Source organism: Synechococcus sp. MU1617, from assembly GCF_020514235.1.
Lineage (GTDB): Bacteria > Cyanobacteriota > Cyanobacteriia > PCC-6307 > Cyanobiaceae > Parasynechococcus.
In genome coordinates this window covers 109557-166439 of record NZ_VTLB01000002.1, presented here as the reverse complement: position 1 = coordinate 166439, position 56883 = coordinate 109557, and the positions used below count along the sequence as shown (strand labels likewise).

The following is a 56883-nucleotide window of genomic DNA, read 5'->3' as shown; positions in this document are numbered from 1 at the left end:
CCCTGCTGTTGCCGTTGGTGCTGCTGCTCTGGCGGGCCGGCGTGCGGCGCTACAGCGCCATGGGGGCCTGATGGGGCGCTACTGGCGGACCCTGCGTCGCTTCTGGGGCACGGCCGTGGCGGTGCAGCTGGAGTATCAGGCCAATGTGCTGATCGAGCTGGTGGCGGTGGCAATGAGCCTCAGCGGCAGCCTGTTTCTGCTCTCGCTCTTCTATGGCCCTGATCAGACGTTGGGGGGCTGGAGCTGGGCTCAGGCCTTGATGGTGCAGGGGCTCTACACGGTGTTCGACGGCATAGCCACCACCTGGTTGCGCCCGAACCTCGGGGCGATCGTTACCCATGTGCGCGAGGGCACTCTTGATTTCGTGCTGCTCAAACCGATCGACAGTCAGTTCTGGTTGTCGCTGCGCACGCTCTCGCCTGCGGGGCTGCCGGAGATTGGCCTGGGGCTGGGGCTCTTGGCTTGGGGCAGCCATCAGGCCGGTGTGGTGCTCAGCCTTTCTTCCCTGTTCACCGTGCTGGTGATGCTGCTCGCCGGTGGCTTGATCCTCTATTCGCTCTGGTTTCTGATCGCCGCCACCAGCATCTGGTTCGTCAAAACCTGGAATGCCACCGAGGTGTTGCGGGCCCTGCTGGCCTCTGGCCGTTATCCCCTCAACGCCTACCCGCCTGCCCTGCGCCTGCTGTTCACCCTGGTGTTGCCGGTGGCGTTTCTCACCACGGTTCCCGCACAGGTGTTGCTCGGGGAAGCTGCCGCACCGATGCTGCTGGCGGGCTTGGCTCTGGCGGTGCTGTTCTTTGCGGCGGCGCGGGCCTTCTGGTTGTTTGCCCTGCGGTTTTACACCTCAGCCTCCAGTTGAGTGCAATGCTCCACGCCATGTGAGGTGAGCTCGCTTGATCTCATCGTTATCAGACAAGTCAAGACATCAATAATGTGATTTGGAACACGTTTTTGGTGTTGCCTTCGGTGCATTTAATGGCTTGATAATCCGATGTTGCGCTTGTTTTAAATACCGGCTCCTGTTTGTTCGGTTATGCAAGAGGTGAGACTTCTCTTTGAGCCTTATGGCTGGTTTCAACAACACACCCGTGAGCATCGACCTCGATGGCGCGGAGATCGTGGCCTGGGTGCCTGGCGCGAAGGTTGCTGCTGTTTGCGGTGGTGACAACACCGTGCGCTTTGTGAAGTACGACGCCAATTTTCAGAATCCAGAAGTGGTGCTGGAGAAAGAATTTGATGGAGATATCCAATCCGTCGCAGCCTATGGCAATCAATTTGCTGTGGCGGAGTCGCCCAGCAAGACTGAAAAAGGAAGAGTCAGTGTCTACCACTTCAACAGCAGCAAGAACACGCTGAGCCGGCGTTTCAGCACCACGGTGGGCTATCTGCCGGATTCCGTCGCTTGGAGTCCTGATGGCAAAACCATTGTTGTTGCCAATGAAGGGGAGCCCAACGATTACTACGGAACGTCCGATGGGGTTGATCCGGAGGGTTCGATTTCGATCATTCGCTTGGGTGATGACAAAAAATCACTCAAGCAAACAACAACTCTTGGCTTTGCTGGATTCACTGCCCAGCAGCTGAAGGATGCCGGTGTGCGTCTTTCTGGTGAAAATGCCGACAGTCCTGCGAAAGATATCGAGCCTGAATTTGTCAAAATCACCTCAGACAGCAAGCGTGCTGTGGTGACCCTGCAGGAAAACAACGCCATGGTCGTTGTGAACCTGGAGCCGGGCACTTTGGAAACCCCCACGGGTTTGGGTGCCAAGGATTGGACGGGATTATCGGTGGACACTTCCGATAAAGACGGCGGCTATCTGCCGGGGGATCGCGACTTCAAGAGCCTGTATATGCCAGATGGCATGGATGTCTTCACCGCAAGCAATGGCACGACCTATGCGGTGATGGCCAACGAGGGCGATGGCCGGGTGCGTCCCGATGATGTGAATTTTGAGGCGGATGCCGATGGCACCTTCACGCTCCACCAAAGCAAGAAGAAAGGTGCTGTCGCTGAGATTGAAGATCCGCTAACGGGCAAGACGGTGTATGTGCACCGCGACATGCGGGGTCAGAACTCCACTGCTTTTGAAGCGGAAGCCGGTGATGAATTTTTCATCACCTGGAAGCATGGAGCCGTGGCCGACGATGACTTCTATTCCGATGAAAAGCGCGCCGGCAAGTTGGATGGCCCTCAGGGCAACAGCATCGTCAGCGGTGATGGCGAAGGCCGCCTGAAAACGGTGGTGGATCAGAACACCGCTGACAGCATCACCGGCTTTGGTGGTCGTTCCTTCACGATCCGCGATCTTGACGGCAGCATCGTTTGGGATTCAGGTGATGACTTGGACCGCATCGCTGCTGAAAACGACGTCTATGACGATGGCCGCAGCGACGACAAGGGCGTTGAGCCTGAGCATGTGGAGACTGCCACTCTGGGCGATCGATCCTTTGCCTTCATTTCTCTGGAGCGGGGAACCAGCACGCTGATCCCGGTTTACGAGATCACCAATGTGGATGCGCCAGAGCACGTGTATACGTTCCATGCGGCGAACTCGATCTCTCCTGAAGCCACCGAATTCGTGAAGACCAGTGCCAATGGCGGCACGCTGCTGGTGTCGAGCGAAGTGTCCGGCACGCTGGACGCGTTCAATTTCAACACCAGCCTGGTCTGAGTTCAGTCGTCACCATCCGCTCTGCTTCTGCTCAAAGCCTCCGGATACGGGGGCTTTTTGTTGGCTGCACAGGACCGTGGTGCAATGCTCCACGCCATGCGTGGGTGATTCAGCTTGATCTCCTTGGTTCAGCACTGGCTGCCGGATGTGTTGGAGATGCTGCGCTCCCCAGCTGGGGCGCTGCTGTTCATTCCTCTTTATGCCCTCTGGGTGACGCTGCTGCTGCCTGGGGTTTGGGCTTCGATGCTGGCTGGGGTGCTTTATGGCACATGGCTCGGCAGTGGTCTGGTGTTTGTTGGGGCCTGTCTCGGGGCGGTGGTGGTGTTCCTGCTGGGGCGCTCAGTGCTGCGCGACTGGGCCCGGCGCCGGTTGGAGCAGCTCCCCAAGTTGAAGGCGGTGGAGCGGGCCGTCAGCAAAGAGGGGCTGAAGTTGGTGTTGCTGACGCGTCTCTCGCCCGCCTTTCCCTTTTCTCTGCTCAACCTGGCCTACGGCCTCAGTGAGGTGAGCCTGCGGGACTACAGCATCGGCTTGATCGGCATCCTCCCCGGCACCGTGCTGTTTTGCGGGTTGGGGGCGCTGGCCGGCGATGTGGCCCGTTTTGGTGAGGTGCTGGGGGGTGAGGCGGATGCCGGCACCTGGGCGCTGCGGGTGGTGGGGGTGCTCGCCACGCTGGCGGTGGTCTGGCTGGTGAGCCGGGCAGCCCGCCGTGCCCTTCAGGATGTGGAGACGTCGCTCTGATCGGGATTGGCAAGAGGCCAGTCCCGCAGAGCAGCGATCAGGATGAACCAGGCCAGGCGCATGCGGTCGATTGGGCCGCGTCGTTGCTGCAGGTCAGCCAACTTGGCCCGTCCGCAGTCGGTCTTGATCCAGCGGTGCAGTGCAGGGGTGGGTTGGCTCATGGCTGCAGCAGGGCGGTGAGGTCGTCTTCGCTAAGCACCGTCACCCCGAGGCTTTCGGCTTTGGTCAGTTTGCTGCCGGCGGCTTCGCCTGCCACCAGGTAGTCGGTCTTCTTGCTGACGCTGCCGCTCACCTTGCCGCCGGCCGCTTCGATCAGCGCTTTGGCGTCGCTGCGGCTGAGGTTGGGGAGCGTGCCGGTGAGCACCAGGGTCTTGCCCTGGAGTACGCCGTCGGCGTCAGCTCCGGCTTGGCTTGCGGCTTCCTGCTCGGTGGCACTCGCTTCTAGGGAGAGGTCGACGCTGCGCAAGTCCTGCAGCAGCTGTTGGTTGGCGGGTGTACGCAGCCATTGGCCAAGGCTGGAACTGATTTCTGGGCCGATGCCGTGCAGTTCGGCGATCTGCTCCGGAGCCTCCAGAGCCGCTGCCGCGAGGCTGTCGATGCTGAAGAAAGCGGCCGCGAGCGCTTTGGCGTTGACCTCGCCGATGTGGCGGATCCCGAGGCCGTAGAGCTGGCGGTGCCAGGGTTGCTGTTTGGAGGCCTCCAGGGCCTCCACCAGGTTCGTGGCCGATTTGTCGCCCATCCGATCCAGGCTGGAAAGCAGGGCCGCATCCAGGCGGTAGAGATCGGCCAGCGAGCTCACCAGGCCGCGGTCCACCAGCTGTTCGATCAACTTGCTGCCGAGCCCATCCACATCCAGGGCGCCCTTGCTCACCCAGTGCCGCAGGCCACCCCGCAGGATCGCCGGGCAGCTGCTGTTCACGCAGCGGGTGGCGGCTTCATCGCCCTCCCGCACCAGGTTGGAGCCACATTCGGGGCAGTGCTGCGGCAGTTGCACTGGGGTGGCGTCGCTGGGCCTGAGCTCCGGCAGCACCCGCACCACTTCCGGAATGATCTCCCCGGCTTTGCGCACCACGATGGTGTCGCCCAGATGCAGATCCAGTTCAGCGATCCGGTCGGCGTTGTGGAGGGTGGCGCGGCTGACGCTGGTGCCGGCCAGGGTCACCGGTTCGAATTCGGCGACGGGGGTGATCGCGCCGGTGCGGCCCACCTGAGCGCCAACGCGCAGCAGACGGGTGGGGGCTTCTTCGGCGGGGTATTTCAGGGCGATGGCCCAGCGCGGGGCCTTCTGGGTGAAGCCTGCTTCGTCCTGCAGCTGGAGGTCGTCCAGTTTCACCACCACGCCGTCGGTGGCATAAGGGAGGTCATGGCGACCCTGCTCCCAGTGGTCGCAGAAGCGATTGATGGCGGTGAGGTCTCTGCAGAGCTCCCGGTTCGGGTTGACGCGGAAACCGGCCGTTTTCAGCCACTCCAGAGCCGCCCATTGGCCGGGGGGTTGGGCGTCCCCCGGCAGATGCAGGGTGTAGGCGAAGAAATCGAGTCGGCGGGCGGCCACCACCTTCGGATCCAGCTGGCGCAGGGTTCCGGCGCAGGCGTTGCGGGGATTGGCGAACAGCGCTTCGCCCCGTTGTTCCCGTTCGGCATTGATCGCCGCGAAGGTGGCATCGGGGATGAAGGCCTCTCCTCGCACTTCCACCCATTCCGGTGGGTTCTCCAACTGCAGGCGCAACGGAATCGAGCTGATCGTGCGCACGTTGGCGGTGATCTCTTCACCACGGCTGCCGTCGCCCCGGGTGGCGGCCCGCTCCAACACCCCGTTGCGGTAGCTCAGGGCGAGGGCGTTGCCGTCAATTTTCAGTTCCCCCACCAGCGGCAGGTGGGTGTCGTTGGGACGGTCCAGCACCTTGAGCAGCCGCTCGTGCCAGGCCTGCAGGTCGTCGCGGTTGAAGGCGTTGTCAAGGCTGAGCATGCCCACGCGGTGCTCAACGCTGGTGAATCCTTCAGCCGGAGCTCCGCCCACCCGCTGGGTGGGGCTGTCGGACCGTTGCAGGCCTGGATGGTTCTGTTCCAGCTCGAGAAGCTCGCGATAGAGGCGGTCGTAGACCGCGTCCTCCATCACTGGCGCATCGAGAACGTAATAGGCGTGGCCGGCACGGTTGAGCAGTTGCCGCAGTTCCGCGGCCCGCTCGTGCGGATCAGCCATTGACCCGGTTGATGCGGTCAATGCGCCAGTTGTCGTCCATCTTGGTGAACGTGAAGTCGAGGGGAAGCTCCTCGTCGCCTTCGGACTTCAGCTTCACGGTGAGGATCAAGTTGCCTTCCTGCACGCGGGGGCGGCCGGACTTGAGATTGCGGAACTTGTTCAGCTTGAGGTCGGCCAGGAAGCGGATGAACTGCTGGCGGCTCACGTGCTGGCGGTAGGCCTTGGTGGTGAGCAGGTAAGCGGCATCGATACGGCCGGCTGCCACCTGGGTGAAGAACTGCTTGATCAGTGGGTTGATGCCGCGGGCGTCGAGCACCAATTTCACGGCGTTGTAGATCCAGTACCCCAGCAGGGTGAGACCCCCGGCCAGCAGAGCTTTGCTGCCGATCTCACGCACCAGTCCCAGTTCCATCACCAGCTGTCAAAGCAGGGCCGAGTCTGACTGACCACGGCAGGATGGCGCTGATTCGGATCTCCTCCCCCCGTTCTGTGCCTTTGCAGCCCCTGCTGCCGTTGTTTCACCGCCTCAACCGGGAGCATTTCGGCGGTGCTCTGGTGGATGGGGCCCAGCCGCTGACGGCGGTGCGTTGGAGTGATGGGCGGATGAGCCGTACTGCCGGTTTTTATCGCCGTGGCCCTGGGGTGGGTGAGGGCCGGGGCAGCGAGATCGTGCTGTCGCGGCCGGTGTTGGAGCCGCTTCCGCAGATCGCCACAGAAAGCACGCTCTGCCACGAGATGATCCACGCCTGGGTCGATCTGGTGCAGCGTCGCCGCGAAAGCCATGGCCCGCTGTTTCGGGCCCGGATGGCCGCCATCAATGCGGCTCAGAGCCGCTTTCAGGTGAGCATCCGCCACAGCTATCCGGTGCCGCCCCGGCCGCCCCGCTGGTTGGCGGTCTGTCCCCGTTGCGGCCGTCGCACCCCTTGCCGGAGACGCACGCGCAATGCCGCTTGCCGTGCCTGTTGCGTCGAGCACTTTCACGGCCGCTGGGATTCCAGTTGTGTGCTCAGTTATGTGGAGGCGGAGGGCTAGATGGAGGTGTTCTGGTTGTCATTGGAGTGCGGCGGTGTGGTGATTGTGTTGCTGGGATTGCGGCGGGAACAGTGGTTGCGCCGCCGCCGTCGGTAACGTCGGGGGATGGAGGAGCGTTTTGATCGGTTGGATCGGTTCCGTGATCAGCGGGATCGCCGTCTCGACCAGTTCTTGGAAACCGGACGTCAGCTCGTGGATGGGGTGTCCGGCCGTCGACCAGGACAACGGCCAGGAGTGCGGCGCTCCGGTTTGGATCTCGATTCGGTGGGCCGCTGGGTCGGCGAGAAAGTCGACTGGCTTCTGGAGGAGGACGACGATTGGCAGGAGCCTTGGCAAGAAGCTGGCCGTGGCCGCCCGGAGCCGGTCCGTTCCATGCGTTCAGCCCGGCGACCCCTCGATGCGATCTCACGACGAAGCCGGCGCGGAACAGCAGCTGAAGCTCCAGCGCCCACCTCAACGCCGCCTGTGGCCCAGGAGTTCAACGCAGACCAGGGGGAGTGGCCCGAAGACGACAGCTTCCGGCTGCAGCGCTGGTCGCGCTCAGCCCAGCCGGCAAAACGTCCCGAGCCCGAAGCCGCTCCCAATCCCGCTGGCTCCAGGAGGGCCTTGCCGCGCTCCAGCCGTCGCCGGGCCGACTAACGGCTGGGGTGCAATGCGCGTGGGCTGACCCGGTAGCGGCAGCCCCGTGCTTCCAGCTGGTGGTTCACATCCTCGAGCAGCTCTCCGGGCATCTCTTCCGCCATCTGGTCTGCCGTGGCAGTGATCGATGGTGATCCCGCCTGGAGGGCCTCCAGCAGTTGGGTCCACTGCTCCACCTGCAGGCTGCGGCTCATGGGCTCATAGCCCTTGTGTTCCAGCAGCTGACTGCAAACCGAGCGGTTCCAGAGCACGGTGCGTCCCTGGCCATGGGGGCCTGTCTGCATGGCGGCATTGGCGTCGAGGGCGCTTTGGGTGGGGCGACCGCGACGGTCACGCCAGCCTTGATGCTCGAGGGTCTTGCCGCAGTGAATCGCCGAAATGCCGTAGATCCGACCGAGGTCGGTGAGGCTGAGCCAGGAGGCGGTGGCAGCCATGACACGGTGAACCGAAGTGCCCACATCTTCCTGAGAGCACAAGCAATGGCAAGTTGTCAAGAGCAAATCCCAACAAACCCGCAGGTTTGTTCATGAATTTTGTTGAAACTCCTGGCGCAGTGTGGGCCCGAGCCAGGTTTCGAGTTGCGGGCTGAACACTTCGCGAATCACGGTCAGGGCCTTGCCCTGGCGGAAGAAGCGGTAATGGCGGCTCCAGTAGGGGCCTCGATAGCCAAAGGTCTGGTCCAGCCAATCCCCCTCCACCAGCGCTAATCCATCCACCTCACGGAACAACTCGGAACGTCCTTCGGTGAGGCTTTTCCAAATCGGCTGGTTGCGGTCCCGCAGGTGCCAATCCGCTTCGGCTTGGTTCCACCAGCTCTCGGCCCAGGCCAGCGGGGTGCCGCCGCAGGTCAGCCACACCTGGCGCCGCAGCAGCGGTGCCATCAATTCATTCACCTCCTCAGGTGCCCCGGGGTGGTCGGTCTGGTCGGCCTCCATGGCGATTAGATCCACGGCAACGGGCGAACCGGTGAGCAAGCGCAGGTGGCGGGTCGGGCTGCCATCGCCCAGCAACATCAGCCGCCAGGGGCCGGGCAATTGACGCGGCCCCTCCGCTGAGAGCACCGCATTGGTGGGGGCTTGCCAGAGCTGGTGCGGTGATGGGTGAAGACGCGGGGTGGGGTTCAGAACAGTCCTCCCACAGAGAGGGTTTGGCGTTGACCGTTGCGGCTGATCACGGCACCGCTGTCGGTGACATCGGTGAGCACCCAACCGCTGCTGCCGATCGCTTCACCGATGCCGGCGGACACCGATCCCTGTCCCAGTTGAAAAATGGCGGAACTGCTGCCACCAGGGCCCTTCACCACACCGGTGAGTTGGGGGATGGGCCCCATCGGCGCCAATGCCTGATCCCTGCCCAGCGGTTCAACCGTCAAGGGCTGTTGGATCGGCACGGTCAACGGTTCGAGGCTTTGGAGCGCTACGGATGCCTCCTCGGGTGAAACCTTCTCTTCTGCACGAGTTTCCTGGGCAGCCACCTGCTCGCGCAGCTGCTCGATCAGGGCTGCGCTTTGCTGCCGTTCCAGCTCCAGGCGGGAGCGCTGCAGGTTGCTCACCAGCCAAGCGCTGCAGATCACCCCGGCAACGGCGATGCCACTGATCAGCGGCAGCATCCAAGCGGAGGGGGAGCGGCGCTCGCTTGGTTCGGTTGGTTTGCTGGTTGGTTCGTGCACAGCCACATCCACCGGCACCAGGTGCGGCTGGCTGGGGGCGGTTGCCGTCTCACCGTCGAACACCTGGTCCATCACCTGCTCGGCCCGCAGGTTCCAGTAGGCACGTGAGGTGGGAACCCGGGCTGACACGGACAGACGTTTCAGGACGCCAACGCTATCGAGCTTCTGCGGTTGGGGCGAGGGTTTGGCGTTCCCTTTGCTGCAGTTCCAGCCACATCAACAGGGCGGTGATGTCGGCCTTGCTGACGCCGGGGATGCGGCTGGCTTGCCCCAGGGTGCTGGGTTGAATGGCCGTGAGCTTTTCGCGGGCTTCATTGGAGAGGGTGCCGATGCCGGCGTAGTTGAGATCGGACGGCAGCTTGCGCTGGCTCTGGCGTTTCACCTGATCGATCTGCTGCTGCTGGCGTTGCAGGTAGCCGCTGTATTTGATGTCGATCTCGGCGCCCTCGCGCACGGGCAGGGGCAGATCGGCGTCGGCCAGGCCATGGCGCACCAGATCGGCGGCGTGTATGCCTGGCCGGCGCAGCAGGTCGGCCAGGGTGATCGAGCCCTTGATCGCGGCTCCGGTTTCCTCTTCCACCGCCGGGGCCACCGGATCGCTCACCTTGAGCCGCACGGTTTCCAGCCGCTGCTTTTCGCCCTCCATCGCCTGGAGCTTGTCTTCGAACAGCTGCCAACGGCGATCGTCGATCAGGCCTAGCTCACGGCCCAACGGCGTCAGGCGGCGGTCGGCGTTGTCACCCCGCAGGATCAGGCGGTATTCACTGCGGCTGGTGAGCACCCGGTAGGGCTCGCGCAGATCTTTGCTCACCAGATCGTCGATCATCGTGCCGATGTAGCTGCCTTCACGGGGGAAGTGCACCGGCTCCTGGCCGCCGATCAGCCGGGCGGCGTTGACGCCGGCCACCAGGCCCTGGGCGGCGGCTTCCTCATAGCCCGTGGTGCCATTGAGTTGGCCGGCGCTGAACAGGCCGCGCACCCGCTTGGTCTCCAGGGATGGCTTGAGCTGGGTAGCGGGCAAGTAGTCGTAATCCACTGAATAGGCCGGCCGCAGCATCACGGCCTGCTCCAGGCCCGGCAGGCTGCGCAGCAGTTGCAGTTGGATCGGTTCCGGCAGGCCGGTGGAGAAGCCCTGCACATAGATCTCTGGCGTGTCGCGCCCCTCCGGCTCGAGGAAGATCTGGTGGCTGTCCTTGTCCGCGAAGCGAACGATTTTGTCTTCGATGGAGGGGCAGTAGCGCGGGCCTTTGCTGTCGATCACACCGCCGTAGATGGCGGTGAGGTGCAGGTTGTCGCGAATCAGCTGATGGGTTTCGGCGGTGGTGCGGGTGATGTGGCAGCTCATCTGCTCACCGCTTACCCAGGCGGCCGGGTCAAAGGAGAAGAAGCGATCGGCCGCATCGCTGGGCTGCTCCTCCAATTGATCGAGGGCGATGCTGCGCCGGTCGACACGGGCGGGGGTGCCGGTTTTGAGCCGGTCGGTCTGGAAGCCGAGTTGCTGCAGCGCTTCGGTGAGCCCTTCAGCGGCCTGTTCACCAGCGCGGCCGGCGGCCATTGATTGATGCCCCACCCAGATGCGGCCGCCCAGGAAGGTGCCGGCGGTGAGGATCACCGCTTCAGCGCCGTAGACGCTGCCGAAATAGGTGCGGATGCCGGTGATGCGCTGCTGATCGGCATCACCGGTGGTTTCCAGGCCGGTCACCATCGCCTCGCGCAGGGCGAGGTTGGGGGTGTGCTGCAGCAGTTGCAGCATCTGGCGGGAATAGAGGCGCTTGTCGGTTTGGGCGCGCAGGGCCCATACCGCCGGGCCGCGGCTGGCGTTGAGGATGCGCTTCTGGATGGCGGTGGCATCAGCCAGGCGCCCGATCACTCCACCGAGGGCGTCCACTTCATGGACGAGCTGGCTTTTGGCAGGGCCGCCGACGGCTGGGTTGCAGGGCTGCCAGGCGATGCGATCGAGGTTGAGGCTGAACAGGGCGGTGTTCAGGCCCAACCGGGCGGCGGTGATCGCCGCTTCACAACCGGCATGGCCGCCGCCGACCACGATTACGTCGAAGGATTCGGTGGGGGCGGCGTTGAAGCTCATGGCTTCATTATCCGGCTCTGGAGACGCACCTGAGTTGGCTTAAAGATTGAGGTCCTGCAGCGAGTTGATGGTTTGGTGGGCGTAGCTCCAGCCGCCAGAGGTGTTATCGAAGCTTTGGTTGGAGAAGAGGTCTTGATAGGTGTTGGCGAGGGAGGTGCTGTCGGTGTTGTTCAGGCCGTAGGCGTTGACCTGGATCTTGGTGGGATCTGTTGAGTAATCGGCCAGACGATCGAGGGCGGCATTGAGGTCTTTTTGCATCTCCTTCCACTGCCATTCGCCCTGGTTGTTTTTGAAAAAGTGCGGGTTGCCCTCGTTGTCGTAGAGGAGGCCTGAGGTGGTGATGTCTTCTTTGCCGAGGCTTTCGGGGAGCGGAATGGCCTGGCCAGTGATGGAATCCGAGGCTGAATTGGTTCTGGTGTCCCACCAGCTGCGCCTTTCAGGCCGCCCATCGAGAAACAGGGAGATTTTGGTGGATTGATCGCGCCGGTCGGCGTCGTTGACTTTGTTGGTTAGGAGGTAGTCGAGCCCTTCCAAGGCACCAAGCAATTCGGTGCCGGAATAAAGGTTGGACGGCCTGTCCGATCGGCCCTTGTGGAGGTCGTAGCGGTTGGGGTCAGGCAGGCCAAGTTCTTTCCATTTGCTGTTGTTTTGAATTGAGTTGCCGAAGTCTTCCCCTGCCATTTTGAGAGCCAGGATGGATTGCATCGTGCCGATGCCGCTGTTGGGGTTTGTGCGGGATAGGGTGAAAGTGTTGTGTTGAACGTGATAGTTGTAAGTGATCAGGTGAAGCTCGAGATCATCAGCAATTTTTGCATCGTTGGGATTGTCAATGATGGTGTAATTATCGAGTTCTTTGATCGACTGTGCGCTGGTTTGATTGGCGAGTGTTTGAAGTAACTGTTTCGAGGTGACGCTGTTGTTGGTATCGCGGTGTTGAAACTGGTATCCAGATCTTTCGGCATCTTTCGCGAAGGCTTCTAGTGCAAGCAGGCATTGAAATTTGCTGTGATCTTTTCCCTCGCTGTGGAGCATGGACGTGGAGGTATCCAGCAGGAGATAGAGATCGCTTTTTTCTGGGCTGGGCTCTGGAGATGGTGAGGGAGAAGGAGAAGGAGAAGGAGAAGGAGAAGGAGAAGGCGAAGGAGAAGGCGAGGGGGATGGACTTGTCGTATCGACCGTGAAGGTGACGGTGTTGTTGGCGTCGTTTTCGTCTTGGTTGGTGTTGCTAGCAGCATCTGAGAATTTGTCGTTGGCGACATGAATGACGCCGTTGGTGGTGCTGTCTGCAGTTGGTGCGAAAGTGGCGGTGTAAACGGTGCTGGAGACAGCAGTCCAGTTGGAGAGAGATCCACCAGTAACGGTGGCGTCAGCCTCAACGAAATCGGTGGAAGCCTCGGAAAGGGTGAAGGTGATTAAGGAAGTATCACCAGCGCTCAGGGAGTTGTCGTCATCGTCATCGGTGATGGCGATGGTGGGCCGTGTGGTGTCCCCATCAATGAAGCTCAGGCCGAAATTGGTGATTCGCGCATCAGTAATTGAGCTTGCGCCCACTGAGCCCACAACAAATGCGCTGTTTTCAAATTCCAGCTCGATGTTGCTTAAGTCATCGGATGTTGTGTGATTGGTTGCATTCCCTGTAACCGATATTGTTGCTGTTGTGTCGGATGCTCGTGTGACGACAGTGGTGAGACCGGCTGGAACATTTGTTGCGGTGTGGGTGATCGTGTCGCCATTGGATCCAGCAAATATTGTTGTCCCTGGATTGTTAAAGGTAATGGTGGCTGTTTCAGTGAACGAGCCAACATTGGCTGATGCTTCAGTTAAATTGCGGGTGCTCCAGGTGAAGTTTGCTGCTGGTGTATCTGCTGTTGTTGTATCGCCAGTCCATGCAGGGCCTTGCTGGAAGTCTAAATAAAAGTAGATAAGCCCCCCGTTGTCGGAGCCCATCTTTATTTCAAACGTATCTATCGCGTCGTAATAAATACGTGCTCGCCCTGCATCCTCTGTGCCGAACGTCACTTGGTAAGGATCGCCATCGTCAAACATGACTGATCCGTCGTCCTGAACGACAACATCAAGTCCTGTGGTGTTAGCTAACTCATATGATTGAAAGCCTTTGAAGACTTGAAACTGATAAATGTCAATGTCGTAAGTATTGATGACAACATTTTCCAGGGTAACTCGATTGCCTGTTCCAGCTCCCGTGTATGTCTCGGCTTCATAGAAGCTAATCGTGGCGGTTGCTGATTTCGTTCCGCCAAGTGAGGACATATCAGTTGATATGTAATCGCTGTCAACTCCCCCATCGTCGAGTTTGTCGAGGTCTAAGCCTGAATCAATACTCTGAAGTGTGTAAAGCGCGTCAACTGCTTGGCCGCCAATTGTGATTACATTTTTAAAGAGGGTTGCATCCCCTGAGTCCAAGCTTCCATTCGGATTGTTGAAGGATGTGTTGTAGTTGGTGTGATCAAAAACAAGTGGTTGATAGTTGGCATCAAGAACTTGTGTGCTGGCTAGTTTTCCGCTCCATTGTTTAAGCTTTGCTTGGCCAATCAGTGCCTCAAGGCCGGCTTCCTTTCCTGTGAGCGATGAAAGGTTGGGATGTTCTCTGCTGATCTCACTTCTGCTTGCAAAAACATCAGCGCCTGTGAGTTCACCTAGTGTTTCGATGAGTTCTGTATTTTGTCCTGATTCGCAGCTCCACAGATAGATTGAATGAAGCCCCCAGGTTTGGAGAAGATGGGCCGAATCTTCTAAATACTCCTTGGTGAGCAGGGTGTCGCCAAGCTTGATCGCACCATTGCTGCCGTGGGCAACAATGTGCAGCAGATTTGTTTTGAACCCTCTTGTTTCTCTGCTCTCTAGTTCTTCGCTAATTCTTTCAAGAGGATTCGCTGGCAGCCATGTGATTGCTTCAAGGCTGTTGTGGTTCAGCCATTCGATGTCTCTGGCATTCGGGCATGCCGCGACAAGGCGATTGCTTCGGTTTTCCTTGATGCTTTTGGGTCTCCTTTCGTGGAAACCTTGGCTTTTTGCGTGCTTTCGGCCTTTGCTTGGCCGCTGGAAGCATCTTGGTGATCTTGCGACGCCGCTGCTTTTGACTGCTGTCCATCCGCGGGTCAGAGCTTCCACGTTTAAAGGCTTCTACTGAGTGAAAATATTCTGAGTCTTTACTGAGTGCAATCACCTCCCCTAAATGAGGGAGGTGATAAAAATGCTCGATTTGTACCAGCGGTGGGGGCGAAAAATATGCTCGATTTGTACCAGCCTTGGGTTGATTTCTTAGAGATTGAGGTCTTGGAGGGATTGGATGGTTTGGTGGGCGTAGCTCCAGCTGCCAGAGGTGTTATCGAAGCTTTGGTTGGAGAAGAGGTCTTGATAGGTGGCGTCGAGGGAGGTGCTGTCGGTGTCGTTCAGCCCGTAGGCGTTGACTTGAATTGTTGTGGAATCAGTGGATAGATCAGCTAGGCGATCTAGGGCGGCATTGAGGTCGTTTTGCATCTCTTTCCACTGCCATTGGTCCTGGTTGTTTTTGAAAAAGTGCGGGTTGCCCTTGTTGTCGTACAGCAGGCCTGAGGTGGTGATGTCTTCTTTGCCGAGGCTTTCGGGAAGAGGGATGGCCAGGCCGGTGATGGAGTCGGAGGCGGAATTGGTTCTGGTGTCCCACCAGCTGCGCCGTTCGGGGCGGCCATGGAGTACGAGGGCGATGGAGGTGGATTGATCGCGTCGGTTGGGGTCGTTGGCTTTTTGGGTCAGGAGATGGTCGAGCCCTTCCAAAGCACCGAGCAACTCGGTGCCGGCATAGAGGTTGGATGGGTTGCGCTTGTTGCCCCGATAGAGGTCGTTGCGATTGGGCTTGGGGAGGCCCAGTGCTTTCCAGTGGCTGTTGTTTTTGATTGAGTTGCCAAACCCCTCGCCTGCCATCTTGAGGCTCAGGATGGATTGCATCGTGTCGATGCCGCTGCTGGGGTTGCTGCGCGAAAGTGTGAAGCTGTTGTGTTGAACGTGGTAGTTGTAAGTGATCAGATGAGTTTCGAGATCCTCGGCATCTTTCCCGTCGTTGGGATTATCGATGATGGTGTAGTTGTTGAGCTCTTTGATGGCGCGACTGCTGGATTGCTTGGCCAGTTTTTGCAGTAATTGTGTTGCTGTAATTGTGGTTTTGTTGCTGCGGTGTTGAAATTGATAGCCAGCACGTTCGGCGTCGTTTGAGAAGGCTTCAAGGGCCAGCAGCGATTGGAATTTGCGCCGGCTTTTGCCCCCTCTATGGCGCATCGATGTGGAGGTGTCGAGGAGGAGATAGAGATCGCTTTTGTTGTGGTCTTGATTGGTGATCGAAATCGATGTGGATTCTGTGCCGGTATACCCACCGCCGGGTTGGGCTTTGGCGGTCAGGGTGTAGGTGATGTCTCCATCGCGTCTGTCATCGCTTAGGCCTGAGACGATCACCTGTTGGGGTGTTTTCCAATTGTCTGGCGAGAAGCTGAGGCTGTTGATGCTGAGGGAGCCTTCCGTTGCATCGAGGCCGGTGAGTTGGACGGTGACGGTGCCCGTGGGCTGAGCATCGAGGCAGACATCAAAGGATGAGGAGTCTCCCTGTTCTGTGGTGAGGAGATGTCCGCTATCGCCAGTGGTGCCGGTTTGGTTGAGGGTGATGCCTGGCGGAGCGGTTCCGATGGTTGATGTTGGAGTGGGTGTTGGAGACGGTGTCGGTGTCGGTGAAGGGCTGGGCGACGGAGACGGAGATGGTGAGGGGGAAGGCGAAGGAGAGGTGGTGGTATCAACGGTGAAGGTGACGGAGTTGTTGGCATCGGAGCCGTCGAGATTGCTGTTGCCGGCTGCATCAGAAAATTTCGAACTCGCCACTGAGATCACACCATCGGTGGTGCTGTCAGCTGTGGGCGTAAACGTGGCGGAATAGGAGCTGCCGGAACCGGAGAAGTTGGAGAGGCTGCCGCCCGTTATGGAGACATCGGCCTCAACGAAATCAGTGGATGATTCCGAGAGGGTGAAGGTGAGGGTGGCCGTTTCTCCAGCGCTTAGCGACGAGACATCAGAGCTGACGGCAATGGTTGGCCTGACGGTGTCGACGGAGAGGGTGACGGAATTGTTGGCATCCGAGCCATCAGCATTGTTGGCGCCGCTTGAATTGGAGAAGACTCCAGATCCAACAGAAATGACACCGTCTGTTGTGCTGTCTGCTGTTGGCGTGAATGTTGCGGAATAGGAGGTACCGGACCCGGAGAAGTTGGAGAGGCTGCCACCAGAAACGGTGACATCGTCAACAGTGAAATCGGTGGAGGCTTCTGAGAGTGAGAAGGTGAGGGAAGCGGTTTCGCCAGCGTTGAGAGAGGCGACATCGGCTGTCAGGGCGATGATGGGAGCAATGGTCCAGTTGCTGGGGACGTAGACGTTGGCTTGCGGCTGGTCGTCGAACCCCACCAGAGTGAGGGTCTGATCGCCCGTGAACGTCGAGGCCGAAGTCAGCTTCAGCACATCTTGGTAATAGAGGCGGATGTAGCCGTCGGTGCCGTAGCTAAGCCGGAACTCACCACCCACAAGGGTCCCCTCTCTGCCGGGTTGGGCGCTGTTGTCCGTCCAACCAACCAAGGCAAACTTGGTGCCAGAGCCACCAATCGAGCCGCCGAAGCTGACGTAGCGGAGGTCCCAAGGGGAGGTCTCGGCGAAGTTGTAACCCGCTGTGCCGAGCGAGTTGGTCCCTAAGTTGTCAAGAATTGACTGGCCCTCAGCACTGAGAATGCCAACCGTGGGCGGATTGTGTGAGTAGCTATAGGTCAACTCCTGCCCTTGCGAAAGCAGGGTGTTGTATTGAATCAGCGCGTCTTCAGTGAGGTTGATTTGATTTGGCTGCACGAGGTTGCCGCCAAACTCGGTGAACCCGGGGAAGCTGAATTCCGCTATGACGATGGCCTTATTGCCAGCGAGCGAATCACTTCCGTTGAGTGCCGGGAGCGTGAGGGTGGCGTTATTGCCTGCGGCGTCTTTGATGGTGCCGCCGTTGAGAGCGAGCGAGGAAGTGGTCTCGTAATTGAGATCGGCCGAGGAATCGCCGTCCTGGACGGTGTATGTAAAGGAGAGAGTGCTGGTACCGGATCCCGAGGAGTAGTTGACGACCTGATCGGTGGATCCGGTCTCAAGGGTGAGTTGCGGGGTGCCGCCCGTGGTGTTGACGGTGACGGCTTCTGAGAAGACGACGTTGATGGTGATGACGTCGCCGGCTTTGTAGGTGCCATCAGCGGTGGAACTGCTGACGGATTGCACTGTCGGTGTGGTGGTGTCGATGGAGAGGGTGACGGAGTTGTTGGCGTCGGAGCCATCGAGATTGTTGTTGCCGGCGGCATCAGAAAATTTCGAACTGGCAACTGAGATCACACCATCGGTGGTGCTGTCTGTAGTGGGAGTGAAGGTGGCGGTGTAAACGGTGCTGGAAACAGCGGTCCAATTGGAGAGTGATCCACCGGAGACAGTGACGTCGGATTCAACGAAATCAGTGGCAGCTTCTGAGAGGGTGAAGGTGAGCGTTGATGTATCGCCAGCGCTTAAGGAGTCATCAGCGTCGTCTTCTGTGATGGCGATGGTGGGAGCCGTGGCATCCGTAATCGTGATGGAAACGGACTGCCACGTATTAACGCTGCCCCAATCAATTGAACGTTCACTCGCAGTAGAGCCGGTGTTGCCGAGGGTTGCCATAACGTCAACTTCATAAGTCCCGTCAGAGTTGGCGTCTGTGTTATTTCCAAACGTCGGTGCAGTATCAAATGAAAGTGCACCGGTGGATTCATTGATGGAAAAGAGTGACTTGTCTGCGCCTCCTGCTAGGGACCAAAAAATTGATTTTGTGCCTGTAAAACTGCCGGTACTTGAGAATGTATGAATAGCAGAATTGTTTTCCGCTAAGGAAAAGGATGTGCTGCCATCGCCTGCACTTCCACTTGGGCCATTAATCAGAATTTTCTGCCCTTTTAGTGGATTGGTGCTGCCAATATCCGCAACCATGTCAGTTGGATGCGCGGACGGGCGTGTGTTGGATGCGTTGTAATCAAATTCGAGAACCAGAAAATTTGTATTGCTCGAACTGAAAAAATCGCTTGCCTGGGCGTTGTAAAGAACTAGGAAGCTATAATCTTCGTTCCAATTTGTACTGTCTCCGCTTGTGAATGAGCCGGCGTAATTATTGCTGTCATAGTTCGTGCTTTGGTTCGTAAACTCAGCGTGGGACCAGCTTCCCTGAATAAAATAGTTTTGACCAATGGTGAGGCCGCTTAAGGAGTCTCCGCTGCTTAAGAGGTTGAATGAGTTGTTAGGTAGGTAGAGGTCATATTGGGCGTGGTTGAAGTCATAAATAACGTCTACGCCATTCCCAAATGTTATTGTTTCGTCATTGGTGAGTGTCGCACTACTTCTAAGGTTTCCTGCATCTGTCCAGATGACTGAGTCGCCATCATGCTGATATACGGTCTCTTTCTGCCCGGCTGAAATTGCTGCTCCCCAGATAATATCTGCCCCTGGTCCGCCATCGAACCTGTCTTTGCCGCCTCCACCATTGAGGCGATCGTTGCCATTGCCGCCTGTCAGTAAATCATTTCCGCCATTCCCTTCGAGGTCGTCATTTCCCTCGTTGTCTGAGGATTCTTGTCCGCTTTGATTTCCATCGCCACGCAGGATGTCTTTTTTGCTAGCTCCCCAGACAGTGTCGTTTCCTTCGCCGCCAAATAAGTAATTGAAGTCGTTGTTTGCTTCTGCTAAGTCTCCTGTCCATTTTCCGCGGATCTTGTCAGCGCCACCGCCGCCGTAGATATAGTCTGATCCGCCACCACCCTTTAAGAAGTCGGCGCCTCCTAATCCATAGATTGTTTCATCTGAGCTATCGCCGTTGTAATTGTCATCTCCATCTGTTGGCCCGACGCCTCCGTTTGTGACCCATTCTCCAAATTCTGCTTCTAGGAGCTGTCCATCAACGCTGATCCAGCCATGGTCATTTTTATCGATTAAGTTTTTTGGGGCGATTGATGTGATGCCTTGGTGATAAGTGCTTAATAAGTATTCGGAGAAGATGGCTCCTTCATCGCCAGGGCTATCTTTCTCTTTAAGTTGATGATCTAAGTGATGTCCAAATTCTTCTGTTAGGAGCCTGATTACATCAATCTCATTTGCTGTTTGGATCCATTTCTGGTTGATATAGATCGTTTTTTTCGCCTTTGCATATGCTCCAGCAGCGCCGGGCATTGCGCTGCTCGGCAACAGCTCAATCGGTGGAAGATCCCGCGTATCACCCTTTGCGAGCCGATTGGCAATGCGGTTCAGCCGGTCCGTCGCTTGGCCTGGCTTCAGCCGTAGGGCGTCAACGCCCGCTGTGAAGAGGCGACCATCCGCTGCCCAGGCCTGAAGCTGGAGCAGCCAATTTTGATAAAGCTGCTCGTCCAGCAACAACCACTCAGAAAGTTCTCACTCGATTTTTGGAAATTTCGAAGTTTCCTTAAAGGGGGGGATGCGCCCGTTCGTACGTGCTTTGTGCGGTCTGTTCAGGTTCGGCCTTTCAGGCTCTTGGCGAGGGTGTCCTGCGGTTGTTCCCCGTAGTACTCCTGATACCGGCGAGCGAAGTGGCTGCGGCTGGTGAAGCCCATGAATGCAGCGGTATCTCTAACACCCGTGAGGCCTTGGCTGGCACGACGGGCTGGGTCCTGCAGCAGTTGTCGAACGCGATCCATGCGCACGGAGCGTTGCAGCTCAAGCGGTGTCTGCTCGAAATGTTCCTTGGATCCTTTGAACAAGGATGTTCTCGATTGGAACAGCTCGGCGCTGAGCTCCTCAACGCTGACGGGCGTCATCGGGTTTCTGGAGCACCAGTGCAGCAGGTCGATGGCAGCCTCATGCCGTGCCTCCCGTTTGGCGATCGGTCTGGTGCGTGCCATGGGTTCCTCAAAGCAGCGAATCACGCTGTCGATCAGTTGATCGGGGTCTTCTGGATTCCATCCCTGCGCATCGCGCTGAATCAGCTGGTTGAGCTGATCGCGCAAGCGTTGCTGCAGCTCTGGAAGCAGTTCGAGTTGATTGCTGCTCTCCCAGCGTTCCAGGGTGCGCTGGCTTCCGCCGCGGAGGTCCAGCTGCTCCAGAAGCACCTCTTTGCCAATCACGATCGTGGCCAGCTTGGCACCGGCGGGCAGCCTCAGATCAAAGTCAGTGAGGTGGCGGTTGTATCCCATCAAGGCCGGCCACTCCACGGGAATGCCCTGGGCGCGATAAGGCGATGTTGCCTGGGGCTTTTCCAGAGGGATGGCCACCGTGCAGGGTTTTGGCCGTCGGGTTCCGCTGAGAAACAGGCTTCGGTTGGTTTCCAGAAGATTGAACCGAATTGCTCCCAGATGGAAGCTGCGCAGCCGACCCAGCAACGGTCCGCGGCTCAGCTGCAGGGCCACCAGATCAGGGGAGAGCGGCCCAAACAGGTCCTGCAAGCCCTGACAGCTGAAAAAGCTGCTGTCGATTTGACCCACCGAACGGTTCTAGATCCTCAATCACTGTCGCTGTCCAGGTGTTGCAGGCTCCCCTGGGCTGAGCCGATTCGTACGCGATTTCGCCCCGTCAAGGCCGGAACGTCAGTGCTGGCAGTGGTAGCGCCCGTCTGCTTTGAAACACTGGCATCTCTTTAATCGCAGCGATTGTCGTTTCATGGCCGTGCGTTCTCTTTTCGGTGGCCTCGCAGCATCGTTGTTGATCGCTGAGGCGGCTGTTGCGCAGCCGAATCCGATCACATCAACGTCTCGGCTGTGGCTGGAATGGAATGTCACCCCCAATGTTCAATGGGCACCGGGCTCGGTTGATCCAGATGCAGATCCCGATCGCACCCTCAACGTTCTCAAGCTCCAGCCCGTCTTCCCGTTCCGTCTGAATGAGGATTGGACGGTTCTGACGCGGACGATTTTTCGCTTCGTTTCGGCGCCTTCAGCGTCCCCCGAGCTTGGCATGACGCCCCTCGGCGAACCCTTCGTCCTGGGTTGGAACCAGCGCAACCGCTCAGGCTTGTCGGATGTCAGCCCGACAGCTTTCTTTGTGCCCAACCTCGGCTCTGATTGGACCGTTGGTGTAGGGCCTTCGCTCGTGATTCCCGCAGGTGATGGCCCCACAGACAGTGGAAAGCTGTCCGTCGGACCTGCCCTCTTGGGCTACTACCACCGTGGGCCTTGGACCGTTGGCGCCAGGATGCGCAACATCTGGTCTGTTGCCGGTGATCCTGAGCGTGATGAGGTCCATCGCTTCATTGCCCAGCCTTTGATCCGCTACCAATTCAGCAAGAACTGGTTTTTCACCTCATCGCCGATTATTTCCTCCGATTGGACCCATCCGGAGGGTGAAGGTTGGACTGTTCCGGTGGGTGGTGGCTTCGGTTACGCCTTCAAGTTGGCGAACCAGCCGATGCAGATTTCATTGGAGGGTTACTACAACGCCGTGAAGCCGACGGTTGCCGGCGAGGAGCTGCTGGGCGATTGGACGATCCGCACCCAGTGGCAGGTGTTGTTTCCGCGCTAGTGCGTTGGCCGTTGGCGTGCCTCAGGCCGCCAAGTTGCGGAAGCGGGTGAACTGCGGCTCGAACAGCAGCTTCACCGTGCCCACCGGACCGTTGCGGTGCTTGGTCACGATCACTTCGGTGATGCCGCGGTCGGGAGTTTCCGGGTTGTAGTACTCGTCGCGGTAGATCATCAGCACCAGGTCGGCGTCCTGCTCGATTGAGCCCGATTCCCGCAGGTCGCTCAGCATCGGTCGTTTGTTGGTGCGTGCCTCCACACCCCGGCTCAGCTGGGAGAGGGCAATCACCGGCACGTTCAGTTCCCGGGCCATCTGCTTCAGGCCCCGGGTGATGCGCGACAGCTCCTGCACACGGTTGTCAGAACCCGAGCCTTCCATCAGCTGCAGGTAGTCGATCATCACCAGCCCTAGCTCCTTCCCCTGTTCGGCCATCAGCCGCCGGCAGAGTGAGCGCATCTCCAGCACGCCGGAGTTGGGTTTGTCGTCGATGAAGATCGGCAGTTGCCCCAGACTGTTGATGCCCTGGCCCAGCAGCGGCCATTCCTCCTGTTGCAGGCGGCCGGTACGCAGCCGGCCCGCTTCGATGCCCACTTCCATCGAGAGCAAGCGGTAGGTGAGCTGTTCCTTGCTCATCTCCAGGGAGAACAGGCACACCGGCATGTCGTGCAGCTGGGCCACGTTCTTGGCCAGGTTCAGCGCGATCGAGGTTTTGCCCATGGCTGGTCGGCCCGCCACGATGATCAAATCGCTGCGCTGCAGGCCCTGGGTCATCGCATCCAGGTCGTAGAAGTTCACCGGGATGCCTGCTACTGAGGTGCCCAGTGAGCGGCTCTCGATCTCCTCAAAGGTCTGGGTGAGGATCTCGGCTGTGGGGGTGAGTCCCTTGGAAGGTTTCTCCTGGCTGATGGCAAAGATCTTCTGTTCAGCTTGATCCAGCACCTGCTCCATTGGCAGACTCTGATCAAAGCCCAGCTTGATCACTTCGTTGCCGGAGCGGATGAGCTGCCGGCGAAGGAACTTGTCCATCACCAGCCGGGCCACCTGCTCGATCGAGGCGGTGGACGGCACCCGCTCCACCAGCTCCACCAGTCGGTTGTTGCCACCCACCTTCTCGAGGGCGCCGGTGTCGGCCAGCCAGGCGCTCATGGCGGTGAGATCCGTCGGCTTGCCCTGGCCGTGCAGCATCAGGGCGGTGCGGAAGATCTCACGGTGGGCGTTCAGATAAAACGCTTCCGGCTGCAGCACATCAGCAACACGCCCGATCGCATCGGGATCCAGCAGGATGCCGCCCAGCACTGCTTCCTCCGCCTCAAGGTTCTGGGGCGGAAGCGAATCGGGCAGAGCCTCGAAATTGGGCTCGTCGTCGCGGCGGCCCTGGCCAAAACCACGGCGCCCCCCATCGTTGTTCTCTGGTAGGGGGGCGCTCACCATGGCGGCAGGGCCTGAAGCGAAGGGATCACACTCTGGCTCGAATGAGCCGTTTGAGTGTCAATTGACAGCGATCAGTAGCCGACCACTTCCAGGTTGATCTCAGCGGTGACTTCGGTGTGCAGCTTCACCGTCACGGTGTACTTACCGGTGCGGTGGATCTCAGGCACCAGGATGTCGCGGCGGTCGATCTCTTTCTTGGTGGCGGTTTCGATGGCTTCTGCCACGTCACCGTTGGTGACGGTGCCGAACAGCACGTTGTCTTCACCGGTCTGCTTCTTCACGGTGAAGCGACCAATGGTGGAGAGGGCGGTCTTGAAGTCGACGGCTTCCTGTTTCAGGGCGGCCTGACGCTCAGCTTCCTTGGCCCGGCGGTGCTCCACCTGCTTCATCACCGCAGGGGTGAGGGGCACAGCTTTGCCGAAGGGCAGCAGGAAGTTACGGGCGTAACCGGGAGCCACTTCCACCAGGTCTCCGTCCTTGCCGAGGCTGAGGACGTCCTCATTCAGAACGACTTGTACACGCTTAGGCATGGGACCGGTACGAAGGATGGAGACGGGTGCGATCGACCACGTTACGACGTGGCCTGTTGTTGAAAATGGTTTCGAGCCTCAGGGCACATAACGGGCTGTGCGGATCCGGCTGGCCAGTCCAAGCCGCTTGAGCAGGCGCACATGCTGCCAGGTGAGATCAAACTCAAACCAGCGCAAACCGTGGCGAGCACTGGCCGGATGAGCGTGGTGGTTGTTGTGCCAGCCCTCACCGAAGGAGAGCAGCGCCACCCACCAGCAATTGCGGGACAGGTCGGGGCAATCGAAATTGCGGTAGCCGAAGGCGTGGGTGGCGGAATTCACCAGCCAGGTCACGTGGTAGACGACCACAAGGCGCAGAGGGATGGCCCAAAGCACCAGGCCAATGCCACCGCCATGCACCTGGGCGGCTTCACCGAACCAGTAGAGCCCCAGGCCCAGGGGGATTTGCAGCAGCAGGAACCAGCGGTCGAGCCAGCGATAGAAGGGGTCGCACTGAAGGTCGCCGGCGTAGCGGTCGAGTTCCTTTAGGGCAGGGATGTCATGCAGCATCCATTCGCTGTGGGCCCACCACAGGCCACGCCCAGCGTCATGGTGATCCGTGGGCTGATCTGAAAAACGGTGGTGATGGCGATGCAGACCCACCCATTCGATCGGGCCGCTCTGGCAGGCGAGGGTGCCCATCAGCACCAGGATGCGCTCAACCCACACCGGGACCACCATGCTGCGGTGCGCCACCAGACGGTGCAGGCCCAGGGTGACGCCCAGAACCGTCATCCAATAGAGAACGCCGAAGGCCACAACGCCCTGCCAGCTCCAGAAGCGCGGGAGCAGCGCCACGGTTGCAAGCACGTGCATCACCAGCATGAAGCTGGTGGTTCCCGTCTTGAATTTGCGCTGACGCGCCGGCAGGGGGTCGCGCGGTGCCATCACCGCGGCCCGTTGCCGAAGCTCGCGGGTGTCAGCTGTTTGCGAGGAAACCAAGCGGATTCTCCTTGGATTGACAAAGCCGCTCAGACAGGAAAACCAGGGAGCGGATGGTGCCGTTAGTGACAGAAATCTAAAGGAGTTGGCAAACAGCAGAGGTTCGGTCGGGTTGTGAATCCTGGCTTTGGTCAGGGTTTAGGAAGGCATGACATCCGTCAGGCAAGTGGTGATCAGTGCGTTTGCAGAGGAACTGATCGACGCGGTGGCGCGGGATCAGGCCGACCTGGCTGCAGCGAGGACGGCAGCGGTGGGGCAACGCCTGCAGCGCGTGTTGGAGGCCCTGGCGGCCGAGCGCGTTGGAACCCAGCACTTTGCGTCGCTCACCGGTTATGGCCACGGGGATCAGGGCCGTGAGGTGGTGGATCGGGTCTTTGCCCGGGTGCTTGGGGCTGAAGCCGCAGCGGTGCGCCTGCAATTCGTCAGCGGCACCCATGCCATCGCCGCTGCGCTGTTCGGGGTGTTGCGGCCCGGTGATCGTCTGCTCTCAATCACGGGCCGTCCCTACGACACCCTTGAGGAGGTGATCGGTCTTCGCGGCAAGGGCCAGGGTTCCCTGGCGGAATTCGGGGTTGCCTACGACGAAATCGATCTGCAGCCGGATGGGGCGGTTGATGAGGCGGCGTTGAGCCAAGCCCTGGAGCAGCCCTGCCGGATGGTGTTGATCCAGCGCAGCTGCGGTTACAGCTGGCGTCCGTCGGTCACGGTTGAGCAGATCGCCGGGCTGTGTGAGCGCATCCATGCCCGCCAGCCCGACTGCGTTGTCTTTGTCGACAACTGCTACGGCGAATTGGTGCAGGAGCAGGAGCCAACGGCGGTTGGGGCGGATCTGATCGCTGGATCGTTGATCAAGAACCTCGGCGGCACCATTGCCCCCACTGGCGGCTACATCGCAGGACGGGCCGATCTGGTGGAGCAGTCCTGCTGCCGGCTGACGGCGCCGGGGATCGGCAGTGAGGGCGGCACGGGATTTGACCTGCAGCGGCTGGTGCTGCAGGGGCTGTTCCTGGCGCCGCAGATGGTTTCGGAGGCCTTGATTGGCGCCGATCTGGTGGCGGGGGTGTTTGAGCGGCTGGGCTTCCCCGTGAACCCGCTGCCGGGTGCGGTGCGCAGCGATTTGATCCAGGCGGTGCGGCTGGGCAGTCCGGATGCTCTCAAAGTCGTGTGCCGTGCCTTCCAGGCGATGTCGCCGATCGGGGCCTACCTCGATCCAGTGCCTGCCTCGATGCCTGGCTATGCCTCTGATCTGGTGATGGCTGGTGGAACCTTTATCGACGGCTCCACCAGTGAATTTTCGGCTGATGCGCCGCTGCGGGAACCCTTCAACCTCTATGTACAGGGCGGCACCCATCGCGCCCACATCCGCTTGGCCCTGTCCCGTGCGTTGTGTGACCTCAATGCGGCAGGACTGATCAATCTCCCGCAGACTGGGACCACCTGAAACTGCGTCGATGGCGTTCGCGTTCCCCGACTCTTTTCGCTTCGCTGACAGCCACGAGTACGCCAATGCCGATGGTGAGCTGGTGCGGGTGGGCATCAGTGCCTTCGCCGTTGATCAGCTGGGCGACATCGTCTTTGTGGATCTGCCAGACGTGGGCGCCAGCCTGGCGAAGGGCACCAGCTTCGGATCGGTGGAGTCGGTGAAGGCTGTGGAAGACATGTATGCACCGATTGCCGGTGAGGTGGTGCAACGCAATGAAGCGGTGCTGGCCAGTCCCGAGGAACTGCAGAACGATCCCCACGGCGAGGGCTGGTTGCTGGTGCTGCGTCCGGCGGATCCCTCTGAGCTCGATGCCTTGATGACCGCCGATGCCTACGGCGCCAAGGTCAACGCCGGCTGACATCAGCGCCGGAACGTCGCTTCTACGATCACCGCGTGGGCTGCTGCATTCGACGTTGATTTCTCCTTTTTCGCAGCGGCACATCGGCCCGAGCGAGGCTGAACAAGTCCGCATGCTGAATGCCCTTGGCTACAGCGATCTGAAGGAGTTCGTCGCTGATGTCGTGCCCGCCGACATCCTCGACCCAGCACCGCCGGTCGAAGCTTTGCCGGAGGGCTGTGGGGAGGCGGAGGCCTTGCGGCAGCTGAAGCAGTTGAGCGAGACCAACACGCTGCGCCGCTCCTTGATCGGGCTGGGTTACTACGGCACAGCAACCCCGGCCCTGATCCAGCGCCACGTTTTTGAGAATCCGGCCTGGTACACCGCCTACACCCCATATCAGGCGGAAATCGCCCAGGGTCGCTTGGAGGCCCTGCTCAACTTTCAAACCCTGATCAGTGAGCTCACGGGCTTGCCGATCGCCAACGCGTCGCTGCTGGATGAAGCCACCGCAGTTGCGGAGGCCATGAGCCTCAGCTTCGGGGTGTGCCGTCGCCCTGAGGCGACCCGGTTTTTGGTGGACGCGAATGTGCTGCCACAAACCTGGGCGGTGCTGCAGACCCGCGCCGAACCCCTTGGCATCAGCCTTGAGCGGATCGACCCGGCCACGGCCCCGATTGATGCGTCCGTGTTCGGAGTGTTACTTCAGTTGCCCGGCGCCGATGGATGCCTCTGGGATCCATCAGCCGTGATCGACGCGGCCCATGCTGCCGGTGCCTTGGCCACCGTGGCCATCGATCCTCTGGCGCAGACCCTGATGGCGCCCGTGGGATCCCTGGGGGCTGACATAGCCGTGGGCAGCGCCCAACGCCTGGGAGTGCCGATGGGTTTCGGTGGCCCCCATGCCGCCTTCTTCGCCACGGTTGAGACCTACAAGCGCCAGATCCCCGGCCGTTTGGTGGGGCAATCCAAAGATGCAGAAGGTCGCTCGGCCCTGCGCTTGGCGCTGCAAACCCGTGAGCAGCACATCCGTCGCGACAAGGCCACCAGCAACATCTGCACGGCCCAGGTGCTGCTCGCTGTGATGGCCTCGTTTTATGCGGTGCATCACGGGCCCGATGGTTTGCAGGCCATCGCCCAGCGCATTGTTGGCCTGCGCTGCCAGCTGGAGCAGGGCCTGCGAGCCCTTGGCTATCCGCTGGAGGTCGCCGATCGCTTCGACACCGTCACCGTGCGCTGTGCGTCGGCACCGGCTGTGCACCGCGCTGCAGCAGCGGCAGGTTTCAATCTGCGGGTCCTGCCCGATGGCGCAGCGACGGCGGACGCCACCGGATTCGGCATCAGCCTGGATGAGCTCTCGGATCAACGGGAGCTGCAAGCTCTCCTCGCACTGCTGGCTGAGGCTTGCGGCCAGGCGCTGCCGGAGCTTGAGGCTGAGCAGCCCCCGTCCCTCTCCCTGCCGTCACGCAGCCAACCCTGGCTGAGCCAGCCGGTCTTTCACCAGTACCGCAGCGAATCAGAGCTGATGCGCTACATCCAGCGGTTGGTGAGCCGTGATCTGTCGCTGGTGCACGGGATGATCCCGTTGGGCAGTTGCACCATGAAGCTCAATGCCGCCGCTGAGCTGCAGCCGGTGAGCTGGCCTGCGTTCGCGGCGTTGCATCCCTTTGCCCCAGCCGATCAGGCCCAGGGCTATCGCCGTCTGGCTGATGATCTGGAGCAATGGCTGGCTGCCCTGACGGGATTTGCCGCCGTGTCGTTGCAGCCCAATGCCGGTTCCCAGGGGGAATACGCAGGGCTGCTGGTGATTCGCGCCTGGCATCGCTCCCGCGGTGAGGCCCATCGCGACATCTGTCTGATCCCCACCAGCGCCCATGGAACCAATCCCGCCAGTGCCGTGATGGCCGGCCTCAAGGTGGTCGCCGTGGCCTGCGATAACGAGGGCAACATCGATCAGCAGGATCTGGCGGCCAAGGCTGCCCAGCACGCCGACCGGTTGGCGGCGCTGATGGTCACCTACCCCTCCACCCACGGCGTGTTCGAGACCGGCATCCGTGAGATCTGCTCGGTGGTGCATCAGCACGGTGGTCAGGTGTATCTCGATGGGGCCAACCTCAATGCCCAGGTGGGGCTGTGCCGTCCCGGAGCTTTCGGTGCCGATGTCTGCCACCTCAACCTGCACAAGACTTTCTGCATTCCCCATGGAGGCGGTGGTCCTGGAGTGGGGCCGATTGGTGTGGCCGCGCATCTGGCCCCCTTCCTGCCGGGGCATCCCTTGCAGGCAGGTGCCTCATCGGCCATCGGCCCTGTGTCCGCAGCAGCGCTCGGCAGCGCCAGCATCCTGCCGATCAGCTGGATGTACCTGCGGATGATGGGGGCGGAGGCCCTGCGGCAGGCCAGTGCTGTGGCGCTGTTGTCGGCCAACTACCTCGCCCATCGGCTCGACGCTTCGTACCCCGTGCTGTTCCGAGGCAGCACCGGGCGGGTGGCCCATGAATGCATCCTCGACCTGCGCCCGCTCAAACGGGATGCGGGGATCGATGTGGATGACATCGCCAAGCGTTTGATGGACTACGGCTTCCACGCGCCCACCGTCAGCTGGCCGGTGGCGGGAACGGTGATGGTGGAGCCCACCGAAAGCGAAAGCTTGGCGGAGCTGGATCGTTTTGCCGATGCCCTTGTGGCGATCCGCGAGGAGATTCGCGCCATTGAAACCGGCTCCAGCGATCCTCAGAACAACCCGCTCAAGCGTGCTCCGCACACCCTGGCTGCCGTCACAGCGGATCAATGGGACCGTCCCTACAGCCGTCAGCAGGCCGCCTTCCCGATGGAGGGGCAGCAGGAGAGCAAGGTCTGGCCCGCCGTGGCTCGGATTGACAACGCCTTTGGTGATCGCAACCTTGTATGCACCTGTCCTTCGGTGGAAGCGGTGGCAGTGGCGGCTTGAAGCCCTGGTGTAAGGGGTTCAGAGCGTGTAAATTTTCACTGAAAACGGAAAAATTGGTTTGATTCCGTTCATCGCCCTTGCGAGTTCGGTCAAACTCTTCCACAACTGATTCGTCTGTCGGGGGACACCATGGATCGGAACAACAACAAGAAATCTGCGCTCAGCAGCATTGAAGGGCCTGCCCTTCCTCAACTTCCGGATGGACTGGAATCGGCCTTCAATCGCGGCCATACCTTGTCAATTGAAGGAACCAATGTGATTCGGGTTCCCTTCGGTACCCGCCGTTCCCGTCGCAGCCGCCCGGAGCGGCCCGATCATTGGGCCACCTTGGTGATTCCTTTTCAACCGGTTGGCGATCCCACCCCACCACCAGCAGCGGCCTGAGTTCAGGCCACGCCGATTTCAGATTCTTCCTGGGCAAGACGCCAGTCCAGCAGAGCTTTGACGTCAGCCAGTGAGCAAGTTGGTGTACGGAATGGCAGCAATCGCATTGGGCTGCGTTCCGGCCGCACCAGCCAGCTCCGGTTGGTTTGAGGCATCAAAAGAAAGCCGCGGTACCGAACCGAGGCCTCTTGGCCGTTCATGAATCCCATCGCTCTAGGGATTGTTTGTAAGTGACTCCGTCATTTCAGGGCACAAGATCTGGTGTCTCGCGCTTGCACCAGATCTTTTCCGGTTTGCTTTACGCCAGGGTCAGAGCTCGAGCAGTGACATCTGCAGCAGCCGCTGCACCAGGTCGCGGATGCTGTCGTCCTGCGCTGGTTTGGTGTGGTTGCTCAGCAGCTGACGTCCCACCACCTGAGCCCCGAGGTGGGTGAGCTGGATGCGCAGCGACACCAGCAGTTCCATGCCTCCACCTCCGGAGAAGGTGGCCATGGCAATTGGCCGCCCGTTGAACAGGGATCGGAAGTCGTCGTCCGTCACCGAGAGCCAGGCAATGGCATTGGTGAGCGACGGCGGAATCGAGCCGTTGTATTCCGGGGCGCAGATCACCCAGCGTGCTGCTCGGTGCAGCTGGTCGTGCAGGCCCGCCAGGTCAGGACCTGGCCCTTCTGCCTTCACGCGCGGCGTGAACAAAGGCAGGTTGAGCTGCGTGAGGTCGATCAGTTCGGCGCTGGCGTTTTGAGCCGCAGCGGCCTGCACGAAGCGTTCCGCCAGCTTGAGGTTCTCGCCATTGCTCGCTGTCAGAACAATGAGATCAGGGGGCATGGAGACGATGGCTCTTGATGGAATCGTGCAAGGTCTCGTCTGTTTTCACAACGAGACCCTTCAACTGCCGGGGCGTCAGGCCGCTTTTAACTCGGCTTCGCGATAAGGAACGAAGCTGGCTTTGCGGGCGCCACAGATCGGGCACTGCCAATCGTCGGGAATCGCCTCAAACGGGGTGCCTGCGGCGATGCCGGAATCTGGATCCCCCTCGGCGGGGTCGTAGATCACTGAGCACACCTTGCAGATCCACTTGCCCGGGATCGGTTGATCGGCTTGGCCTGCGCTGCCCTTGCCTTGCAGGGCCTCGAGGGCAACGCCATAGGTTTCGGCGTGATGCTGTTCGATTGGGGTCAGCAGGCCGAAGTTCTTGGCGGCGGTGCGGAATTGGCCGGCATGCTCTTTGGACTCGCTGCTTTGCTCGGCGAATTCCGCTTCGGCTCCACTGTCCCGGTCCTGCCTGGCCTGGGCGGCGAACTCCGGATACATCGTTGTGTACTCATAGGTTTCGCCTTCGATCGCCAGTGCCAGGCAGCGGCTCAGGATGGCTTGCTTTTCGTCGTCGCTGAGCTGGTTGGGCTGGCTGACCACCAGTTCAGGATGCAGCAGGCGGAAGTGGGCAAAGGCGTGCTCCGTTTCCTGCGCTGCGGTGTCGCGAAACAGCTTGGCCAGGTCTTTATGGCCGAGTTGTTTGGCCACCTCTGAAAAGAAAAGGTATTTGCGGTTGGCCATGCTCTCGCCGCCGAAAGCGGCCTCGAGGTTGGCGTGGGTGGAAGGCTTGGAAATGTCCATCGATGGCACGAGGGATCGTTCCATCAGCCTAGCCCTAACTCATAGTGGGTATGAGTTAGCCAGGGGTTCGGGTTGCCGGCTCAGGCTGCTAGCTCAGTAGTTGGCGCCGCTGCGGCGTTGGTGCACCGCGGTGCTGCCCTCCGCATCCAGCACGCCGCCGTGATCCACTTCGGCGTAGATCAGCCAGTGGTCGCCGCATTCCATCCGCTGGCTCACCTTGCCGTCCAGCCAGGCCAGGGCATCCGGCAGCAACGGTTGTTCGGCGGGGCTGGTCTCCAGCTCAAGGCCTGCAAAGCGATCGGCACCGGGTTCAAACGGTTGCAGGAACTGCTTCATCAGGGTGGTTTCGCGCCCTTCGGCCAGCACGTTCAAGGCGAAGCGATCGCCCTTATGCAGCAGCGCTTCCACGGCACGGTCCTTAGCTACTGCCACGGTGATGCCGGGGGGATTGAAGCTGGCCTGGCTCACCCAGCTCGCCACCATGGCGCCGCTCAGATCGGCTTTGCGTGTTGTGAGCACGCAGAGAGAGCCGATCACACGGCCCAGCGCCAGCACGGCTGGATCGCTCCGGCTTTCGCTCAAGCCCCCCGCACTGCGCCGTTGCGCCCGTTTCTGGCTTTGCAGCAGCTGGCGGGCGAAACGGGTGCCCGTTTCCTCCAGCTCCTTCACCCGCGCGGCATCCGGACTGAACTTCACCCGGATCGGCTCGAAGCCAAAGCTGAAGCCGCCATCCCGCAGCTTTGTTTCCAGTAGATCCACCGCTTCACCGCTCCAGCCGAAGCTGCCGAACACCCCCACGGGCTTGCTGCGATCCCCTTCCGCCAACAGGGTGCCCAAGGCCGAGACGATCGGTGTGGGGGCATGGCCCCCCAGGGTTGGTGAGCCGATCAAGACGGCGTCGGCCTGCTGGATCGTGCTCACCAGTTCATCGGCGGGGGTGAATTCGCAGTTCAAGCTGCTCACCCGGATGCCGGTGCGGCTGACCCCGCGGGCCAGGGCATCTGCAATGGCTGCGGTGTTGCCATAGGCGCTGGCGAATAGCAGGGCCACCGTCAGGCTGGCGTTCTGCTGGCCTTCGCCCCAGCGGCGGTAGTCATTCAGCAGGCTGCGCCAACTGGCTTCGATCGCCGGCCCATGGCCCGGTGCGATGGTGCGGATGTCGAGCTCTTCGAGCCGTTCCACCAGGGCATCCACCTGGCGGGCCATGGGGGCCATCAGGCAGTCATAGAAGTGACGGCGCTCTTCTTCGGTGCTGCTGCGGTTGCTTTCGGCCCAGCTGTCCGTGCAGAGGTGAGCACTGAAGAACTTGTCGCTCATCAGCAGGCCCAGGCTTTCCTCGAAGGCCAGCAATCCGCCTGGCCAGCGGGGGGTTGGGGCCGGCAGCAGCATCAGGCTGCGCTGATGGCTGAGGGGAAGCGTTTGCTCCTGGCGGATGACCCGTAGTGGCGGCAGGTCCGGCAGTGGTGGTTGCTCGCTCGTCTCACCGGGAGGGGCCGGCTTGCGTTGGCTCCACAGCTCCTCGATCAGCTTGGCGCCGGGGTTGGAGACGATCAGTTCCAGGCCGACATAGGCCTCCGCCAGATCCCGCAGCAGGGCAACGCGGTTGGGGTTCACGTGGCCCACAACCACCAGCAAAGCTTCGCTGCTGGGCAGGGCTTCGGCAAGCACCGGCAGAAAGGCCGCGCTGTACGCCACCCCAGGGGGGTGGACCAGCACGGCAGGGGCGCCATCTCCGGCCTCGAACAACACACTGTTGGCGGTGCTGCCCCGCTCCAGGGCGTACTCCAGTTCGAAGCGGTGCCGTTGAGGGCTCAGACCGCGCAGACCAACGACCCCATCGTCGATCGGCAGCTGGATCGTGCGACGCGTGGTTGCGGTGCTGGTCACGCTCATCTTCGAAGCCAGTTGAATGTAGGCGCGTTGTTGATGGGAGCAGAAGGGCTGTGGCGCAGAGCGTTGTTGTTCTCTCCTCCCAGCTGATCACCACCCTTTCGGCACTGGCCTATCTGCGCTGGAGAGGGATCCGGGGCACCCAGCTGGAGGTCGTATCGCTCTATCGCGACGACCTCAGCCATTCGGTCCCAGCCTTCCAGCCGCTGCTGCAGGATCTTGCGGCCCGGGATGGACATCACTGTCGGTTCATCGCTGGGGGCAGTGTGTTGATCGAGCCTGAGCAACGGGCGTGCAGCCTGTTGCTGCTGCCGCGGTTGGACGATCGCGAAGGCCAGCAGATGCTGCGCACGTATCAGGCTCCAGAGGTGGTGGAGCTGGGGGAATCGATTGGGGTGGAAACACGCCTGTATTCAGAGAAAGCACAGCGCAAACGGATCAGGGTGCTCGAGTTGGTGCGTCGTTCTCAAGTCATGGCTTCGGTCCGTTTGGATCCGCTGGTGCCGTTCGATCGTCCGGTGGAGCCGTTGCGGCTTCGGGAGATGCTCAACATCTGCGCCAGTTTTCGGAGCGCTTTCGTCGATGCCGAAGCGACCTTCGGGCCGCAGACAGCGGGAGTGCTGCTCTGCTTCCCCTATTTGAGAGTGCCTAAATGGCACATGCGCTGGCGGCTCTTGGGTCGATCGTTTGGCTGGCGCCGGGCGCCAGGGATCGAGAACCAGACCTATTTCAAGCGCGCCATCTGTGCCGCGCTACGACCTTTTCCCGCCAATGCGCCGTTGCGGGTCCAAGCCCATCCCAAGAACAAAACACACCATGGCTTGGTCGATCGGCTGTTGGCTTCGCTGCGGCCAGGCAGATCCTGGGAGCTGCTCTCCGCCGATGAACCTCTGGAGGTGCGTCTTTTGTGCGGATGGTCTGGTGAAGGGAGTGAACCTTGGCCCGTGTTGGGTTTTGGCACCAATCTCTTGGCTGCAGCGGTGTTCCTCGCGCCCCATCACCGAGCTGTTGGCCACTGCAAGCCGGCGGAGCCGGGTTGGTGGCGCCGCTTCTCAGATCCTTGGCTCAACCGTCGTGAATGGCGGAGGAGCCAGCACGTGGGCGCCCTGCTGAGCAACCTGCTGGATGCTCTGGATCAGCTGAAAGCTCAGTAGTGGTTGCCCACCTTGCGGTGATGCACTGCCGTGCTGGCCTCGGCATCGGCCACGTTGCCCTGTTCCACAACGGCATAGATGATCCAGTGGTCGGGGCCCTCCATCCGTTGCTCCACACGGCAGCTCAGAAACGCCAGAGCATCGGCGAGCACCGGGCCGCCATCGGCGGTCCCCTCCAGCACGTTCACCCCAGCAAAACGATCGGCACCGGGGGGGAAGCGCTTGAGGAAATGACGCATCAGTTCCTGATGGTTGTCTTGCCGTAGAACGTTCAGTACGAATCGATCTCCCACCTGCATCAGGGCTTCGATCGCACGGTCTTTGGCGACGGCGATGGTGAGGCCCGGTGGGGTGAAGCTGGCCTGGCTCACCCAGCTGGCCACCATGGCGCTGCGGCGCTGCGATTCGCCTTCCCCTTGGCTGGCAGTCACCACATAGAGACCACCGCTGATGCGACCAAGGGCTTTGTCGAGGTCGCCATCGAGGCTTTTCATCGCCGCGATCGTCTTCTCTTTGGTCAGCAGCTGACCGAGGTCAGTGCCGGACTCCTCACAGCGTTGGTAGTCGCTGCCCTGGGGCAGCTGTTTGATCCGCAGCGGGTTGAAGGCTTGTTTCTGCCCCTGGCTGCGCAGTTGATCGGCGACGGCATCGATCGGTTCGTCGTTGCCGCCGAAGGCGTCATAAACCCCCACAAGTTGCTTGGGATGCAGAGCTGCGAGCAGAGTTCCGATGGAGGCTTGGAGATCCGGCTCCGGTGCCGCGGGCCAGGTCGGCACCACAACAGCCTTGGCATCACCGATCAGGGCGGTGAGTTCCTGGGGGTCGGTGGCCCGTAGATCCACCAGCTGCACCTGGGCATCCGCTTTGCCGATGCCGTGGGCGATCGCCTGGCTGATCCGATCTGAGAAGCCGTACTGGCTGAGGTAACAGACGGCGGCATAGCTCTCGCCCTTGCTGCGCTGGCCGCTCCACTCGCGGTAGTCGCTGATCCAGTGGCTGAGGTGATGCCGCAACAGCGGTCCATGACCCACCGCAATGGTGTTGATCTCGGGCAGGCCATCCATGCGCTTGAGGGCCTGCAGCACGCTGCGGGCATTGGGGCCCATTAGGCAGTCGTAGTAGAAGCGGAAATCAGGAGCGATGGCGCCGGGATCGGCATCGAAGACGTCGTCGGAGCAGTAGTGCAGACCGAAGGCGTCGCAGGTGTAGAGGATGCCTGTGCCGTGATCAAAGGAAAAGATCGTGTCCGGCCAGTGCAGGTTCGGAGCACTGAGGAATTCGAAGCGGTGCTGGATGCCGCTGTCGGGGTTGGTGCCGAGATCCAGTTCCTCGCCGGACTTCACCGCACGGGATTTGAACGGCCTGTGGACCTGGTCCTGCAGGAATTGCAGCGCCACCTTTGAGCCCACGATTTCGATCTCGGGATTGAGATCGATCAGGTCACCGATCAAACCGGAGTGGTCGGGTTCGGTGTGGCTCACGATCAACACATCGATCGCGGTTGGATCGATCTGCTCCTTGAGCAGGGGGATCCAGGTATCGCGGAACTTGGCGTGGCTGGTGTCGATCAGGGCGGTGCGTTCTCCCCGCACCAGAAAAGCGTTGTAAGTGGTGCCGTTGCGCAGGCCGAATTCGATGTCGAAGCGGCTGCGGTCCCAGTCGAGGGAGCGAATCGTGGTGGTGTCGGCAGCGATGGCTTCGCACTGCAGCGACAGCTTCGGAGCAGCGGGAGCAACGACCATGAAACCGACCGTGACGGAAGTCGACTCTACGGAGATTCAGCGGGGGAAGGCGGCGGAGACTGGTTGCAACCGCAACCTTGTGATGGCGTCATCGACGCTGCGACGCAGCATTGGACCAGGCATCCTCCTGGCGGGTGCCTGCATCGGTGGATCCCATTTGATGTCGTCCACCACGGCGGGAGCCCGTTTCGGCTTTGCCCTGGTGGGCCTGATCCTGCTGACCAATCTGATCAAGTACCCGTTCCTGCGTGTGGGCACCCGCTTCACAGCGGCCACCGGACTGTCGCTGCTGGAGGGTTTCCAGAAACGCAATTCCCTTTACCTGCCGCTTTATCTGGTGGTGAGCCTGGTGACGGGGACCTTCACCATTGCGGCGGTGAGCTTTGTGGCGGGGCTGCTGCTCACCAACATTCCTCTGCTGGCGGGACTGGACCCCTACGGACTGTCCATCGCCGTGCTGGTGGTGAGTGGCCTGGTGCTGCTGTTGGGGCACTACCGGGCGCTCGACCGTCTCTCCAAATTGTTGGTGGTGCTGCTCACCCTGCTCACGGGGGTCGCGGCCGCATCGCTGCTGATCCGCGGCCCTGTCGGGGATGTGGCGGCGAGTTGGGTCAGCACTGATCCCAGCCCCTGGACCCTGGCCAACCTGGCCTTCCTGATTCCCCTGATGGGCTGGATGCCCGGACCGGTGGAGATGTGCGTGTGGCCATCGTTGTGGATGTTTTCTCGCGCGCGCGACACCGACCACACCGCAACGCCGAAGGAGGCCGAGTTCGATTTCAACCTCGGCTACGGCGTCACGGTGGTGACGGCGATGTTCTTCGTGATCCTGGGTGCCTACACGATGTACGGCAGCGGTGACGGAATGCTGGCCGGCAGTGGTGTGTCTTTCGCCCAGAAGCTGATCAAGCTCTACACCGCTGCCATGGGTGGTTGGGCGGCCTGGGTGATTATCCCGGCGGCCTTCTCAGCCATGTTCAGCACCACCCTCACCTGCCTGGATGCCTACCCCCGCAGCATTGCCGCGATCCAGGGCTTGCTGCGTCATCACGACAGTGGTGATTCAGCGCCGGGGCCCATGCAGCGTCGCTTCGATATCTGGGTCATCGTGCACTTTCTGGCGGCTGTGCTGGCGTTGGTGGTGGCCAAGACCGGCGGTATTGGGGTGAAGGATTTCGTGTTCGGGGCGATGACCGGCAGTTTCCTCACCGCTCCTTTGTTCGCCTGGATGGCGATGGACACGATCAACAGCCCCTTGGTTCCGTTGGAGCACCGTTATGGGCGACTTACCCAGGCCTTCTGCTGGTTTGGCCTGGTGTTTTTCAGTGGCTTCAGCCTGCTGTTCATCGGCCGCTTCTTCCTTGGCCTTGGCGGCTGATTCCGCCTTGGCTTCAACAAAAAACCCCTGCCATCGGCAGGGGTTGGGCTTCCGTTCTTCTCGTCTTGGTGGGTTGGGCTTGTCCAGCCCAAGGCTGGTCAGTGCTCGTTACCTGATCAGCTCTCGACCTTCACAGAAACGCTGGTGTGCTCCACAGCCTTACCGGCGTTGATTTCAAGAATGCCGTCCCGATAGCTGGCCTTGAGCTGGTCGCGATCAAGGCTGTGGGGGAAACGGAAGCTGCGGCTCCAGGTGCCGCTGCGGAATTCGCTCAGCAGAGGTGCTTCGGTGTCGTCGCTGTTGTTCGCAGGTCGTTCGGCGCTGATCACCAGGTTGCGATCGGTGACCTTGACGTCGATCGAGTCCCGGTCCACCCCGGGCAGTTCCAGCTGCACGGTGTAGCCGGTTTCGGTCTCGCGGATTTCAGCGTTGGGAACGCGTTCGGCGGTGGCCAGTTGCTGCTCGAGACGCTCGAACAGCTCGAAGGGGGATTGGCGAAGGGTCAGCATGATGGTGGCTCCGAAGAATGAACATCTGCGGACTGGGTTGATCGCCCGCCATCACAATCTGCGCCGCTTGGATGAGAACCAGAAGTGTGAGAACCGTCCGTTTTGATTCGGTCTCTACCACCAGGTTCGGCTGGCACCACAGGGATGGTGTTGAAACCGAATCTCCTTAAAGCCACCACCAGTCGCTGAAGCAGGCCGCCTGGCCGCAGACCTGCTCTTCTGCATTCCAAAGGGTCCAGATCCGGGCCTTGTTGATCATGAATCGCCGCCCTTTGCGGCTGATGCGAATGCCGCGATAGTTCTGCACTGCATCGAGGCGTTTGGCCTGGCCGAGGGCGCTGCTGCGTTCAGCCCGTTCGCTGTCCGGTGCGGTGAGCCGCGAGGGCATGCCGATCAGTTCATCCCAGCGGCTGTCCCACAGCTGCAGGGCCGCAGCGTTGGCGTAACTGAGCTTGGGATCCTGCTCCGTGCCGTGGGCCAGCACCGGAAAGCCGCAGGCGAACAGGTTCTGGCAGATCAGCCGCTTTGAGCAGCCCGGTTGGGCGGAAGCGATCAGCGGCCTGCTGAAGGCCCGTTGATGCGATTGCAGCAGCAATCCTGTGAGCTCTTGTTTTTTGGTGGTGAGCCAGGCGGCTTCGCTGGCCATGGCTCTGCTCCGCTTCAGCTGCCGGCTGCCATGGCCTGCAGCATCGCCTTCTGGGCACTGGCCTGGCCATGGGCCTTGAGGTTGTTCAGGAAGGTGCTTCGGGCCTCTACAAAGCGCGGGTCTTCCGCAAGCGGCAGCTCTCCGGCGGCATCGAGGCCCGTGTCGCCCTCCATCGCTGGGGTGATCACGACCAGGTCGCCATCGAGGCTGCGGTTGTAGCGCCACCACAGGGCCGGGTCCTGCACGGCCGCATGGGGCGGCAGCGGTGTCGCCTCTTGCGGTGTGCTGACTTTTTTCTCATCTTTGGCTGCCGCCGCCCGCTCCGCCAGGGCCTTGCGCCGATGTTCCGCCAGGTCTTCCAGCAGCCGAGCTCGGTTGCGGCCCCGCAGTTGGAACAGCACGAAGGGATCTTCACTGAAGCGATCTCCCATCAGGAAATACACCGCGCTGATGTGTTTGCAGGGGTTGGCTTTGTCGGGGCAGCTGCACTCGCTGCGCACTTCCTGCAACTTGAACGGGAACAGACGTTTGCCGCTGGCGGCGAAGGCCCGCTCGATGTCGGAGGGCATGATCCCCGCCAGCAGCTGGGCCGACCAGCGGGCTTTCTGGGTCAGGGCTTCCAACACATAGCCCCAGTCCTCATCGTTGAGCACATCCAGCCAGAGCTTCACCTTGTAGGGCGCTTCATCAGTGCCCTGGACGCGGGCGTGAACGCGGCGGCCTTCAAAGCGGATCGAGGTCACATGGCCTTCGCGGGCGTAGCCCCAGGCCCGCTCCAACCGTTTTTTGAAGCGGTAGCCGTTGATCAGCTCCATCCATTGCTCCACCCACCAGGGCTGTTGGCCCAGGCCGTCGTCGCCGATGGCGGTGATGCTGTTGGTGTTGCCGTTGCTCATGGTCATGGTCAGGTGTCCTCTAAGGCGACGAGATTGCGCAATTGATCGCCACCGAGGCTTCCCAGCCAATCCTCCCCGGAGCCGATCACATCCTCGGCCAGGCGTGATTTCTCCCGGATCATGCGATCGATCTTTTCCTCCACCGAGCCGCTGGTGATGAATTTGTGCACCATCACACGGTTGGTCTGGCCAATCCGATAAGCCCTGTCGGTGGCCTGGTTTTCCACGGCCGGGTTCCACCAGCGGTCGATGTGGAAGACGTGGCTGGCCCGGGTGAGGTTGAGGCCCACACCACCGGCCTTGAGCGAGAGCAGGAACAGCTGCGGACCGCGGGGATCTTCCTGGAAGCGATCCACCATTGCCTGGCGTTCGCTCTTGCGTGTGCCGCCATGCAGGAAGGGCACTTCTGATTTCCAGCGCTGCTGCATCCAAGCCTGCAGCAGATGCCCCCATTCGGCGAACTGGGTGAACAGCAGGGCCCGATCGCCTGCTTCGATCACCTCATCGAGAATTTCTTCCAGCCGCTGCAGCTTGGCCGAACGGCCCAGGAAGCCATCGTCCACCGCCCCTTCGCTCAGGGCGAGGGCGGGATGGTTGCAGATCTGTTTCAGCCGGGTGAGTAGGGCCAGCACTTGACCGTGGCGCTGTCCGCGCGGCGCCCGCGCAATGGCATCGAGTGTGTCTTCCACGGTCTTGCTGTAAAGGGATTTCTGCTCCTTGCTCAGCCCCACCCATTCGCTTAGCTCTACCTTCTCCGGCAGGTCGGAAATGATCGTTTTGTCGGTCTTCAGCCGGCGCAGGATGAACGGACCCACGCGGCCTTTGAGATCCCGTAGGGACGACATATCGCCGTAGCGCTCGATTGGCATTCGGTAGCGCTGGCGGAAGAAGTCCTCTTCCCCCAGCACCTTGGGATTGAGAAAGTCCATCAAGGCCCACAGTTCACTCACCCGGTTCTCCACCGGGGTGCCAGTCAGGGCGATGCGGAAGCGGTTGCTCTTGCTGCGGCCGGGGCGGGCCAGGTCTCGGGCGGCCTGGCTCTGCTTGGCGCCGGGGTTCTTGATCGCCTGGGCTTCGTCAATCACCACCCCCTGCCAGTCCTGGGTTTCCAGCAGTTCGCTGTCCCGCTGCAGCAAGCCGTAGCTGGTGAGCACCAGATCGACATCCTTCAACGCTTTCTTGAGTTCGACGGGTGTGGAGGGGCGGCGCGGGCCGTAGTGCTCGATCACCGCCAATTCCGGGGTGAACGATTCCGCTTCCCGTCGCCAATTGGTGAGCACCGAGGTGGGGGCCACCAGCAGCACCGGGCGCTTCAGTTCCTGCTCTGCTTTGAGGTGCTGCAGAAACGCCAGCAGCTGAATGGTTTTGCCCAGTCCCATGTCATCGGCCAGGCAGGCCCCTTGGTCGAAGCGGTGCAGGAAGGCGAGCCAGCCCAGCCCGCGCTCCTGGTAGGGCCGCAACTGGCCACTGAATCCCTCGGGGGCCGGCAGGGGGTCGGGGGCCTTCTGCTGGTGGTATTGCTCCAGCACCGATTGCAGCCGCGGGCCGGCATCGAAGCGGTGCACCGGCATCCGCATCAGCAGTTCCCCTTCTGTTCCCGTCAGCCGCAGCGCGTCATCGAGGCTCAGTTCCGGTTTCGCTCCACAGAACCGTTCGGCGTTCTTGAGGTCGTTGGGCCGCAGTTCAATCCAGGCCCCCTTGTGGCGCACCAGGGGGCTGCGCTTGCCGCTCAGACGCTCCAGTTCCCGCAGGGTGAGCGTCACCCCGCCGATCATCAGATCCCACTCCCACTCCAGAGATTCGCCCAGGGTGAAGCCGCGGGATCGCTCTGGAAGTTCGGCCTTGATCGACAGGCCCAGCCGGCTGGCCAGGCCACCGGAGAGGCTGGGCGGCAGCTCCACACCCACGCCGGCATCCCGCAGCTGACGAGCGGCCGTGCGCACCAGCACGAAGGCTTCGGCCGGGGTCAGCTGCATCGTGTCCGGCGTGGCGCTCTCTAGGCCTCGTTCGATCGGTGGGAACACCGTCAGGGCTCGTCCCAGACCCTCCAGCAGCACTTCGCCCGGTTGATCCACCTGGATCTCCCCCAGTTGCAGCATCTCGGCGCCGGAGGCCCAGGCCGCGGCGGCCGGGAGCTTCAGGCTGGGGTCAGCTTCCGCTTGCAGCCCGAAGCGCAGTTCCCAGAGATCCTCCCCATCCGGTGGGGTGTGCAGTTCCAGGCAGGTGCGGGCCGCAGCAAATCCGCCGGCGATGCCCTCTCTCCAGTGATGGCTGGCTGTGGCCAGGCGTTCGGCCTCTTCGTCACCGATCTCGATCACCCCGGTTTCTGATCCCAGGGCTTCCTGCCAGAGGGTCAGCAGGGGATCGAGGCCATCGGTGGAAGGCTGAAAATCCTTGCGCAGCTGCGCGTCCACCAGGTCTTCCAGCAGCGTCGCCACTCGCAGGCGCCCGCTGCGGGGCCGGCAGCTGGCCACGGGGTTGGCGGCTCGCATGGCCTCGGGACGCAATCGGGTGGTGCGGTTGCTGCGGCGCCCCAGGGGTTCCCGCCAGGGCAATGCACAGGTGGCCACCAGCGGCAGGCTGGCCGCCAGATCCTCGAGTCGGCGCCGGTCTTCTTCCCGGTTGAGCAGCGGCACCCAACGGGCCCGATGGGGATAGCCCTCCCCTTTGCTGAGCTCCATTTGGGGAATCCAGCGGCCCCGGGCCACCAGGCTCAGGGCCCAGCGCTGCAGATGGCTCCACCAGCGCAGTTCGTCAGCCAGGTCGGGATTGGTGCCGGAGAGCGGCAATCGGGACAACCACTCAGTGGCTGCCGATGCTTCAACGGCTAGTCCCTGCACCTGCCAGGGCCACCATTCGGTTTGCTTGGGAATCGGTTCGCCGGCTTGCATCGGCAGCCCGGTCCAGCCCGGTGGTTCTGAGGCCGGTTCTTCTTTCTTGGCTCGGCTTTTGCGCGGCTTCACCGTGCGGCTCGGCAGGGTGAGACAGGCCGTCGCATCGATGCAGCCGCCTGGCAAAAGGTCGCGTTCACTCAGCCAGGCCCTGAGGTCGTCATGGCTGAGGGTGAAGGGGTGCAGCGCTGGGGTGAGGCCTGGGCCTTCCGGTGTGGCCACCCGCCAGGTGTCAGCCCAAACGAGCAGTGCCGGTTGGCCGGAACTGCTGGAGGTGCGGATGGCGGGAAGCCAGGTGGCGTGCAGCAGGCTCATGGCCGCGACGCGGGCAGGAAGCGAAGGGTGCCGTGGAGCAGGAGAGCACTGCCGATCAACGGCAGCCAGGCCTGAATGAGCTCCAGTAGTAATGATGCCAGGTCATCGACCTGCCAGTTGTCAAGGGTTAGGGGCATGCCGAGGCTGCGCAACCCGCAGACCGCCCCTACCAGACCCGCCTGCAGATGCCCGTCATCGGGGTCCACCCGTTGCAGGTGGAAGGCCAGAAGGCCGTAAAAGAGCCCGCAACCGCCGGAACGCACGGCCGCTTCCAGGCCCCAGGGCAAGCTCAGCAGGCCTGCGGTGATGCCGGCAGCCAGCGCCCAACCGATCGACTGCAGCCGCAGTCGCTGGCGAATCTCAGGATCACTGGGTGGAACGGCCACGGGCGCCGGCGGTTCAAAGGCGATCATGACGGCAGGATCCCCCCTTCCTGTCATGGTTGCCGCCGCATCGTCGTCTTCTGCAGCGTCTGCACCGCGCAGTGGGGATGAGATCCGTGAGGCTTTTCTCAACTTCTATGCCGAGCGCGGCCACAAGCGGATGGCCAGCGCTTCGTTGATTCCCGAAGACCCAACGGTGCTGCTCACCATTGCGGGAATGCTGCCGTTTAAGCCGGTTTTTCTGGGCCAGCAGGCGCGACCCGCGCCCCGGGCCACCAGTTCGCAGAAGTGCATCCGCACCAACGACATCGAGAACGTGGGGCGCACGGCCAGGCATCACACCTTTTTCGAGATGCTCGGCAACTTCTCGTTCGGGGACTACTTCAAGCAGCAGGCGATTGAGTGGGCCTGGGAGCTCAGCACCGTTGTTTATGGCATCGATCCCAAGAACCTGGTGGTGAGTGTCTTCCGGGAAGACGACGAAGCCGAGCAGATCTGGCGCGATGTGGTGGGGGTGAACCCCAAGCGGATCATCCGCATGGATGAGGCCGACAACTTCTGGGCGTCCGGCCCAACCGGCCCCTGTGGCCCCTGCTCGGAGATCTATTACGACTTCAAACCCGAGCTCGGGGATGAGGGCATCGATCTCGAGGACGACGACCGTTTCATCGAGTTCTACAACCTGGTGTTCATGCAGTACAACCGCGACGCTGAGGGCACCCTCACGCCGCTGGCCAACCGCAACATCGACACCGGCATGGGCCTCGAGCGGATGGCCCAGATCCTGCAGAAGGTTCCCAACAACTACGAAACCGATCTGATCTTTCCGCTGATCCAGGCGGCCGCGGATCTGGCGGGGGTCGACTACCACCAGCTCAACGACAAGGGCAAGACGTCGTTGAAGGTGATCGGTGACCACAGCCGTGCTGTGACGCAGCTGATCTGCGATGGCGTCACCGCCAGCAACCTGGGCCGCGGCTACATCCTGCGGCGGCTGCTGCGCCGGGTGGTGCGCCATGGCCGCCTTCTCGGCATCGACAAACCCTTTCTCGTCACCATGGGCGAGGCAGCGATCGCCCTGCTCAAGGGGGCTCACCCCAGCGTGATTGAGCGCCAGGAGGTGATCCTGGCCGAGCTCCAGCGGGAGGAAGCCCGCTTCCTCGAGACCCTCGAGCGCGGCGAGAAGTTGCTGGCGGAGGTGCTGGCCTCCAAGCCCACCCAGATCAGTGGTGCCCAGGCCTTTGAGCTGTACGACACCTACGGCTTCCCGCTTGAGCTCACCCAGGAGATCGCGGAGGAGCAGGGCCTGGCCGTCGACCTCGATGGGTTCGAGGCGGCGATGGAGGAACAGCGCCAGCGGGCCAAGGCGGCCGCGGTGAGCATTGATCTCACGCTGCAGGATGCGATCGATCAAGTGGTGGTGGATCAGGCGGCCACCTGTTTCCAGGGGTATGAAGCCCTCGACCAGGCCTCCTGCGTGCAGGCTCTGGTGGTGAACGGCGAACCAGCCACCACCGCCAAGGCGGGTGATGCGGTTCAAGTGGTGCTAGACACCACGCCGTTTTACGGAGAAGGCGGCGGTCAGGTGGGGGATCGCGGGGTGCTTGCGGGCAGTGATTTGATCGTTCGGATTGCGTCGGTGAGCCGCAGCCGCGATGTCTTCGTCCATGCCGGCCGGGTGGAACGCGGCGAGCTCGCCTTGGGCGACACCGTGAAGGCTCAGGTGGACCGTGCCTGCCGGCGTCGGGCCCAGGCGAATCACACGGCTACCCACCTGCTGCAGGCAGCGCTCAAGCAGGTGGTGGATCCAGGCATCGGCCAGGCCGGATCACTGGTGGATTTCGATCGCCTGCGCTTCGACTTCCACTGCCCCACGGCGGTGACGGCGGATCAGTTGCAGCAGGTTGAAACCATGATCAACGGCTGGATCAACGAGGCCCATGCGCTGCAGGTGCAGGAGATGGCGATCGACCAGGCCAAGGCGGCTGGTGCCGTGGCGATGTTCGGCGAGAAGTACGCCGATGTGGTGCGTGTGGTCGACGTGCCCGGTGTGTCGATGGAGCTCTGCGGCGGTACCCACGTGGCCAACACTGCTGAGATCGGCCTGTTCAAGATCGTGGCGGAAAGTGGCGTTGCCGCCGGTATCCGCCGGATTGAAGCCGTTGCCGGCCCCGCCGTGCTCGCCTATCTCAACGAGCGCGATGCAGTGGTGAAGCAGCTGGGGGATCGCTTCAAGGCTCAGCCGGCCGAGATCGTGGATCGTGTGGCGTCCCTTCAGGAGGAGCTCAAGGCCACCGGCAAGGCGCTTGCGGCGGCTCAGGCGGAACTGGCGGTGGCGAAGGCCGGCGCTCTGGCCGCTAAGGCCGAGGCCGTGGGCGACTTCCAACTGCTGGTGGAACGCCTTGACGGCGTGGATGGCGCTGGTTTGCAGGGTGCGGCCCAGAGCCTGGCGGATCAGCTGGGGGATGGTGCGGCCGTGGTGATCGGCGGTCTGCCGGCTCCTGGCGACATGGGCAAGGTGATCCTGGTGGCGGCCTTCGGCAAGCAGGTGATTGCTGCCAAGCTCCAGGCCGGCAAGTTCATCGGTGGCATTGCCAAACAGTGCGGCGGTGGCGGCGGTGGACGTCCGAACCTGGCCCAGGCCGGGGGACGCGATGGTGCTGCCCTCCCTGCTGCTCTTGAGTCCGCTCGCTCCGAGCTGGCGGCAGCGTTGGCTCAGTCTTGAAGGTACGTGGTCTGTCGCAGGCTGCTTTCGAGGTGATCCAGCAGCCGGCGTGACTCGTCGATGCGCAGCTGGCCGTTGTTAATCGCCACTTCCGCCGCCACCCGCAAGCGCTCCAGCAAGGCACGGGGGTCGTGCTCCATGGCTTCCAGCACATCGGCATTGGTGTCACCACGTACGACGTGGTCAATGCGATAGCTACCGCCGGGGCTGAGGCGAATATGCACGGCGTTGGTTGTGCCGAACAGGTTGTGCAGATTGCCCATCACCTCTTGGTAAGCCCCGCTGAGGAACAGGCCGATCAGATAGGGGTTGCCGCCGTCGAGCTCGTGCAGCTCCAGCAACTGTTTGGGTTGCCCATCTCCGATGAAGCGATCCAGGCGTCCATCTGAATCGCAGGTGAGGTCGGCGAGGTTGGCCAGTCGGGTCGGCCGTTGATCCAGCTTCTGGATGGGCACCACCGGAAACAGTTGATCAATGGCCCAGGTGTCGGGAGCTGAGCGAAAGATCGACAAGTTGGCGTAATAGGTCCCAGCCAGCGCCTTGCTCAGGGCTGCGAGCTCCTCCGGGATGGCTTGATCCTTGGGCAGTCGTTGGGCGATGGAATCCGCACAGGCCCATGTCAGTTGTTCGGCCGTGGCGCGGTCGGGGAGACCCATATACCCGAGCCGGAATGCGGCAAGCGCATCCTGCTTGAACTTAAGGGCATCATTCCAGGCTTCTTGCAGTCGCACCAACTGCGCATCCGCCGTCGCCGATAACTCCTGAATGGTGGCGAGGGTGTCCCGCAGGTTGCGAACGGTGAGTGGTTCGTCTCCACTTGCGTTGGGAATCGATGCGGGGAGTGCGCTGCTGCCAAGAATGTCGAACACCAGCAGGGAGAAATGGCTGGCAATGGCGCGGCCGCTTTCGCTCACCAGCGTGGGCACTGCAACACCATTGGGTTCGCAGCATTCCCGCACCGTGGCCACAACGTCGTTGGCGTAGTTCTGCAGCGAGTAGTTTGTGGAGGCCGACGATGCGGTGCGGCTGCCGTCGTAGTCGATGCCGAGTCCACCACCCACATCCAGGAAACCCATCGGGGCCCCCAGTCGGTTGAGTTCTACATAGATCTGCCCCGCCTCTTGGAGAGCGTCTTTGAGCACGGCAATGTCGTTGATTTGGCTGCCGATGTGGAAGTGCAGCAGGCGCAGATCTTGAAGCAGGTTGTTGTCCCGCAGCCGCTCCACCGTTGCCAGCAACTCAGGAATGGAGAGGCCGAATTTGGCCTTGTCGCCAACGGAACTACCCCAACGCCCTGTGCTGCGGCTGGAGAGCTTGGCCCGCACGCCGATGTAGGGCGCTGCTCCCAGGCTCCTGCTGGCTTCAATAATCCGGTCGACTTCGTCCGGCTGTTCGATCACTACCACCGGTTGGCGTCCCAGGCGTCGCGCCAGGATTGCGGTCTCGATGTAGAGCCGATCCTTGTAGCCGTTGCAGATCAGCAGGGCCTCGGGGTCGTCCAGCAGCGAGAGCGCGATCAGCAGCTCTGCTTTGCTGCCCGCCTCAAGCCCGAAGTTCCAGCGCTTGCCGCAGCTCACCAACTCTTCCACGACGTGGCGTTGTTGGTTGCACTTCACTGGAAAGACGCCTTGATACCGGCCGGGGTAGCTGTATTGCGCGATAGCGCGTTCAAAGGCGGCGTGGAGCCGCTCCAGGCGGTCTTCGAGGATGTCGTCGAAGCGAATCAGCAGCGGCAGAGCCAGGTTGCGGCTTTTCAGCTCCGACACCAGATCCACCAGATCGAGGCTGCCGCCGCGATCCCCTTGGGGTTGAACGCTGATGTGTCCTCGCCCATTGATGGAGAAGTACGGATCGCCCCAGCGGTCAAGGCCATACAGCGCGGCACTGTCTTGAATCGACCAGTGTTCGCTGTCTGACACCTGCGTCTGGATGAAGTGGATGACTGGAATCTAGGGACATTCCCTGCGTTGCCCAAGGCCTGTGCTTGCCAAGCGGGGTGGCCAGCACTGACGATGGCGGCGCTTTTATTCACACCAAATCCATGGCCGAACGCACGTTCATCGCCATCAAGCCCGACGGCGTCCAGCGCGGTCTGGTGGGCGAGATCCTCGGCCGCTTTGAGCGCAAGGGATTCAAGCTGGTCGGTTTAAAGCAGATCACCCCCAGCCGCGCCCTGGCAGAGCAGCACTACGGCGTCCACAAGGAGCGTCCCTTCTTTGCCGGTCTGGTCGACTTCATTACCTCTGGCCCCGTGGTTGCCATGGTGTGGGAAGGCGATGGCGTCATTGCCAGCGCCCGCAAACTGATCGGTGCCACCAAGCCCCTCGAAGCCGAGCCCGGCACCATTCGTGGCGATCTGGCCGTCAACATCGGTCGCAACGTCATCCACGGTTCCGATGCTGCTGAAACCGCTGCCTTCGAGATCGGCCTCTGGTTTGAAGCCTCCGAGCTGAACGACTGGTCTCCTTCTGATCAGGAGTGGCGCGTCGAAGGCTGATTGCTCAGTTTTCGATCAGTTTTCAAATCGGTTCCAGCGGAAAGCCTCTAACAACGCCTCTTCGGCTGCGTCGGGGGCCTTTTTCATGACGGCGTCGGCCGTGAGCTCAGCCGTGATGGCAGCGAGGAGAACGCCATTGCGGTGGTGCCCGCAGGCCAGCCACAGGCCTGGCAGCGGGCCAGGGCCGAGCAGAGGGCCTTCGTCGGGTGTGCAGGGCCGGAACCCCCACCAACGCTCCATCGGGGGCCAGTTGGCCGCAATTGGCAGCAGGCTAGCGATGCCCGTTTGCAGTTGTTTTTGGCCATCGGGCGTGAGGCCTTCAGCAAATCCGGCGTCCTGTTCGCTGGTGGCCCCAACCACGATCAATCCGTCTTCGCGTGGAACCAAATAGGTGCCGGGGCCGAAGATCACTCGCTTGAGCGCCTCCCGCGGCCCTTGTAGGGAGAGCATCTGGCCTTTCACCGGGAACACGGGCAGTTGCGGCACCAGCTGTTGGCTCCAGGCGCCGCTGCAGAGCACCGCCTGCCGGCAGCTCAGTTGCTGCTGTTCCCCTTCGACGCTGCGCAGATGGATGCCGCTGAGCTGTCCAGCGGCATCTCTTTCCAGATCAAGCACCTCGGCCCCTTCCATGAAATGCACGCCCAGGGACACGCAGGCGCGCTCCAGGGCCCGCATCAATTGCCTTCGGTTGTCGATCTGGCCGTCCTGCTCGAACAGCAACCCGGTGCTCCACTCCGGCCCCAATCCTGGGATTTCCCGCTCCAGGCCCTTGCGGTCCAAGGTTTGTCCGAAGCTGGCGGTGGGGTAAGCGTCCCGCTCGGTTGCTGTCCGGAACGGCACCACGATGCCGCTGGTGCGCAGGCCGCAGCCCAAGCCGCTGTCCCCCTCGATCTGTGCCACCCAGCGGGGGATCCGCTCGAGGCTGGCTTGGCCCAGTTCCAATAGCTCGCCGCTCAATCCTTCGGCATGGGGCGCCAGCATGCCGGCAGCCACAAAGCCGGCAGCTTCACTGCGGCGGCGGCTGATCACGGACACGCTCTGCCCGCGACGGGCCAGCTGATGAGCAACGGCTAAGCCCATCAATCCCCCACCCAAAACGCAGACGGCTGAGGCAGAGGCGGCAGTCATGCGCGAGAAAGGCCCTTGCTTGTCATGCTGTCAGGAGAGGGCTTCATCCTGATTCCATAGGATCCCGGAATCTGCTTCACATCAAGGGCGCATGGCCGACGCAGCAACCCAACCGGCCTGGGAGGCCGTGATCGGTCTCGAGACCCACGTGCAGCTGGGAACTGACAGCAAAATTTTCACGGCGGCGTCGACCACCTTTGGCGATGACCCCAACACCCACATCGACCCGGTGGTGTGCGGTCTGCCCGGCACGTTGCCGGTGCTGAATCAGAAGGTGCTCGAGTACGCGGTGAAGGCTGCGATGGCCCTCAACCTCAACATCGCCGAACACAGCAAGTTCGACCGGAAGCAGTACTTCTATCCCGACCTCCCGAAGAACTACCAGATCTCCCAGTACGACGAGCCGATCGCTGAGGAAGGCTGGATCGAGGTGGAGGTCGCTGAAAAAGGAAAGGACACTTACCTGAAGACGATCGGCATCGAGCGTCTGCACATGGAGGAGGACGCCGGCAAGTTGGTGCATGCCGGTAGCGACCGTCTGGCGGGATCCACCCATTCCTTGGTGGATTACAACCGCGCTGGTGTGGCCCTGGCCGAGATCGTCAGCAAGCCGGATTTGCGCACCGGTCGCGAGGCTGCGGAATACGCCTCGGAGATCCGCCGGATCATGCGTTACCTGGGTGTGAGCGACGGCAATATGCAGGAGGGATCCTTGCGTTGCGACGTCAACATCTCCGTGCGTCGGGGGCCGGATGCGCCCTTCGGGACGAAGGTGGAAATTAAGAACATGAACTCGTTTTCGGCCATCCAAAAGGCCTGCGAGTACGAGATCAAGCGTCAGATCAAGGCCTACGAAACCGGTGAGCCGATCGTTCAGGAGACCCGCCTTTGGGACGAGGGAAAGCAGCTCACCAAGAGCATGCGCAGCAAGGAAGGGGCCAGCGATTACCGCTACTTCCCGGATCCCGACCTGGGCCCGATTGAGGTGAGTGCGGATCAGCGGGAGTCCTGGCGCGCTGAGCTGCCCGAGCTGCCGGCCGTCAAACGCCATCGCTACGCCGATGATCTGGGCCTCTCCCAGTACGACGCGCGGGTGCTCACCGATGAGCGTCCGATGGCCGACTACTTCGAGGCCGTTGTGGGCGCTGGTGCTGACGCCAAGCTTGCGGCGAACTGGATCACCGGAGACATTGCTGCCCACGTGAACAGCAACCGGCTCAGCTTTGCCGAACTGCCCTTCCGGCCTGAGCAGTTGGCCGAGATGGTGCAACTGATTGATGGGGGCAAGATCAGCGGCAAGATCGCCAAGGAGATCCTGCCTGAGCTGCTGGAGAAAGGCGGCTCACCCAAAGCGATCGTCGACGAGCGCGGCCTCGGCATGATCAGCGATCCGGCGGCCATTGAGGCGATCGTCGATGAGCTGTTGGGAGCCCATCCCGATGAGGTGGAAGCCTTCCGTGGTGGTAAGACCAAGCTGCAGGGCTTCTTTGTCGGACAGTTGATGAAGAAGACCGGTGGTAAAGCTGATCCCAAACTCGCCAACCAGATTCTGAGCAAGAAACTCAAGGGTTGATGAGCGGAGCAGCAGCCATTCCCGACGCCTGGAAGGAGTGGCTGCTGCAGAACCGCGATCGAGGCTGTGATTCGGAGGGGCTGATTCAGCGGGCCCTCGATCAGGGGTTTTCGCGAGAGGCGATTGCGGCCGTTCTCCAGTCGTCCAACCCGGATTGGCTCGCTTGGTTTGAGTCACCCCTCACCCGAAAGGAGCACCGGCCCCGTGCCTGGCGGCTCGATACCTCACTCGCCCAGTTGTATGAGTTGCCGGCCCTGCTCAGCCACGAGGAATGCGGGCAAGTGATCGACGCCATCAATGCGTCACTGCAGCCGTCGACGGTGACCCGCGGCAGCAGTGACTACCGCACCAGCCGCACCTGCCATCTGCGTCAGAACCATCCCCAGCTGGCGGCGACCCTTGATCAGCGCTTTGCGGCCTTATTCGGTGTTGATCCGCGCCTCTCGGAACCGATTCAGGGGCAGCGCTACGACCCCGGCGAGTACTTCAAGGAACACACGGACTGGTTTTCGCCGGGCACAGAGGAATACGCCACCCATACCGACAGCGGCGGGCAACGCACCTGGACGGTGATGGTTTATCTCAACGCTGTTGAGCGGGGGGGAGAGACGCTGTTCCGCCGCCTGGAGCGTTCGTTCACGCCTGTGCCTGGGATGGCGTTGGCCTGGAACAACCTCCAGGCCGATGGCACCCCCAACCCCTTCACGCTGCATGAGGCCTTGCCGGTGGAGGTGGGCCACAAATGGGTGATCACCAAGTGGTTCCGTGCCGACTTCGGGCGTAACGGCTAACCGGGTTTTGCTTTCGCTGTTGCGTTGAGCAGACCCACCGCCTGGGCTCGCCAAGCGCCAGGTTGCTCTCGATTGGAAATCACGTGGTCCGCCAAGCCGCGTTTCCGGCTCAGGGGCCACTGGGCGTTGATGCGGGCTTGAGCAGCTTCAGCACTCAGCCCGTCCCGTGTGATCAAGCGCTCGAGTTGTTGGGATTCATCGCAGTCGACCACCCAGATTTCACTGCAGAGCGACTCCAAACCCGCTTCGAACAACAGCGGAATCATCAGCACAACGGTTGGTGCCTCGGTATGGAGGCTGAGTGCTTGGTCGAAGCGCTCCCGAACGAGCGGGTGAATCAGTTGCTCGAGCCACTGACGCTCAGCGGAGTCTTGGAACACGATCCGACCCAGCGCAGCTCGGTCGACGGCCGCGCCTCCCTCGGCCTGGACCGTGGAGCCATACCGCTGCAGCACGGTGTGGGTGGCCTGGCGCCCAGGCGCGAGAGCCTCTCGGGCGAATTGATCCGCATCCAACACCGGAAGACCTTGTTGCGCCAACCAACGCCCCACGCTGCTCTTGCCGCTTGCAATTCCGCCCGTGAGCCCGATGCGTCGTTGCGAGAAAAGCTCGCCAGGCGCCATGGTGTCGGAGCAGGATGCATCCAGTGTCTCGCGGCGGATCTGCGGTGGCGATGGCTTCTTCTTGGCAACCGATCCAGGGTGGTGTGACGGCGCCGAATGGATTCCAGGCTGCGGGCATCGTTGCTGGCCTGAAGCCTTCGGGTAAGCCTGATCTGGCGCTGGTGTTGGCACCGGAGGCGGCTATTTGTGCGGGCACCTTCACCACCTCAGTGGTGCGGGCGGCCTGTGTTGATCTCTGCCGTGATCGTCTCGTCAGCCATGGCGGCCAGGCCCGTGCTGTGTTGATCAATTCCGGTCAGGCCAATGCCTGCACCGGGGATCGCGGTTTGGTTGATAGTCAGCGCGCGACCCAGGTGCTTGCGGATCAGCTCGGCGTTGATGCGGAGTCGGTGTTGATCTGCTCCACAGGCGTGATTGGTGTGCCGATTCCGATGACGACCCTCTTGGCTGGCTTGGCTCCTTTGGTTGAAGCCCTGGATGACGCGGGTGGTGATGCCGCTGCCAACGCCATCCTCACCACCGATTTGGTGGACAAGCAGGTGGCACTTGAACTGGAGCTGGAGGGGCGCCGGGTGCGCATCGGAGGGATGGCCAAAGGCTCGGGAATGATTCATCCCGACATGGCCACGATGCTCGGATTCTTCAGTTGCGATGCTGGCGTTGACGCCGTCGCCTGGCAGGGGATGGTGCAGCGCGCGGTGCAGCGTTCCTTCAACGCCATCACCGTCGATGGAGACACCAGCACCAACGACACCGTGCTGGCCTTCGCGGCAGGCCTACCGCTGGCCCAAGAGCACTATGCCGTTCTCGAACAGGGCCTCACTCAGGCGATGCAGCAGCTCGCCCAGGCCATTGCCCGGGATGGTGAAGGGGCGACCTGTCTGATCGAGGTGCAGGTGGAGGGTGCTGTTGACGAGGCCGCGGCGTTGCAGGTGGCGCGCACGGTTTGTGGCTCTTCCTTGGTGAAGACCGCAGTTCATGGCCGTGATCCGAACTGGGGGCGGATCGTGGCGGCAGCAGGTCGCTCCGGCGTGTCTTTCGAGCCGGATGCCGTTGCTCTTTGGATTGGTCCTCATCAACTGATGGCGGCCGGTCAACCCGTGGCCTTTGATCGCGCTGCAGCCAGCGACGCCTTGCGGCAAGACCACGTCCCGATTCGCCTCCGCCTTGGGCATGGCTCCGGAAGTGGTCAGGCCTGGGGATGTGACCTTTCGGATCAATACGTGCGGATTAACGCCGACTACACCACTTGAAGCTTCTGTTCTGGATTCCTGTCACAATCCGAGTCTCCGTCAGACCCACCCGTGGACAAGGCCAGTTCCCCTGACGCTCCCGTTGAGATCCAGTCCCGTTTCTGGGTTGGCCCTTTGGTGGCTGGTTGTTGTTTCGCCCTCGGTTACGGCATCACCGAGCGGGTGCTGACGCTGCAGACCAATGCTGAAGACCCTGTCTCTGAGGCTTTCACACCGCTTGCGTTTCCAGGGGATTCCCTGCAGGAGATTCGGGCCCGGTTCAGCGACGAGGATGCAGCGCTGCAAGTGGATGTCACAGCCCTAGAGGCCGCTGAGGCCGCGAGCCGACCGGCCAAACCAGTGGTCAAGGAAACGATCAAACCCGATCTGGCTCTGCAGACGCCCGAACCTCCGGTGTGGACGGCCCCAGCCTGGTCGGATCCCCAAACCATCGCCCCCGAGCTTGATGACAGCAACGCCGATTCCCTGGTGATTCCAGAGGAGTCCATCGAGGTGATGCCTGCTGTGGTTGTCCCTGATGGTGATTCACCGGTGTTGGTGGCTGAGCCGGAACCTGCGGTGCTGCCTCCTGGTGCTGAAGCCTTTTTTGAAACCATCGAGCCCGTGATCCCGCCTCAGCCCTGATCTCCGATTGGATCTGCCACAGTTGAAGCTGTCTGCAATCGGTCCATGGGCTCGTCGGAGGCCTTGATTCGCGCCACGGTGAATCGCATCAGTGCGCGCCTTGGCCACGGCTTTGCAGACGCGGCAGCGGAGTTGGCGGTATTGGCGCAAGACGCCCCGGAACGGCTGCGCCAGGAATGGGATCTGTTTCAGGACGAGGTGCGTGCCGAAGCGGAACGGATTGAACGGGGTGATCAGGTCACAGTCAGCACGGATGGGGCGTCCTCATCGGAACCGTCGGAGAACCCACAAGCGGTGATTGATCGTCTCCGGGCCACGGTGGCTGATCTGAGCCAAGCGATCGAGGCACGCCCCTGATGCTTGGACTGCTGCGCGCGCTCAGGATCTGGTGCGCTGTCCTGACGCTCCTGCTGCTGCTTTGGTGGGATGGTCAGTCCTGGACCTATCGCGGTGGTGTCACCGCCGAGCGGCGAGCTCGCCGTCAGCAACAGCGAGCTCGCTGGTTGACAGCTGAGCTGCTGTCTTTGGGTTCCGCCTTCATCAAGCTGGGGCAACTGCTCTCCGCTCGTCCAGACATCCTCCCTGCGGGTTGGGTGGCCGAACTGGCAGCGCTGCAGGACAGCGTTCCGGCGGTCAGTTTTGATCAGGTGCAGACCGTGCTCGAGCGAGAGCTTGGTCAGCGCTGTGCCGAGGTGATCGACCTCGACCCCGAACCCCTTGGCGCTGCCTCGCTGGCCCAGGTGCATCGCGCCAGCCTGCGCAGTGGCCGACAGGTGGTGCTCAAGGTGCAGCGGCCTGGGCTCGATCGCCTGTTTCGCCTTGATCTTGAGGTGATGCAGCAGGTGGCGGCTGTGCTGCAACGCAATCCCAGTTGGGGGCGTGGTCGCGATTGGCCGGCGATGGCACGGGAATGCCGACGTGTGTTGCTGCGTGAGCTCGATTTCCGCGTCGAGGCCCAATATGCAGCGCGTTTCCGTCAGCAATTTCTGGATGACGAACGGATCAGGATCCCCGGTGTGATCTGGGAGTTGAGTACGCGCCGTGTGCTCTGTCTCGACTACCTACCAGGCATCAAGGTCAACGACCGTGAGGCATTGATCGAAGCCGGTATTGATCCGGCCGCGGTGGCTGAGGTGGGTGCCGCCAGTTATCTCAAGCAGTTGGTGCGGTTTGGCTTCTTCCATGCCGACCCCCATCCCGGCAACCTCGCCGTGGCGAGTGATGGAGCGCTCATCTACTACGACTTCGGGATGATGGGCCTGTTGTCAGACGGCTTGCGTCGACGTCTGGGAGCCATGGTCCGTGCTGCTGCTGCGAGGGATTCAGCGGCATTGGTGGAGGAGATGCAGGCGGCCGGGGTGATCTCCGGCGGCATTGATGTGGGTCCGGTGCGCCGTCTCGTGCGGCTGATGCTGCAGGAGGCCCTCACTCCACCGTTCACGGCCAACGCGATCGACAAACTTTCCGGCGATCTTTACGACCTGGTGTATGGCCAGCCCTTTCGGTTGCCGGTTGAACTGATCTTTGTGATGCGGGCGTTATCCACCTTCGAGGGTGTTGGCCGCAGCCTCGATCCCGCTTTTAGCTTGGTGGCGATCGCTAAGCCTTACCTCCTTCCACTCATGACCTCCAGCGGCTCCGGCAGCAACGATCTGTTCAACGAACTCGGCCGTCAAGTCGGGGCCCTCAGCAGCCGGGCTGCGGCCTTCCCGCGACGCCTGGACGAAAGCCTGGAACGTCTGGAGCAGGGGGATCTTCAGCTTCAAGTACGGCTGGGTGAATCGGATCGACAGTTCCGCCGGATGGCGCTGGCCCAGCAATCGATTGGCCAATCTGTGTTGCTTGGATGCCTGGCTTTGGCCACAGCCATCGTTGGTGCCAGTGCACGCCCGCTCTGGTCAATTCTTCCGGCCGCTGCTGCCTTGCCGGTGGGTTTGGGCTGGTTCCGAATGCAGGTCAAGATCCGTCGTGATCAACGGTTGGAGCAGTTGCCCGGTTCCAACCGTTGAATTTTTCTTGGAGGCCGAAGATCAGGCCTTGCCGTGGGGACCTTGGCCAACAGCGCCGGCATACACGGCCTGGCTGCCCAGCTCGTCTTCGATGCGAAGCAGCTGGTTGTATTTGGCGACCCGCTCGCTGCGGCTGAGGGAGCCGGTCTTGATCTGTCCGGCGCGGGTGGCGACGGAGAGGTCGGCGATGGTGGTGTCTTCGGTTTCGCCACTGCGGTGGCTGATCACGCTGGTGTAGCCGGAGCGGCCCGCCAGGTCGATGGCCTGAAGGGTTTCGGTGAGCGAACCGATCTGGTTCACCTTGATCAGGATCGAGTTGGCCGTGGCGCTGTCGATGCCCTGCTGCAGACGCTTGGTGTTGGTGACGAACAGGTCGTCACCCACCAGCTGCACCTTGCCGCCGAGGCGTTCGGTCAGCAGCTTCCAGCCATCCCAGTCGTCTTCTGCCAGGCCGTCCTCGATCGAAACGATCGGGAATTTTTCCACCAATTGCTCGAGTTGGCCAACCATCTCGGCGCTGGTGTAGCTGCCGCCATCAAAGGCATAACGGCCGTTCTCGAAGAATTCGGTG

General features: G+C 61.6%; 48 protein-coding genes (2 of these 48 running past the window's edge). 21 read left to right on the top strand and 27 right to left on the bottom strand.

Translation table 11 applies throughout. From position 1 onward, the window contains the following. From FZZ90_RS04710 to FZZ90_RS04695, 4 genes are all read left to right on the top strand, one after another. On the top strand, positions 1-71 hold the end of the coding sequence (locus FZZ90_RS04710; protein WP_226424599.1) for an ABC-2 family transporter protein. 727 nt of this gene lie to the left of the window's left edge; only the last 71 of its 798 coding nucleotides appear in the window; its start codon lies off the left edge, out of view; its stop codon occupies positions 69-71. Further along, positions 71-859 carry an ABC transporter permease gene (locus FZZ90_RS04705; RefSeq protein WP_226424598.1) on the top strand — a complete coding sequence of 263 codons (789 nt, stop codon included), beginning with the start codon at positions 71-73 and terminating at the stop codon, positions 857-859. Before FZZ90_RS04710 ends, FZZ90_RS04705 begins: the two co-directional genes overlap by 1 nt. Positions 860-1064: 205 nt before the next feature. Beyond that, positions 1065-2672 (top strand): hypothetical protein, encoded by a 1608-nt coding sequence (locus FZZ90_RS04700; RefSeq protein WP_226424597.1) that lies wholly within the window; start codon positions 1065-1067, stop codon positions 2670-2672. Between the two features lie 114 nt (positions 2673-2786). Next, entirely contained in the window at positions 2787-3410 is a 624-nt protein-coding gene (locus FZZ90_RS04695; protein ID WP_370631029.1) for a TVP38/TMEM64 family protein, read from the top strand. On the opposite strand, the gene FZZ90_RS04690 is transcribed toward FZZ90_RS04695, so the two are convergent. The 3 genes from FZZ90_RS04690 to FZZ90_RS04680 are packed head-to-tail and all read right to left on the bottom strand — an operon-like array spanning position 3386 to position 6022. Further along, the gene (locus FZZ90_RS04690; RefSeq protein ID WP_226424596.1) at positions 3386-3571 is read right to left on the bottom strand and encodes a hypothetical protein; all 186 of its coding nucleotides are present in this window, start codon (positions 3569-3571) and stop codon (positions 3386-3388) included. The two genes, FZZ90_RS04695 and FZZ90_RS04690, sit on opposite strands and share 25 nt — an antisense overlap. Next, a complete protein-coding gene (ligA, locus tag FZZ90_RS04685) occupies positions 3568-5610 on the bottom strand; it encodes an NAD-dependent DNA ligase LigA (protein WP_226424595.1) in 2043 nt (680 codons plus the stop codon). Before ligA ends, FZZ90_RS04690 begins: the two co-directional genes overlap by 4 nt. After that, positions 5603-6022, bottom strand: a complete 420-nt coding sequence (locus tag FZZ90_RS04680) for a hypothetical protein (protein ID WP_226424594.1) — start codon at positions 6020-6022, stop codon at positions 5603-5605. The genes ligA and FZZ90_RS04680 overlap by 8 nt, the downstream gene beginning before the upstream one ends. A 44-nt stretch (positions 6023-6066) precedes the next feature. Here FZZ90_RS04680 and FZZ90_RS04675 point away from each other — a divergent pair, with 44 nt between their 5' ends. Continuing rightward, positions 6067-6642, top strand: coding sequence for a SprT family zinc-dependent metalloprotease (locus FZZ90_RS04675; protein WP_226424593.1), 576 nt, complete (start codon positions 6067-6069; stop codon positions 6640-6642). 105 nt (positions 6643-6747) lie between these two features. Further along, complete coding sequence (locus tag FZZ90_RS04670) at positions 6748-7281, top strand: hypothetical protein (protein WP_226424592.1); 534 nt, start codon at positions 6748-6750, stop codon at positions 7279-7281. Here the strand turns inward: FZZ90_RS04670 and FZZ90_RS04665 are convergent. From FZZ90_RS04665 to FZZ90_RS04635, 7 genes are all read right to left on the bottom strand, one after another. After that, positions 7278-7715, bottom strand: a complete 438-nt coding sequence (locus tag FZZ90_RS04665; protein ID WP_226424591.1) for a hypothetical protein — start codon at positions 7713-7715, stop codon at positions 7278-7280. The genes FZZ90_RS04670 and FZZ90_RS04665 overlap by 4 nt on opposite strands. A 90-nt stretch (positions 7716-7805) precedes the next feature. Continuing rightward, positions 7806-8405: a chorismate lyase gene (locus tag FZZ90_RS04660; protein WP_226425014.1), complete on the bottom strand. Its 600-nt coding sequence runs from the start codon at positions 8403-8405 to the stop codon at positions 7806-7808. Beyond that, on the bottom strand, positions 8402-9079 hold the full coding sequence (locus FZZ90_RS04655; RefSeq protein WP_226424590.1) for a pilus assembly protein PilZ: 678 nt from the start codon (positions 9077-9079) through the stop codon (positions 8402-8404). The genes FZZ90_RS04660 and FZZ90_RS04655 overlap by 4 nt, the downstream gene beginning before the upstream one ends. A gap of 25 nt (positions 9080-9104) precedes the next feature. Beyond that, positions 9105-11036 (bottom strand): tRNA uridine-5-carboxymethylaminomethyl(34) synthesis enzyme MnmG, encoded by a 1932-nt coding sequence (gene mnmG, locus FZZ90_RS04650; protein WP_226424589.1) that lies wholly within the window; start codon positions 11034-11036, stop codon positions 9105-9107. A 39-nt stretch (positions 11037-11075) separates the two neighbouring features. Next, on the bottom strand, positions 11076-14168 hold the full coding sequence (locus FZZ90_RS04645; protein ID WP_226424588.1) for an Ig-like domain-containing protein: 3093 nt from the start codon (positions 14166-14168) through the stop codon (positions 11076-11078). A gap of 150 nt (positions 14169-14318) precedes the next feature. Then, positions 14319-19484 carry an Ig-like domain-containing protein gene (locus tag FZZ90_RS04640; protein WP_226424587.1) on the bottom strand — a complete coding sequence of 1722 codons (5166 nt, stop codon included), beginning with the start codon at positions 19482-19484 and terminating at the stop codon, positions 14319-14321. Between the two features lie 95 nt (positions 19485-19579). Beyond that, positions 19580-20548 (bottom strand): helix-turn-helix domain-containing protein, encoded by a 969-nt coding sequence (locus tag FZZ90_RS04635; RefSeq protein ID WP_226424586.1) that lies wholly within the window; start codon positions 20546-20548, stop codon positions 19580-19582. 175 nt (positions 20549-20723) lie between these two features. Between FZZ90_RS04635 and FZZ90_RS04630 the strand changes: the two genes are divergently transcribed. After that, on the top strand, positions 20724-21581 hold the full coding sequence (locus FZZ90_RS04630) for a neuromedin U (protein WP_226424585.1): 858 nt from the start codon (positions 20724-20726) through the stop codon (positions 21579-21581). Positions 21582-21602: 21 nt separating this feature from the next. Here FZZ90_RS04630 and dnaB read toward each other — a convergent pair whose 3' ends face one another. From dnaB to FZZ90_RS04615, 3 genes are all read right to left on the bottom strand, one after another. After that, positions 21603-23009 carry a replicative DNA helicase gene (gene dnaB / locus FZZ90_RS04625; RefSeq protein ID WP_186514254.1) on the bottom strand — a complete coding sequence of 469 codons (1407 nt, stop codon included), beginning with the start codon at positions 23007-23009 and terminating at the stop codon, positions 21603-21605. A gap of 71 nt (positions 23010-23080) precedes the next feature. Continuing rightward, complete coding sequence (gene rplI, locus FZZ90_RS04620) at positions 23081-23539, bottom strand: 50S ribosomal protein L9 (protein ID WP_226424584.1); 459 nt, start codon at positions 23537-23539, stop codon at positions 23081-23083. 78 nt (positions 23540-23617) lie between these two features. Beyond that, on the bottom strand, positions 23618-24466 hold the full coding sequence (locus FZZ90_RS04615; RefSeq protein WP_370631037.1) for an acyl-CoA desaturase: 849 nt from the start codon (positions 24464-24466) through the stop codon (positions 23618-23620). Between the two features lie 202 nt (positions 24467-24668). On the opposite strand from FZZ90_RS04615, the gene FZZ90_RS04610 reads away from it, so the two are divergent. The 4 genes from FZZ90_RS04610 to FZZ90_RS04595 all read left to right on the top strand — a co-directional run bounded on the left by FZZ90_RS04610 (position 24669) and on the right by FZZ90_RS04595 (position 29671). Then, positions 24669-25961, top strand: a complete 1293-nt coding sequence (locus FZZ90_RS04610) for a methionine gamma-lyase family protein (RefSeq protein WP_226424582.1) — start codon at positions 24669-24671, stop codon at positions 25959-25961. Between the two features lie 10 nt (positions 25962-25971). Beyond that, on the top strand, positions 25972-26361 hold the full coding sequence (gene gcvH, locus FZZ90_RS04605; protein WP_226424581.1) for a glycine cleavage system protein GcvH: 390 nt from the start codon (positions 25972-25974) through the stop codon (positions 26359-26361). A 112-nt stretch (positions 26362-26473) separates the two neighbouring features. Next, positions 26474-29287: an aminomethyl-transferring glycine dehydrogenase gene (gene gcvP / locus FZZ90_RS04600; protein ID WP_370631028.1), complete on the top strand. Its 2814-nt coding sequence runs from the start codon at positions 26474-26476 to the stop codon at positions 29285-29287. Between the two features lie 129 nt (positions 29288-29416). Beyond that, complete coding sequence (locus FZZ90_RS04595; protein WP_226424579.1) at positions 29417-29671, top strand: hypothetical protein; 255 nt, start codon at positions 29417-29419, stop codon at positions 29669-29671. A 2-nt stretch (positions 29672-29673) separates the two neighbouring features. Here FZZ90_RS04595 and FZZ90_RS04590 read toward each other — a convergent pair whose 3' ends face one another. The 4 genes from FZZ90_RS04590 to FZZ90_RS04575 form a co-directional block, all read right to left on the bottom strand. Further along, entirely contained in the window at positions 29674-29880 is a 207-nt protein-coding gene (locus FZZ90_RS04590) for a hypothetical protein (protein ID WP_011365459.1), read from the bottom strand. Positions 29881-29980: 100 nt separating this feature from the next. Then, positions 29981-30496: an NADPH-dependent FMN reductase gene (locus FZZ90_RS04585; RefSeq protein WP_226424578.1), complete on the bottom strand. Its 516-nt coding sequence runs from the start codon at positions 30494-30496 to the stop codon at positions 29981-29983. Between the two features lie 75 nt (positions 30497-30571). After that, a complete protein-coding gene (locus FZZ90_RS04580; protein WP_226424577.1) occupies positions 30572-31285 on the bottom strand; it encodes a rubrerythrin family protein in 714 nt (237 codons plus the stop codon). Between the two features lie 93 nt (positions 31286-31378). Continuing rightward, on the bottom strand, positions 31379-33178 hold the full coding sequence (locus FZZ90_RS04575) for a diflavin flavoprotein (protein ID WP_226424576.1): 1800 nt from the start codon (positions 33176-33178) through the stop codon (positions 31379-31381). Between the two features lie 50 nt (positions 33179-33228). Between FZZ90_RS04575 and FZZ90_RS04570 the strand changes: the two genes are divergently transcribed. Then, entirely contained in the window at positions 33229-34329 is a 1101-nt protein-coding gene (locus FZZ90_RS04570) for a hypothetical protein (protein WP_226424575.1), read from the top strand. Here the strand turns inward: FZZ90_RS04570 and FZZ90_RS04565 are convergent. After that, positions 34323-36071: a diflavin flavoprotein gene (locus FZZ90_RS04565; protein ID WP_226424574.1), complete on the bottom strand. Its 1749-nt coding sequence runs from the start codon at positions 36069-36071 to the stop codon at positions 34323-34325. The genes FZZ90_RS04570 and FZZ90_RS04565 overlap by 7 nt on opposite strands. A gap of 82 nt (positions 36072-36153) precedes the next feature. On the opposite strand from FZZ90_RS04565, the gene FZZ90_RS04560 reads away from it, so the two are divergent. Beyond that, on the top strand, positions 36154-37449 hold the full coding sequence (locus tag FZZ90_RS04560) for an NRAMP family divalent metal transporter (RefSeq protein ID WP_226425013.1): 1296 nt from the start codon (positions 36154-36156) through the stop codon (positions 37447-37449). A 116-nt stretch (positions 37450-37565) separates the two neighbouring features. Here the strand turns inward: FZZ90_RS04560 and FZZ90_RS04555 are convergent, their stop codons facing one another. From FZZ90_RS04555 to FZZ90_RS04535, 5 genes are all read right to left on the bottom strand, one after another. After that, the gene (locus FZZ90_RS04555; protein WP_226424573.1) at positions 37566-37958 is read right to left on the bottom strand and encodes an Hsp20/alpha crystallin family protein; all 393 of its coding nucleotides are present in this window, start codon (positions 37956-37958) and stop codon (positions 37566-37568) included. 166 nt (positions 37959-38124) lie between these two features. Continuing rightward, complete coding sequence (locus tag FZZ90_RS04550; RefSeq protein ID WP_226424572.1) at positions 38125-38604, bottom strand: MEKHLA domain-containing protein; 480 nt, start codon at positions 38602-38604, stop codon at positions 38125-38127. Between the two features lie 14 nt (positions 38605-38618). Further along, positions 38619-39506 carry an SWIM zinc finger family protein gene (locus tag FZZ90_RS04545; RefSeq protein ID WP_226424571.1) on the bottom strand — a complete coding sequence of 296 codons (888 nt, stop codon included), beginning with the start codon at positions 39504-39506 and terminating at the stop codon, positions 38619-38621. Between the two features lie 2 nt (positions 39507-39508). Continuing rightward, the gene (locus tag FZZ90_RS04540; protein WP_226424570.1) at positions 39509-42706 is read right to left on the bottom strand and encodes a DEAD/DEAH box helicase; all 3198 of its coding nucleotides are present in this window, start codon (positions 42704-42706) and stop codon (positions 39509-39511) included. Beyond that, positions 42703-43119, bottom strand: coding sequence for a hypothetical protein (locus FZZ90_RS04535; protein WP_226424569.1), 417 nt, complete (start codon positions 43117-43119; stop codon positions 42703-42705). The genes FZZ90_RS04540 and FZZ90_RS04535 overlap by 4 nt, the downstream gene beginning before the upstream one ends. Positions 43120-43144: 25 nt before the next feature. On the opposite strand from FZZ90_RS04535, the gene alaS reads away from it, so the two are divergent. Next, on the top strand, positions 43145-45814 hold the full coding sequence (gene alaS / locus FZZ90_RS04530) for an alanine--tRNA ligase (protein ID WP_226424568.1): 2670 nt from the start codon (positions 43145-43147) through the stop codon (positions 45812-45814). Here the strand turns inward: alaS and speA are convergent. After that, complete coding sequence (gene speA / locus FZZ90_RS04525; RefSeq protein ID WP_226424567.1) at positions 45805-47733, bottom strand: biosynthetic arginine decarboxylase; 1929 nt, start codon at positions 47731-47733, stop codon at positions 45805-45807. The two genes, alaS and speA, sit on opposite strands and share 10 nt — an antisense overlap. A gap of 122 nt (positions 47734-47855) precedes the next feature. Between speA and ndk the strand changes: the two genes are divergently transcribed. Next, a complete protein-coding gene (gene ndk / locus FZZ90_RS04520; RefSeq protein ID WP_025362563.1) occupies positions 47856-48311 on the top strand; it encodes a nucleoside-diphosphate kinase in 456 nt (151 codons plus the stop codon). Positions 48312-48326: 15 nt separating this feature from the next. Here ndk and thiO read toward each other — a convergent pair whose 3' ends face one another. Further along, complete coding sequence (gene thiO / locus FZZ90_RS04515; RefSeq protein ID WP_226424566.1) at positions 48327-49439, bottom strand: glycine oxidase ThiO; 1113 nt, start codon at positions 49437-49439, stop codon at positions 48327-48329. Positions 49440-49530: 91 nt separating this feature from the next. On the opposite strand from thiO, the gene gatB reads away from it, so the two are divergent. Further along, positions 49531-51012 (top strand): Asp-tRNA(Asn)/Glu-tRNA(Gln) amidotransferase subunit GatB, encoded by a 1482-nt coding sequence (gatB, locus tag FZZ90_RS04510; protein WP_226424565.1) that lies wholly within the window; start codon positions 49531-49533, stop codon positions 51010-51012. Next, on the top strand, positions 51012-51803 hold the full coding sequence (locus FZZ90_RS04505) for a 2OG-Fe(II) oxygenase (RefSeq protein ID WP_226424564.1): 792 nt from the start codon (positions 51012-51014) through the stop codon (positions 51801-51803). The genes gatB and FZZ90_RS04505 overlap by 1 nt, the downstream gene beginning before the upstream one ends. Here FZZ90_RS04505 and coaE read toward each other — a convergent pair. Next, a complete protein-coding gene (gene coaE / locus FZZ90_RS04500; protein WP_226424563.1) occupies positions 51800-52426 on the bottom strand; it encodes a dephospho-CoA kinase in 627 nt (208 codons plus the stop codon). The genes FZZ90_RS04505 and coaE overlap by 4 nt on opposite strands. A gap of 50 nt (positions 52427-52476) precedes the next feature. Here coaE and argJ point away from each other — a divergent pair, with 50 nt between their 5' ends. From argJ to FZZ90_RS04480, 4 genes are read left to right on the top strand one after another with little or no spacing between them, the layout of a single operon-like run. After that, complete coding sequence (gene argJ, locus FZZ90_RS04495) at positions 52477-53679, top strand: bifunctional glutamate N-acetyltransferase/amino-acid acetyltransferase ArgJ (RefSeq protein WP_226425012.1); 1203 nt, start codon at positions 52477-52479, stop codon at positions 53677-53679. 51 nt (positions 53680-53730) lie between these two features. Continuing rightward, positions 53731-54303 carry a hypothetical protein gene (locus tag FZZ90_RS04490; protein ID WP_226424562.1) on the top strand — a complete coding sequence of 191 codons (573 nt, stop codon included), beginning with the start codon at positions 53731-53733 and terminating at the stop codon, positions 54301-54303. A 45-nt stretch (positions 54304-54348) separates the two neighbouring features. Continuing rightward, positions 54349-54660, top strand: a complete 312-nt coding sequence (locus tag FZZ90_RS04485; RefSeq protein WP_226424561.1) for a hypothetical protein — start codon at positions 54349-54351, stop codon at positions 54658-54660. Then, positions 54660-56312, top strand: a complete 1653-nt coding sequence (locus FZZ90_RS04480; protein WP_226424560.1) for an AarF/ABC1/UbiB kinase family protein — start codon at positions 54660-54662, stop codon at positions 56310-56312. The genes FZZ90_RS04485 and FZZ90_RS04480 overlap by 1 nt, the downstream gene beginning before the upstream one ends. A gap of 21 nt (positions 56313-56333) precedes the next feature. Here FZZ90_RS04480 and eno read toward each other — a convergent pair whose 3' ends face one another. After that, positions 56334-56883 carry the end of a phosphopyruvate hydratase gene (gene eno, locus FZZ90_RS04475; RefSeq protein ID WP_226424559.1) on the bottom strand. Its footprint extends 743 nt past the window's final position, so only the last 550 of its 1293 coding nucleotides appear in the window; its start codon lies beyond the right edge, outside the window — the gene reads right to left on this strand; the stop codon is at positions 56334-56336.

Excerpts from the sequence above, each read along its gene's own strand:
- FZZ90_RS04705 (WP_226424598.1), top strand. The coding sequence starts at position 71 with ATGGGGCGCTACTGGCGGACCCTGCGTCGCTTCTGGGGCACGGCCGTG.
- FZZ90_RS04700 (WP_226424597.1), top strand. The coding sequence starts at position 1,065 with ATGGCTGGTTTCAACAACACACCCGTGAGCATCGACCTCGATGGCGCG.
- FZZ90_RS04690 (WP_226424596.1), bottom strand. The coding sequence starts at position 3,571 with ATGAGCCAACCCACCCCTGCACTGCACCGCTGGATCAAGACCGACTGC.
- ligA (WP_226424595.1), bottom strand. The coding sequence starts at position 5,610 with ATGGCTGATCCGCACGAGCGGGCCGCGGAACTGCGGCAACTGCTCAAC.
- FZZ90_RS04680 (WP_226424594.1), bottom strand. The coding sequence starts at position 6,022 with ATGGAACTGGGACTGGTGCGTGAGATCGGCAGCAAAGCTCTGCTGGCC.
- FZZ90_RS04675 (WP_226424593.1), top strand. The coding sequence starts at position 6,067 with ATGGCGCTGATTCGGATCTCCTCCCCCCGTTCTGTGCCTTTGCAGCCC.
- FZZ90_RS04670 (WP_226424592.1), top strand. The coding sequence starts at position 6,748 with ATGGAGGAGCGTTTTGATCGGTTGGATCGGTTCCGTGATCAGCGGGAT.
- FZZ90_RS04665 (WP_226424591.1), bottom strand. The coding sequence starts at position 7,715 with ATGGCTGCCACCGCCTCCTGGCTCAGCCTCACCGACCTCGGTCGGATC.
- mnmG (WP_226424589.1), bottom strand. The coding sequence starts at position 11,036 with ATGAGCTTCAACGCCGCCCCCACCGAATCCTTCGACGTAATCGTGGTC.
- FZZ90_RS04630 (WP_226424585.1), top strand. The coding sequence starts at position 20,724 with ATGGCCGTGCGTTCTCTTTTCGGTGGCCTCGCAGCATCGTTGTTGATC.
- dnaB (WP_186514254.1), bottom strand. The coding sequence starts at position 23,009 with ATGGTGAGCGCCCCCCTACCAGAGAACAACGATGGGGGGCGCCGTGGT.
- rplI (WP_226424584.1), bottom strand. The coding sequence starts at position 23,539 with ATGCCTAAGCGTGTACAAGTCGTTCTGAATGAGGACGTCCTCAGCCTC.
- FZZ90_RS04615 (WP_370631037.1), bottom strand. The coding sequence starts at position 24,466 with ATGGCACCGCGCGACCCCCTGCCGGCGCGTCAGCGCAAATTCAAGACG.
- FZZ90_RS04610 (WP_226424582.1), top strand. The coding sequence starts at position 24,669 with ATGACATCCGTCAGGCAAGTGGTGATCAGTGCGTTTGCAGAGGAACTG.
- gcvH (WP_226424581.1), top strand. The coding sequence starts at position 25,972 with ATGGCGTTCGCGTTCCCCGACTCTTTTCGCTTCGCTGACAGCCACGAG.
- gcvP (WP_370631028.1), top strand. The coding sequence starts at position 26,474 with ATGCTGAATGCCCTTGGCTACAGCGATCTGAAGGAGTTCGTCGCTGAT.
- FZZ90_RS04595 (WP_226424579.1), top strand. The coding sequence starts at position 29,417 with ATGGATCGGAACAACAACAAGAAATCTGCGCTCAGCAGCATTGAAGGG.
- FZZ90_RS04590 (WP_011365459.1), bottom strand. The coding sequence starts at position 29,880 with ATGGGATTCATGAACGGCCAAGAGGCCTCGGTTCGGTACCGCGGCTTT.
- FZZ90_RS04585 (WP_226424578.1), bottom strand. The coding sequence starts at position 30,496 with ATGCCCCCTGATCTCATTGTTCTGACAGCGAGCAATGGCGAGAACCTC.
- FZZ90_RS04580 (WP_226424577.1), bottom strand. The coding sequence starts at position 31,285 with ATGGACATTTCCAAGCCTTCCACCCACGCCAACCTCGAGGCCGCTTTC.
- FZZ90_RS04575 (WP_226424576.1), bottom strand. The coding sequence starts at position 33,178 with ATGAGCGTGACCAGCACCGCAACCACGCGTCGCACGATCCAGCTGCCG.
- FZZ90_RS04565 (WP_226424574.1), bottom strand. The coding sequence starts at position 36,071 with ATGGTCGTTGCTCCCGCTGCTCCGAAGCTGTCGCTGCAGTGCGAAGCC.
- FZZ90_RS04560 (WP_226425013.1), top strand. The coding sequence starts at position 36,154 with ATGGCGTCATCGACGCTGCGACGCAGCATTGGACCAGGCATCCTCCTG.
- FZZ90_RS04555 (WP_226424573.1), bottom strand. The coding sequence starts at position 37,958 with ATGCTGACCCTTCGCCAATCCCCCTTCGAGCTGTTCGAGCGTCTCGAG.
- FZZ90_RS04550 (WP_226424572.1), bottom strand. The coding sequence starts at position 38,604 with ATGGCCAGCGAAGCCGCCTGGCTCACCACCAAAAAACAAGAGCTCACA.
- FZZ90_RS04545 (WP_226424571.1), bottom strand. The coding sequence starts at position 39,506 with ATGACCATGAGCAACGGCAACACCAACAGCATCACCGCCATCGGCGAC.
- FZZ90_RS04540 (WP_226424570.1), bottom strand. The coding sequence starts at position 42,706 with ATGAGCCTGCTGCACGCCACCTGGCTTCCCGCCATCCGCACCTCCAGC.
- FZZ90_RS04535 (WP_226424569.1), bottom strand. The coding sequence starts at position 43,119 with ATGATCGCCTTTGAACCGCCGGCGCCCGTGGCCGTTCCACCCAGTGAT.
- alaS (WP_226424568.1), top strand. The coding sequence starts at position 43,145 with ATGGTTGCCGCCGCATCGTCGTCTTCTGCAGCGTCTGCACCGCGCAGT.
- ndk (WP_025362563.1), top strand. The coding sequence starts at position 47,856 with ATGGCCGAACGCACGTTCATCGCCATCAAGCCCGACGGCGTCCAGCGC.
- thiO (WP_226424566.1), bottom strand. The coding sequence starts at position 49,439 with ATGACTGCCGCCTCTGCCTCAGCCGTCTGCGTTTTGGGTGGGGGATTG.
- gatB (WP_226424565.1), top strand. The coding sequence starts at position 49,531 with ATGGCCGACGCAGCAACCCAACCGGCCTGGGAGGCCGTGATCGGTCTC.
- FZZ90_RS04505 (WP_226424564.1), top strand. The coding sequence starts at position 51,012 with ATGAGCGGAGCAGCAGCCATTCCCGACGCCTGGAAGGAGTGGCTGCTG.
- coaE (WP_226424563.1), bottom strand. The coding sequence starts at position 52,426 with ATGGCGCCTGGCGAGCTTTTCTCGCAACGACGCATCGGGCTCACGGGC.
- argJ (WP_226425012.1), top strand. The coding sequence starts at position 52,477 with ATGGCTTCTTCTTGGCAACCGATCCAGGGTGGTGTGACGGCGCCGAAT.
- FZZ90_RS04485 (WP_226424561.1), top strand. The coding sequence starts at position 54,349 with ATGGGCTCGTCGGAGGCCTTGATTCGCGCCACGGTGAATCGCATCAGT.
- FZZ90_RS04480 (WP_226424560.1), top strand. The coding sequence starts at position 54,660 with ATGCTTGGACTGCTGCGCGCGCTCAGGATCTGGTGCGCTGTCCTGACG.